The organism is Nocardia sp. NPDC004568 (assembly GCF_040609955.1).
In the GTDB taxonomy this organism is placed as follows: domain Bacteria; phylum Actinomycetota; class Actinomycetes; order Mycobacteriales; family Mycobacteriaceae; genus Nocardia.
In genome coordinates this window covers 56798-98207 of the sequence record NZ_JBEXLL010000016.1, presented here as the reverse complement: position 1 = coordinate 98207, position 41410 = coordinate 56798, and the positions used below count along the sequence as shown (strand labels likewise).

Genomic DNA, 41410 nt, shown 5'->3' with positions numbered 1-41410 from the left:
CTACGAACGGCGCGCCGACATCCACCAAGCACTACTGAGCCTGGCCTGCTCGGTCATATGCCTCCGGAAGCTCATTCTGAACTGATCTTTAAGCCACATCCGACCCTCCTGGGCCGATTAACAACTTACGGAGAAACAATGCGTCTCCTCCCCGGGCCCCGCAGGCAACATGACGCCGCCTCTACCTGACATTCGCCGTACGATGTCATCGATCTCGTCAGCCGTGAGCCGGACCTCGAAGAGATCTTCCTCGGCTACTACGGACAGGACTGAAACGTCATGCTCCGGATGTCTATCTGAAGTGCTTTCGCGATCAGCGACGCGGCCTGGCATGGTGGAGCTTCGGAATAATCGCGCTGGTACTTCCGGAAAGCGCACTGTGGCCGTCCATTTCGGATGCCGCAGGCGTGGGGGACTTCGTGAAGAACTATCCCGGACCGTTGCGCGGGCTGTGCGACCTGGACGAATTCGGCACCGGCATCGGGTTTCTCGACGTCGAGCTTTTCAGCATGTTGCTGCCGACCCTGTTCCTCGTTTTCGCGATCGGTCGAGGGGCCAGGGCGATACCGCATACTTCTGGCTGCTGCCGGCGGGGCCGTCGCATTGCCGGCCGGGCTCCCGGTCTTCTATCGTCGTGACATTGCCGGAGTATGAGCATGGCCGCCCGGACGACGTGCCGCTCTCCGCACATCCAAGCGGGATATCTGTTCCAATGGCTCGATGATGTATCGCATGCCGAAAGGAACCAGAACATCGACCAAGTGGCGCGTCGCGGGCGTGGTGGGGGCCGCGGCAGCAGCCCTGGCCGCGGTGACGATCCCGGCCGCGACCAGCGCCGCCGCGCCTGCCCGCTGCGCTGCGGAGGCGCTGGACCTGAGCACCCGCGAGCGTCCGTCGGACTCGCCCGGTCAGGGCATGCTCGAAGTCGTGTTGACCAACACGTCCGCGCAGAGTTGCGCGGTGCAGGGGTTCCCGGGCGTGGACCTGGCGGGCCCGGATGATCCGACCTTCGGACCCACCTACCAGCTGCCCCGCCGGGCCGTGGAGCCCGTACCGCTGACAGTGGAACCGGGCGCCGCGGTGAGCAGCCCGCTCACATATCTGGCGGACGGACCGGACGGATGGGTTCCGGTGACTCTCGTCGTGACCCCGCCGGATACCACCACCCAGCTGCAGACGCCGTGGCCGGCCGGTGTGAGCGTGCAACGCCAGGACGGCGCCACTCACCTGGGCACCTATATCGGCCCGCTGCGACCCGCCTGATCATCCGCATGTCCGGCTACGATCAGGCACACGCCACGTAGGGTCGGGCCATGGCGACTGTCGCTCAGCACATGATCACTGCGTTGCAGGTCAGTGGCGTCAGCCGGGTCTACGGGTTACCCGGCGACAGCCTGAACGGGTTCACCGACGCGATCCGGCGATCGGACAGCATCACCTGGGAGCATGTGCGGCACGAGGAGGCTGCCGCGTTCGCGGCGACCGCGGAAGCGGCGCTGACGGGCCGGCTCGCCGTATGCGCCGGCAGCTGCGGGCCGGGGAACCTGCACCTGATCAACGGACTCTACGACGCACAGCGCACACGGGTCCCGGTGCTGGCCGTCGCCGCGCACATCCCGATCGGCGAGATCGGATCGGGGTACTTCCAGGAAACTCATCCCGAGGAGTTGTTCCGGGAGTGCAGCGTGTACTGCGAACTCATCAGCAGCCCGCAGTCGGCGCCGCGTGTGGTGGAGATGGCGATGCGGGCAGCGGTCGAGGAGAACGGCGTCGCCGTCGTGGTCATACCCGGCGAGGTCTTCCAGAGCCGCGTATCCGGCGATCGGTGGAGCAGCCGGCCGGTATTGCCGTCCCGGTCGGTACTACGGCCGGACGACCCCACCCTGCGCCGCGCCGCGGACATCCTGAACACCGGGTCGCGGGTGACGATTCTCGGCGGGGCCGGTACCGCCGGGGCGCACGCCCGGGTCATGGCCTTGGCCGAGACGCTGCACTCGCCGATCGTGCACGCGTTCCGCGGCAAGGAACACCTGGAGTACGACAACCCCTTCGACGTGGGGATGACGGGGTTACTCGGCTACGCCTCGGGATACAAGGCGATCAAGGAATCCGACGTGCTGCTGATGCTGGGTACCGACTTCCCGTACCCGCAGTTCTATCCCGAGGATGCCGCGATCGTCCAGGTCGATATCCGCGGCAGCCACCTCGGCCGGCGCACCCCGATCGACCTGGGCATGGTCGGCAGCGTGCGGGACACGATCGATGCGCTGCTGCCCCTGCTGGAGCAGAAGACAGACCGGACGCACCTGGACAGGTCGCTGCGCCATTACCGGCGCACCCGGCACTCGCTGGACGCGCTGGCGGTCAACGACCGCGACCGCACGCCCATCCGCCCGGAATACGTCGCCGGAGTGGTGAATCGACTGGCCGCCGACGACGCGGTGTTCACCTTCGACGTCGGATCGCCGACGATATGGGCCGCGCGCTATCTCACCATGAACGGTCTGCGACGGCTGACCGGCTCGTTCACCCACGGCACGATGGCCTGCGCCCTGCCGCACGCGATCGGCGCGCAGACCGCCCACCGGGGACGGCAGGTGATCGCCCTCGCCGGCGACGGTGGACTGACCATGCTGTTCGGCGAGCTGATCACCCTGGTGCAGAACGACCTACCGGTCAAGGTGATCGTGTTCAACAATTCGTCGCTCAACTTCGTGGAATTGGAGATGAAAGCGGCCGGGGTGGTGAACTTCGGTACCGACCTGGCGAATCCCGACTTCGGCGCCGCAGCCCGGGCCATGGGGATCTGGGGACGCCGGGTGGAAGAGCCCGGTGATCTGGAGCCGGCCATCGCGGAAGCGTTCGCACACGAGGGGCCCGCGCTCGTCGACGTCGTCGTGGCACGGCAGGAATTGACGATCCCCCCGGCCATCTCGGCAGAGCAGGCCAAGGGGTTCACGATCTACGCCATCCGCACCATCCTCGCCGGCCGCGCCGATGAACTACTCGACCTGGTCACCACCAACGTCGCCCGGCGCATCCTGGACTGACCACGCCGCGACGCCCCGGGCTGCCGGCCGCGGACGGATCGGCGCCCGGCGTCCTCCGAGGGACGCGGCCTATTTCGCGTCTCCGTAGCACTCCACCACCGCCGTGGTGAAGGGAAACCGGACCGGTGTGGGTCCGAATGCCAGCCGGCCCGCGGTATCGGCCGCGGTGGTGATCATCTCGGCGACCCGCGGTGCCTCCTCCGCCGGACAGTGCACGATCACCTCGTCGTGCTGGAAGAACACCAGTTCGGCACGGAGCCCGGCACGCGAGATCGCATGACGCAGTCCCGCGAGGACCAGAAGTGCCCAGTCGGCTCCGCTGCCCTGCACCACGAAGTTACGCGTGAAGCGGCCCCGGGCACGCGCCGCCGAGGTACTGCGGTACTCGCCGGAGCTCTCCTGGGACAACTCCTCCTGTTCCGGCGCGGCGACCGACACCGGCGGGCAGGTCCGCCCCAGCCAGGTGCGGACCAGACGGCCCTCTTCGCCGGCCCGTGCCGCGTCGTCGACGTAGGCCACCGCGGCCGGATACCGCCGGCGCAGACCGGCCAGGTGGGTCAGGGCGTCACCGGAGGTCTGGCCGTAGATGGCGCCCAGCAGAGCGAGTTTGGCTTGCGCGCGGTCGCCACCGAAGCCCCGGGCCGCCAGGTCCGCGTACAGGTCCGCGCCGCGGCCGGCCACCTCCATCAATCCGGGATCGCGGGAGACGGCGGCGAGTATGCGCGGCTCCATCTGGTCGGCGTCGGCGACCACCAGGGACCATCCCGGGTCGGCACGGATGGCCCGCCGGATCACTTTCGGGATCTGCAGGGCGCCCCCGCCGTTGGTGGTCCAGCGGCCGGTCACCGTGCCGCCCGGCAGGTATTCGGGGCGGAATCGGCCGCCGTGCACCCAGTGCTCGAGCCAGGACCAGCCGTGCGCGGTATAGAGCCGGTACAGCGACTTGTACGCCAGCAGTGGCGCCACGGCGGGATGATCGATGCGCTGGAGCTCCCATTTTCGCGTGGACGACAGCAGAATCCCGGCGCGGGAGAACGCCCTGATGATGTCCTGGGGTAGGTCCGGACGGACTCGCACCCCCTCCCCGAAGGCCCGCGACACCTCCTCGGCCAACTCCGCCATCCGGCGTGGTTCCGACCCGCCCGCGTAGCGCTCCCCCAGCAGCGTATCCAGCAATTCACGATGCACGTCGGCGCGCCACGGGATGCCCGCCCGCGACATCTCCGCGGCGACCAGCATGCCCGCCGATTCGGCGGCGAGCAGTAATCGCATCCGGTCCGGATACTCGGTGGCCGCGGTCCGCGCGAGCTGACCGGCGTAGACCTCCACCAGGGCGGTGAATTCGTCGGTGCCCGACGGCAGCGGTACCGGGCCCGACTCGAACAACGAGGGCTGGGTTTCGGCGGCCCGTGCGGGGGCGTCCGGCGGAACGGGCAGGTTGCGCAGACGAGCCCACGCGGCCGCCAGCGAACGAGGCTGACCGGCCTGCCCTTCCTCGTACCCGATCAGCAGCGCCTCCGCGGCCTCCACGTCGTAGCAGCGCTCGACCCGCACACCGGCCGCCAGCAGGGGCCGGTAGATGTCGGCGGTGGACCGCCACACCCACCGCTCGACCTCGGGGCGTGACCGCACCGCCTCGGCCAGCGACGGTTCGCGGATCACCGGCGCGGCGGGCCGGCCGGCCGGATCGAGGGGACACAGATACGCGCCCCCGTCACCCGCCTCCGCCACCGCCCACCGCACGTCCCCGAGTCTGGCAGCGGGGTCCGACACCCACGGCACCGGTCCGTCGCGACACCGGCCGGCGCGGTGTGGCATACCCGCCCGGGGGGCGGGCCCGGAGGCGGAAGGCAGCCGTGCCGTCGCGCGGTCAGCACCGGCCGGCCGAGGATTCGCCGAACCATCCCGCCCGCAATCCTCGCCATCCCAGCGGGAGTTCGACACGACCGGCCCGGATATCGGCGACCAGGTCGGCATAGCCGTCGCGGGCCTGGCCGAGGTGGAACCACGCCGTACGCCGAAGACGCCGGTCCGCGCAGTGGCGAACGGCCCACCGGGCTTCCACGTACCGCGTCGCGACCTGGTCGATGACCTGTCCGAGAGAGTGGGTATGGCTGCGCGCCCCGGTGCGGTGCGGTAGGTGCCGCACCCGCCAGGTGTCGATATCCGCCACCACCGCGCCGATCCGCCGCCGCAGATCCGCTGCGCCGGACTGCCCGCCGCGGTGGGCCGGCTCCGGGCCGCCGGTCAGGTGTGCGGCCCGCAGGGCACCCAGTTCGTGCGCGAAGCCGGTCAACACCGGACCGTCGTCGATATCGAGATGACCGGCGATCGCGGCCAGCAAGCGTTCGGGCGACGGCAATGCCGTGGCGCCGTGTAGTTCGTGCACCGCCGCGCGCACGCCCGGATCGCCGGCACGCACGTCGATTTCTCCGCGAAGGAGTTTCCCGCTTCGCGGGAGCGGTACCGACCCGAGGCGCTCCCGCGGCGCGGGCGCGGGGCGGCGCCGTTCGTCGGCGTTCATGCCGCGCGACCGGATCCGTCGACGCGATCGGCGCTTTCACGCTGCCGGATCTGGCGCAGCCGGTAGGCCACCAGCTCCTCGACCCGAGCGGTCTCGGCGATATTGCCGGCCTCGTCGCTCACATAGGCCGTACCCGCCAGCAGGGCGAGGAGCAGTCCGGTAGTCCAGGCCACCCACCCCGCGCCCTCGGCGGCGAACCCGCCCACCCAGGGCGAGATGAAGAGCATCAACCCGATCACCGAGAGGGCCCAGTGGTCCTTCGTGGGGTTTCGCGCGAGTAGCGACCACATCGCGTAGACGACGGTGAGCGCACCCAGCCCGAGTGTGAGGCCGGTACCGGCCGCGGTGGTGGCGAGCCACACGGGCGTCGCCGCGGTCGCGATCCCCAGGACCATCGCCGCCCAGCCCACGATCGAGTTCTTACTCCTGCTGCCCATATCCTATCTCCTCACGCTACGCTACACGTATCGTAGCGCCCATGACCGGCATGATGGAACCGGTTGTGAGGGACCGGACACACAGGCAAGGAGATTCGATGACCGAGGCACCGGCACCCCGTGACGAACGGATCACCGCCGCGACACTGGAACTGCTGCGCGCCAAGGGACCGAAAGCGGTGACCGTCGAGGCCGTCGCCGCACTGTCCGGGGTGGCCAAGACGACGATCTACCGTCGATACAGCAATCGCGGCGACATGCTCACCTCGTCACTGAGTTCGATCGCCGAGCCCGAGCCGCCCCCGGCGACCGCCACCCTGCCGACGGTGCTGCGGTGGGTTGTCGAACAATCCCTCCACGTCGCCGACGCGAGTATCGGAGCAGGCGGAGTGGCCGCGCTGCTCACCGACGATGATCCAGAGTTCACCACCCTGATCCGCGCACTGCTCGTACAACACCGCCACCGGCTGTCCGAAGCGCTGAGCCGAGCGTTCGAGGCGACGGCACCGCGCGCAGACCTCGACGCCGAAACAGTCCTGGACATGATCGTCGGCGCCTACCTCGCGGAGACCGCGCGCAGCGGCGGAGTGCGAGACGACTTCAGCGAGCGAGTGCTGGCAGTGATCGGTTCCGCGATCACCGCCGGTTCCCCGAATCGGTGATCCACCCCGGAGACCGGCGGCCACCGTGTCCCGCCGGTCGAGCCCGGGCCGTATCGGGTCAGGCGGGCGCTTCGCCTTCGAAGCCGGAAGCCCGGAACCGCCCGCGCAACGAGAGGTCGCGAAGCATATTCGTGACCTCTTCCGGTGACATCGTCGGAGTCTCCGGTTCCAGCCACCACTGCAGAACGGTGATCCGCTCGCCGACCCACGCCCGGGCCAGCAGATCGATATCGATATTCGACGTGGCGCCCTGGGCCTCCGCGCGCGCGGCGAACACCACCGCGGCGATGGCGGCCCGGTCGTCGATGAACCGGCGCAGCGCGCGCCCGTCGCCCTCGCCGCGCAGGATCACCCGATAGGTATCGCGTTCCTCGGCGGCGTGCCGGAACATCTCCAGAATGGGTTTCCCCGTGAAACCGACCGACGACGTGGAGACCAGCGGCCGCTGCCGCTCCTGCAGTTCATCGATCAGATCGGTGACGATGTGGTTCAGCAGATCGTCTTTGTCGGTGTAGTGCGTGTAGAAGGTGGCGCGGTGGCGGCTCTCGATCACCGTACTGCTCCGGCATTTCGCACAGTTGCCGCGATCCCGATTGTCCGCCGAGCAATGCACACAAGCGACGAGATGTTTCTCTCCCGACTTCGACGACAGCACGGCCGGTCGGGTGAAGAAGCAATAATGCGCGATGCGGGTCGGTACACCGGGACGACACCCGAAAGTCGCCCGATCGACCGGATCCGGACTCCGTTACGCAAACTCTCTTTCCGCCGAGCTGTTCTCGGATTTCGGGCCATAAAACGTTGACAAGGTGCAACGAATTCTCTTGTTGTTGTTTATCGCCCTGTGACGTCCGCCGATATTCTGTACGAAGCTCGACCCGGTCGATACCCGAAAGACTGGATCAGGTTACGGCACATACTGCCGATTTCGGGGTCCCGGCAAAGAATCTTGCGCGGGAAGCGAGATTTCGGTCTGTACTCGGGGAAAAACCTCTGCTTACACTGAGGGCGGCCGGTTATGGAGGAGAGCTATGGAACGCTCGGATCCAACATTTTTGCCAGGATCGGGAGGAAACGGGCCGGCCCGGTCCGGGAGTGCGGTCGGAAATCCCGTGCCGCTGTCCGCCGGACAGCGGGGACTGTGGCTCGCGCAGCGACTGCGGCCGGATATTCCGATATCCGAAGCGCAGTACATCGAAATACACGGGGACCTGGATATCGGGCTGCTGCGCCGCAGTCTGATTCGAGCGGGACACGAATTCCAATCCGGATATGTGCGCCTGGTCGAGAACGACGGTGAACCGCAACAGCTGTACGACCCGTATCTCGAGTCGACGGGGCCCGTCCTCGATCTGCGTGGCGAACCGGACCCGATGGAGGCGGGGCTGCGGTGGATGCGCCGCGAATACACGACACCTCTCGATATCGTCCGGGACCGCCTGTTCGCCGGGGCACTGTTACAGGTCGGCGAGCGACATTACCTGTGGTACAACCGGGTTCACCATGTCGCGCTGGACGGCTACGGCGCGATGACCATGGTGAACCGGGTCGCGGCGCTGTACACCGCGGCGATACCCGGCGGGGCCGCGGAGCACGGCGCCCCGGTGGAGCCGTGCCGGGCGGCGGATCTGCGCACGCTGTACGAAGCGGACCGCGGCTACCGGGAGTCGAAGAGGTTCAGCGACGACCGGGCGTACTGGGTGGACAGGCTCGCCGGCGCCGCGGAGGGCTCGAGTCTCGCGGCCGGCTACGCACCCGCGTGCGCGGAAAGCGTGGCCGTGCTCAGCGAACTGGACCCGGGGACGGTGACCCGGATAGACCATTGCGCGACAGCCCTGGCCGCGAGCCCGGCCGCCGTGGTGATCGCCGCCTTCGGCTGCTATCTGGCCCGGATGACCGGCCGCGACGATGTCATGGTCGATATCCCGGTATCGGGGCGCACCACCGCCGTCCTGCAGCGCTCCGGAGGCGTGTTCGTCAATGTCGCACCGTTTCCGATCGACCTCGGCACCGGGCATACGGTGGCGACGCTGATCCGGCAGGTGCAGTCCGACCTGATCGGCGCCCTGCGACATCAACGCTGCGGCCTCTACGATATCCGCGCCGCCGCCGGCGCCGACGGGCAGCGGCGGTACGCCGGGCCCATGGTGAACGTCATGTTCTTCCCGCAGGAGATCCGGCTCGGGCCGGTCACCGGGGAATTCCACATCCTCAGTTCCGGACCGGTCGAGGATCTGCTCGTCGATCTCTACCAGACCGGCGATCCACCGCGGACGATCCTGCACTTCATGGCCAACCCCGACCTCTACACCCGGGACGAACTGGCGGCGCACCGGACGGGGTTCGCGCGGTTCCTGGACGCGTTCGCGGCCGCTGCGCCGGACACCGGGCTCGGACAGGTCCACCCCGACAGCGCCCGGACCGGTGCCCGGATCCGGCGCCGCCGGGCGACCCTCGCGTTCTGGCGGGAGACGCTCGCCGACCTGCCGGAGGAATTGCCGCTACCGTTCGATCGGCCGCGTCCGGCGGTGTCCTCGGGCCGGCGCGGGAGCCGCCGGTTCGGATTGAGCGTGGACCTGGCGGGTGCGCTGGAAGAAGTCGCGCGAGCGCGTGACACGTCGTTGTTCACGGTGGTCCATGCCGCGATGGCGGTGCTGCTCGCCCGCTCGAGCGGTTGCGCTGATATCGCTGTCGGCGCTCCGGTGATCCGGCACGACGCCGGCCCGGCCGGCGCAACGGCCCCGGAGCCGGTCGACGCGGTGGTACTGCGGACCGAAACAGACCTCGGTGAATCGTTCACGGGGTTTCTCGACCGCGTGTCCCGGGCGGATTCGGCCGCCTTCGATCATGCCGCGATCCCGTTCGCGCGGCTGGTCGAGGAGCTGCACCCACCGCGGTCGCCGGCGCGGCATCCGCTGTTCCAGGTGATGGTGGCGTGCGGGGCCGCGCCGCGCGGGGAGCCGGATCCCACCGGTCCGGAGACCACGGTGACCGGACTTCCCGATCCGGCCGGGCTCGATCTGCGGATCGCGGTGTCCGAGGACGACGCCGGATCGACTGTCACGGTCGACTACTCGGCCGATCTGTTCGATGCGGACACGGTCGACTCGTTGATGCGGCGATGGATACGGATCCTGGAGTCGGTGGCCGTCGACCCGGGGCGCGCGGTGGGGTCGATAGACGTACTCGATCCCAGCGAGCGCGCGAGATTGCTGACCCGGTCCGGTCCCGGCACCGTGGCGCCCCGTACGTTCGCCGAACTGCTTGCCGCGGCCGCGGCCCGGGACCCCGGCGCGCCGGCGATTCTGTCCGGCGGTACCCGGATCGAATACCGGGAGCTGGACGAGCGCTCCGACCGCTTGGCCCGCGCGCTCATCGAGCGGGGTGCCGGGCCCGAAAGCGTGGTCGCCGTGGCGATACCGCGCTCCCCCGATTCCGTTCTCGCCCTCTGGGCGGTGGCGAAGTCCGGCGCGGCCTTCCTGCCGATCGATCCGTCGTATCCGGCGGCCCGGATCAGCCATATGGTCACCGACTCCGGGGCCGCACTCGGCCTCACCGTCGCCGAGGTGCGCGCCGAATTGCCCGACACCGTCGAATGGCTGTTCCCCGGGGACGACCATCCGCCCGGCGGCACCCGGCCGATCTCCGACGACGACCGGATCACCGTACTGCGGCCCGCGCATCCCGCCTACCTGATCTACACCTCGGGTTCCACGGGCACGCCGAAAGGCGTGACCGTGACGCACTCCGGGCTGGCCGCCCTGGCCGCCGAGCAGCGCGAACGGTACGGGGTGACCGGGGCCGCACGCACCCTGCATCTCGCCTCACCGAGCTTCGACGCCTCGGTCTGGGAACTACTCCTCGCGGTGGGCTCCGGCGCCACGATGGTGATCGCCGAGCCCGGCACCTACGGCGGCGCGGAACTCACCGGCCTGATACGCCGCCATCGCGTGACGCACGCGGTGGCGACCCCGGCCGCATTGGCCTCGGTGGATCCGGCCGGGCTGGACAGCCTGCGCGTGGTCGTCGCCGCCGGGGACGCCTGCCCGCCGGAGCTGGTGCGGCGCTGGACCGGCGGCGGACGCGAGTTCGTCGACGCCTACGGTCCCACCGAGGTCACCATCATGGCGAACCACAGCGCCCCGTTGGCGCCCGGGGAACCGGTCACCATCGGCGGTCCGATCCGCGGTGCCTCGGAGTGGGTGCTGGACCGGCGCCTGGAACCCGTCCCGGTGGGCGTGGCCGGTGAGTTGTACATCGCGGGCGCGTTGCTCGCCCGCGGCTACCACCACCGGCCGGGAACGACCGCCGCGCACTTCGTCGCCTGTCCCTGGAAACCCGGTCAGCGGATGTACCGCACCGGGGACATGGTCCGGTGGACCGCGGAGGACACCATTCAGTATCTGGGCCGGTCGGACTTCCAGGTCGAGATCCGGGGGGTGCGGGTCGAACTCGGCGAGATCGATGCCGCCCTGGCGGCGTGCGAGTCCGTCGGATTCGCCGTCACCGTCGGTCACCACACCGGTTCCGGGACCGCCGCGCTGGCCGCCTATGTCGTGCCCGCACCCCATCATTCGATCGACATCCCGCTGCTCACCGAACACCTTCGCGGCCTGCTGCCGTCCTATATGGTCCCGCCCTCCATCACGGTGCTCGAGCATGTCCCGCTCACCCCGGCGGGGAAACTGGACCGCACGGCGCTCCCGGATCCCGTCCGTGCCGCCACGATGCCGTTCCGGCCGCCCGGGACACCGGTCGAGCGCACGGTCGCACGGGTTTTCGCCGAGGTACTCGGTCTCGGCACCGTCGGTCTCGACGATTCGTTCTTCGCACTCGGTGGCGACAGTCTGACCGCGACCCGGGTCGCCGCCCGGCTCGGCACGGCGCTGGGCGCCGAGGTCCCGGTGCGGTTGTTGTTCGAAGCGCCGCGGGTCTCGGAACTGGCCGCCCGGGTGGAGGGGCAGATGCGCACGGGACGGCAGCGCCCGCCGCTGGTCGCCGGACCCCGGCCCGACCTGGTGCCCTTGGCGCCGGCCCAGCAGCGGATGTGGTTCTTCAACCAGTACGACACCGCTTCGGGTGCCTACAACATGCCGATCGCGGTCCGGCTGCGGGGCGAACTCGATCTCGGCGCCCTGCGCGCGGCGATGACCGATGTCCTGGGCCGGCACGAGTCGCTGCGGACGCGCTATCCCGAACAGAAGGGCATGCTGACCCAGGTGGTCGAGCCGGTCGACGCCGTCGATCGGGAGTTGAGCCCGATACCGGTCGGGGCGGACCGGCTGGTCACCGCGATCACCGAATTCGTCCACGAGGGCTTCGATGTGAGCACCCGGGTCCCGGTGCGTACCCGGTTGTTCCGGGTCACCGGCAGCGCGGAGACCGAATACGTGCTGGCCGTGGTGGTACACCATATCGCCGCGGACGGTTTCTCGATGGGCCCGCTGGCCCGCGATGTGACGGTCGCATACGCCGCGCGCGCCCGGGGGGCGGCGCCGGTGTGGCCACCGCTGCCGGTCCAGTACGCCGATTACGCCCTGTGGCAGCGCGCCGTCCTGGGGGATCCCGATGACCCCGAGTCGCTGAGCGCCCGGCAGATCCGGTACTGGAAAGAGACACTGGCCGACCTGCCGGAGGAGCCGGGCCTGCCCTTCGATCGGCCGCGACCGGCGGTGCGGTCGAACCAAGGTTCTACCCACCGCTTCGGCTTGGGCTCGGACCTGGTGGGAAAACTGCGTGCGTTCGCCCGCAACCGCAGCTCGTCGTTGTTCATGGTGATCCACGCCGCGCTCGCGACAGCGCTCGCCCGGTCGTGTGGTTCCGGTGATATCGCGATCGGCACGCCGGTGGCCGGGCGGGGCGCCGCCGTCCTCGACGACGTGATCGGGATGTTCGTCAATACGGTGGTCCTGCGCACCGAGGTGGACCCGGGTGAGTCGTTCGCCGCGCTCCTCGACCGGGTCGAACGAATCGATCTGGCCGCGTTCGGGAATGCCGACGTTCCTTTCGAACAATTGGTGGACGAACTCGCCCCGCAGCGTTCGCAGTCCCGGCATCCGCTGTTCCAGGTACTGCTGGCCTTCCAGAATCTGGCCCGCGCCGAACTGGAACTGCCCGGCCTGAACGTCTCGGTGCTCGACCTGCCCGACGATGTGTCCCGGTTCGATCTCCAGCTGATGCTGGCCGACGACGAGCGCGGCGGTCTGGCGGTGACGGTCACCTACTCGACGGAACTGTTCGATGCGAGCACGATCGAATCCCTGATGCGCCGGTGGTTCCGGATACTGGCCGCGGTGGCGGCCGATCCGGCGGTCCCCGTGGGCGCGATCGAGCTACTCGAACCCGCCGAACGCGCCGATCTGCTGACCCGTTCCGGTCCGCCCGCTGTCGCGCCCCGCACCCTGGCCGAGTTGCTGGCCGCCGGCGCCGCCCGGAATCCCACGGCGACAGCGCTGGTCGCCGACGGAACCCGCCTCGATTACCGGGAGCTGGTCGAGCGCGCCGGCCGAGTGGCCGGGATACTCATCGAGCGGGGCGTCGGACCCGACGACATCGTCGCGGTGGCGATGCCCCGGTCCGCGGATTTCGTGCTCGCGGTCTGCGCGGTGGCCGCGTCCGGCGCCGCCTTCCTGCCGATCGACCCGACTCATCCGGCCGCCCGGATCACTCATATGACCACCGATTCCGGAGCCGTGCTCGGCCTGACGACCGCCGCGGTACGCGACCGGTTGCCCGACACCGTCGAATGGCTGATCCCGGACAGCACCGGCACCACGGAGCGGGCGGCGGACGGCGGCCCCGTCTCCGACGCCGACCGGGTGCGTCCACTGCGCCCGGACCATCTCGCCTACGTCATCTACACCTCCGGGTCGACCGGTCTGCCCAAGGCCGTCGCGGTAGGTCATCGGGGGCTGGCCGGTTGCGCGCGCGAGCACCACGAGGGCCTGCACATCGGGCCGGGTTCGCGCGTCCTGTGCCTGTCCTCGCCGAGTTTCGACGTCTCGGTACTGGAGCTGCTGTCGGGGCTGGCCGCGGGCGCGACGATGGTCGTCGCCCCCGGTGACGTCAACGGCGGCGACGCGCTCGGCGAACTGCTCGACCGCGGGCAGGTGGGCCATGTGTTCATCACCCCGTCCGCGCTGTCCACCGTCGACCCCACCCGATGGCCGTTACCGCACCTGCGCACACTGATGGTCGGCGGCGAGGGCTACGGGTCCGAATTGGTCCAGCGCTGGAACCGCGGCCACGAGGTGTTCGACGAATACGGCCCCACCGAGGTCACGATCGCCGCGACCCGCTCCGACCCGCTGGTGGCGGGCGAACCCGTGACGATCGGTGGCCCGATCCGCGGTGTCACGGTGTGGATCCTGGACCGGCGGCTACAACCCGTCCCGGCCGGGGTCACGGGTGAACTGTACGTCGCGGGCGCGCTGCTCGCTCGCGGGTACCACCGCCGGCCGGGCACGACCGCCGGGCACTTCGTCGCCTGCCCCTGGAGCACCGGACGGCGGATGTACCGCACCGGGGACATGGCCCGGTGGACCGCGAACGGAACCATCCAATATCTGGGCCGGTCGGATTTCCAGGTCAAGATCCGCGGCCTGCGTATCGAACTCGGTGAGATCGACGCGGTACTGGGCGCGCACGAGTCCGTCGGATTCGCCGTCACCGTCGGGCACCGCACCGGCGCCGGCGCGATGGCGCTGGCCGCGTATGTCGTTCCCGCGCCCGGTCGGTCGATCGATACCGCGCAGCTGATCGATTACCTCGGCACCCGCCTGCCGTCCTATATGATTCCGCCTTCGATCACCGTCCTCGAACACCTCCCGCTCACACCGGCGGGCAAACTGGACCGTAAGGCGCTGCCGGAACCGGCCCCCGCGGACAGCACCCCCTTCCGCGCACCGCGAACACCGCTCGAGCAGACCATCGCCGGGGCATTCGCCGAAGTACTGGGGATCGACACCGTCGGTCTCGACGATTCGTTCTTCGCACTCGGCGGCGACAGCATCATGTCGATCATGCTGGTGAACCGGGCCCGGTCAGCGGGCGTGCTGTTCTCCGCGCGTGAGGTGTTCGACCACCGGACGGTGGCCGGGCTGGCCCGGGTCGCCGTCCGCGCCGACGACGCGGCGCGCGCGCCCGGTGCGGTGGAACCACCCGGCGCGGGGGTGGGGCGGATTCCGCTGACACCGATCATGCACTGGTTCACCGAACACGCGCGGTCCGGAACCGGCCGCATCACCCAGGCCGTCCTGCTGGGAATGCCCACCGGAGCGTCGCGGCAGCGGCTGGCGGAGACCGTGCAGGCGGTACTCGATCGGCACGATATGCTGCGCTCCCGGTTGCGCCCGGACGGCGACGGGGCGTGGACCTGGGAGACGGTGCCGGTCGGCGCGATCCGCTCCGACGACATCATCCACCGGGTGGCCACGGACGCGGAGCCGGGTAGCCCCGGGTTCCGCACGGTGATCGCGGCGGAATCCGCGGCCGCGGCGGACCGGCTGGACCCGGCCTCGGGGATCGTGATGCAGGTCGTCTGGTTCGATCCGGTGGACAGCACCGGGCCGGGCCGACTGCTGATACTGGTGCACCATTCGGCGATCGACGGCGTTTCCTGGCGGGTGCTGGTGCCCGACCTCGCGATCGCGTGGGCGCGGCCGGAATCCGGTGCACCGCCCGATCTCGCGCCGGTGGGGACCTCCGTACGCGGTTGGGCGCACGGGCTGGTCGAGGCGGCCCACCGTCCGGAGCGGGTCGCGGAACTCGGGCTGTGGCAGGCCATGGCCACGGGACCCGATCCGGTCATCGGGTCTCGTCCCCTCGACCCCGAGGTCGACGTGGCCGACACCGTGCGCACGGTCGAGATCGAACTCCCGGCCGAGGTGACCGCGGCGCTGTCGACCGAGGTGCCCGCCGCGTTCCACGGCAGCGTGGCCGACGGCCTGCTGGCCGCGCTGGCGCTGGCGGTGACGACGTGGCGCCGCGGACGCGACCTCGCGGATACCGGTGGGCGGCTCGCGGAGCCGGTGATCGGCCTCGAGGGGCACGGCCGCGAGGAGGACATCGTCCCCGGCGCGGATCTGAGCCGGACCGTCGGCTGGTTCACCACGAGTTTCCCGGTGCGACTGACTCTTCCGGATATCGACATCGACGACGCGTACGCGGGTGGACCGGCGCTCGGCGCCGCGGTCAAAGCCGTCAAGGAACAGCTGCGCGCCGTCCCGGACCACGGTATCGGCTACGGCCTGCTGCGCTACCTGAACGAGGACACCGCGCCGATATTGCGAGCCCTGCCGACGCCGCAGATCGGGTTCAACTATCTCGGCCGCATCGTCGCCGGGCCCCGCGGGCAGGCGCAGGCCTGGCAGCCGGTGGACGACGGGGGCGATTTCGCCGGTGCCGAACTCGCCCGTGCCCTGAATCCGGATATGCCGGTGACCGCGGCGCTCGAGGTCACCGCCCGGATCGTGGACGACGGTGTCCGGCCGCGCCTGCGGGCCATCTGGTCCTATCCCGCCGGGGTGCTGGACGCCGCGGAGGTGCGCCGGGTCGCGCACTCGTGGTCGGCGGCGCTGACCGCACTGGCGGCGTATGCCCGGCGGCCCGGGACAGGGGGACGGACACCGTCGGATCTGGATCTGGTCCGGCTGGGGCAGTCCGAGATCGAGCGGCTCGAGCAGAGATACCCGGCGATGCAGGACATCTGGCCGTTGACCCCCTTGCAGGAGGGTCTGCTGTTCCACGCCCTGGCCGCCGAGGACTCGACGGACGCGTATGTGGTGCAGCTGGTCCTTCACCTGCGGGGCCGCGTCGATCCGGAGCGGCTGCGGCGAGCCGGACAGCTGCTGCTCGATCGGCACGCGAATCTGCGCACCGCGTTCGTGACCGATATCGGGCCGGTGCAGGTGGTCGACAGCGGTGTGGCGGCGCCCTGGTCGGAGGTCGACCTGTCCGGACTCGACGACGACGCGCGGGCCCGCGAATGGGAGCTGCTGACGGCCGCGGACCGGGCGACCCGGTTCGACCCGGCGCGCCCCCCGCTGTTGCGCTGGACGCTGGTGACCACGGGGCCGGACAGCTACCGGCTGGTGCTGACCCAGCATCACCTGCTGCTCGACGGCTGGTCGACACCCTTGTTGCTGCGTGAGTTGCTGGTGCTCTACGCCACCGACGGTGACGTCACCGTACTGCCCCCGGTCCGCCCCTATCGGGACTTCCTGGCGTGGCTCGGCGCGCAGGACCGCACCGCGGCGCTCGATGCCTGGGCGCACGTATTCGACGGCGCCGACGAACCGACCCTGCTGGCTCCGGCGGACCCCGGGCGCGGCTACACCGGATCCCGCGATGTGACCGGCGAGCTGACCGAGGAGCAGACCGCGCGGCTGACCGGTCTCGCCCAGGCGCAGGGAATCACCCTCAACACGGTGCTCCAGGGAGTGTGGGCGATCGTGCTGGGCCTGTTGACATCCCGGCACGATGTGGCCTTCGGGTCGACGGTCGCCGGGCGTCCCCCGCAGATACCCGGTATCGAATCGATGATCGGACTGTTCGTCAACACCCTGCCGGTGCGGGTCCGGCTCGACCCGGCCGAGAGCCCGGCCCGTCTGCTGGCGCGAATCCAGGCGGAGCAGGCCGCCCTGCTCGATCACCACCACGTGGGCCTGACCGATATCGAACATGCCGCCGGGCCGGGGGCGGTGTTCGACACCATGACGGTGTTCGAGTCCTATCCGGTCGACCGCGGCGGGCTGACCGCGGAGACCGATATCGCCGGCCTGCGGGTCGTCGACGTGACCGGTACCGACGCCGCCCACTATCCGCTGGGCGTGGTCGCGCATATCGACACCCGGCTGCACCTGCGCGTCAAATATCTGCCCGAACTCTTCGACCACGACGCGGCGGCCGCGATACTGCGCCGAATACTGCACGTACTGGACCTGCTCGTCACAGACCCGGACCGGCCGCTGGGCCGGCTGGATCCGCTCTTCCCAGCGGAGTACCGGGAGCTGCTCTCGATCTCGGGTGATCCGGCGGCGCCCGAGCAACTCCTGCCGGACCTGCTGACGGTGGGCCGGGACCCGGAGGCGATCGCGGTGGTGCACGGAGATCGCCGGTGGACCTACGGCGAACTCGACGCGCAGTCGAATCGGCTGGCGCGGTTGCTGATCGCCCGGGGCGCCGGCCCGGAAACCGGTGTCGCGGTGGGGCTGCCGCGGTCGGCCGAGTCGGTGCTGGCGATCTGGGCGGTGGCGAAATCGGGGGCGGCGTTCGTTCCGGTCGACCCCGCGTATCCCGCCGGCCGGATCGACCATATGCTCACCGATTCCGGTGTGGCGCTGGGTATCACCACGGCGCAGTGGCGGGATCGACTACCCGGCCGGGTGTGCTGGCTGGTCCTCGACGAGCCCGCGACGGCGGCGGAAGTCGCGGCCACGGCGGCGGCACCGCTCACCGATGCGGAGCGAACACTGCCGGTGCGGGCCGATCAGGTCGCCTATGTGATCTACACGTCCGGTTCGACCGGCGTGCCGAAGGGTGTGGTCGTCTCGCATCGGGGTCTGGCCAATCTGGTCGCCGAACAGAGGTCTCGGTTCGGAATCGGTCCGGCCACTCGCGTCCTGCACGCCGCCTCGCCGAGCTTCGACGCGGCGATCCTGGAACAGCTGTGCGCGTTCGCGTCCGGCGGGCGGCTCGTGATAGCGCCCCCGGCCGCCTACGCCGGCGCCGAACTCTCCCGGATCCTGCGGCAGGAGAGAGTGACCCATGCCGCGCTCACCCCCACGGTGCTGGGGACCATCGACCCGGCCGGGCTGGAATGCCTCGAAACGGTCGCACTGGGCGGTGAAGTGCCCCCGCCGGAACTGGTGTCGCGCTGGGCGCCGGGCCGGACCCTGGTCAACACCTACGGTCCCGCGGAGGCCACGGTCGAAACCGATGCCACCGATCCGTTGGCGGCGAACGCGCCGGTGACGATCGGCGGACCGATCCGCGGAGTCGGGCAGGTCGTCCTCGACACCTGGTTGCGACCGGTGCCGGTCGGGGTGGTGGGCGAGTTGTACCTGTCCGGTCCGGGCCTGGCCCGCGGCTATCGCAACCGGACGGGCACGACCGCGGCGCGGTTCGTCGCCGATCCGTTCGCGGGACCGGGTCGGCGGATGTATCGGACCGGCGACCTGGTGCGCTGGTCGCGGCAACCGGACGGTGATCCGGCACTCGAATACGTGGGCCGGGCCGATTCCCAGGTGAAGGTCCGCGGCTTCCGCATCGAACTCGGCGAGGTCGAATCGGTGCTGCGAGCCTGTCCGGGCGTGGCCGACGCCGCGGCGGCCGTGCGCCGGGACCCCGCCGCCGGCGACCGGCTGATCGGATATCTGGTGCCCGAACCCGGCGCCGCGGTCGACCCCGCCGCGACCCTCGCCCACGCCGGCGAGCGATTGGCCTCCCATATGGTCCCCGCGCACGCGACAGTGCTCGACGCGCTACCGCTGACCGCGACCGGCAAGCTCGACCGCGCCGCGCTCCCGGCGCCGGACTTCGCCGCGGCCCGGGCCGCGTCCCGGGCTCCGGCCACCGGAGCGGAGAAGACGCTGGCGCGACTGTTCGGGGAGGTACTCGGAGTCGACGGGGTCGGCGCGGACGATTCGTTCTTCGCGCTCGGCGGCGACAGCATCATGGCCATCCAACTGGTGACCCGGGCCAGGGCGGCGGGACTGGTGTTCTCGGCGGGCGCGGTGTTCGACCATCGCACGGTCGCCGGGCTGGCCCGGATCGCGGTGCCCGGCAGCGGTTCCGCGGCGCCGTCCCGTCCGGCCGAACTGCCCGGCGGGGGCGTGGGGCCGGTGCCGCTCACCCCGATCATGTGCTGGATGTTCGAGCGCGGCAGCTTCGACCGGTTCTGCCAGTGGGTCGAGCTGACCCTGCCCGCCGGGATCGACGCCGCCGGGATCGGCGCCACCGTCCAGGCGGTACTCGATCACCACGATATGTTGCGCGCCCGGCTGCACCCGGACCCGGCGCATCCGTCGGGCTGGGCGTTACGAGTGGAGCCCGCCGCGGTATCGGCCGCCACGCTGCTGCGGCATGTGCCGGTGGACGAGGCACCCGGCAGCAGCGCGTTCACCGCGCGCGCCGAGGCCGAGGCGGACGCGGCGGCCGGCCGCCTCGACCCCGCCGCGGGCGTGGTGCTGCAACTGGTCTGGCTGGATCCGGCCGGACGGCCCGGCCGGTTGCTCGTCGTCGCGCACCACCTGGTGGTCGACGGGGTGTCATGGCAGATACTCGTCCCCGATCTCGCCGCGGCCTGGGCGCAGGTGCGCGCCGGGCATCGGCCGCGCCTCGCGCCCGTCGGTACGTCCATGCGCCGCTGGGCCGATGCCCTGCGCACCGCCGCCGTGGAGCACGGCGAACTCGACCGGTGGCGGGCCACACTGGGCACCGGCGATCCGCCGCTCGGTCCGCGCCCGATCGATCCGGCCGTGGATGTGCAGGCCACCGTCGCCACCGACCGGATCACACTGTCCACCGCGGTCACCCACGATGTGCTCACCACCCTCCCCCGGGCCTTCCACGGCACTGTGGACGACGCGCTGGTGACCGGGCTCGCGCTGGCGCTGACCCGGTGGCGGGGCCGCCGCGGGGTCGCCGCCGCCGAGACGCTGCTGACCCTGGAGAGTCACGGCCGCCACGACAGCGTGCTCCCCGGAGCCGATCTCACCCGCACCGTCGGATGGTTCACCACCACCTATCCTGTGCGGCTCGACCTGTCCGATATCGATATCGAGGACGCGTTCGCCGCCGGGACGGCCGCCGGAGCGGCGGTCAAATCGGTCAAGGAACAGCTCCGGCAGGTGCCTCGCCACGGAACCGGTTTCGGACTGCTGCGCTACCTCGACAGCGATACCGGCCGCGTGCTGCGCGCACTGCCCACCCCGCAGGTGAGTTTCAACTATCTCGGCCGGTTCGACACACTTCCCGCGGCGGCGCGAGCCGCCGAGTGGATGCCGGCCGGCCCCCGATCCGCCGGCGGCGCACAGAATCCGGACGCGCCCGTAGCCGCCCTGCTGGGTATCAACGCGGCCACCACCGACACACCCGGCGGGCCGGCGCTCACCGCCGCCTGGGAGTATCCCCCCGGCATCCTCGACCCGGGCGAGGTCGGCGAGCTCATGGAACTGTGGCGGGACGCGGTGACCGCGCTGGCCACGCACGCGGCCCGGCCCGACGGCGGCGGTCTCACCCCTTCCGATCTCGATCTGCTCGACCTGGACCAGGTCACGATCGACCGGCTCGAGGCCCGGCAGCCGGGACTGGACGACATCTGGCCGCTCACTCCCTTGCAGGCCGGGTTGCTGTTCCACGCCCAGCTCGCGGCCGGCGATCTCGACGCCTATGTGGTCCAGCTCTGCGTGGAACTCGGCGGGTCCCTCGATGTGGACCGGCTCCGGCGCGCCGCGCGGGATCTGCTCGCGCGACATCCGAATCTGCGGACCGCGTTCGACCGCGACAGCGCCGGGGAACCCGTACAGGTGGTGCACCGGCACGTCGACGTGCCGCTCACCCGCATCGGACTGCCGGGGCACGACGAGGAGGCGTTCGAACTCGAACAGGTCATGGCGGCCGATCGCCGCGCCGGCTTCGACCCGGCGGTCCCGCCCCTGCTGCGGCTGACGCTGATCGATCTCGCCCCGCAGCGGTACCGGCTGGTGCTGAGCATGCACCACATCCTCATCGACGGATGGTCGACTCCGCTGCTGATCCGGGAACTGTTGCAGCTCTACGTCGGCGACGGCGACCCCACCCTGCTGCCGCCCCCGGTACGCCCCTATCGCGATTACCTGGCGTGGTTGCGGGCACAGGACCGGGACGCGGCGGAGGACGCGTGGACCCGGGCCCTCGAGGGCGCGACCGAGCCGACCCTGCTGGCTCCCGCCGACCGCGGCCGTCGGCAGACCGCCGCCGGACGCGAGGTCCGCCGGGAGCTGAGCGAAGACCGCACCGCGGCGCTCACCGTGGTGGCCCAGCAGCAGGAGATCACCCTCAACACCATCGTCCAGGCCGCCTGGGCGATAGTCCTCGCGTCCGAGACCGGCCGCGAGGACGTGGTGTTCGGGTCCACCGTTTCCGGCCGCCCCCCGCAGCTCGAAGGCATCGAATCGATGGTCGGGCTGTTCGTCGACACGGTGCCCGTGCGGGTACGGCTCGAGCGGGACGACACCCTCGCCCGCCTGCTCCGGCGCATCCGGACCGAACAGACCGCGCTGCTGGACCATCAGCACCTCGGGCTCGCCCGGATCCAGCAGGTGGCGGGCCCCGGCGCGGTCTTCGACACCGTGACCGTCTTCGAGTCCTACCCGATCGATCGGACCGGGCTGTCCGAGGCCGCCGATATCGCCGGGCTGCGTGTCCTGGGCATCCACGGCCACGATGCCGCGCACTATCCACTCGGCCTGATCGTCGAACACGGCGCCCGGCTGCGCCTCGGCTTCGAATACCTGCCCGAACTCTTCACCCCGGACCGGATCGACGCATTCGCCGACCGGATCCTGCGGGTACTGGACGATATCGCCGGACACGTCGACCTTCCGCTCACCCGGCTCCGGCTGCTGTCGCCGGCCGAACGCACCGCGCTGGTACCCGTCCGGGGTCCGGCCGGCGCCGCGCCGTCGGTGCTGCCGCACGTGCTCACCTCGGCGAGGGCACCCGACACCCTCGCGGTGATCGCGGACGACGTCCGCCTGACCTACCGTGAGCTCGACGAACTCTCGAACCGATGGGCGCGGGTGCTGATGGGCGCCGGCATCGGGCCGGAGTCGTTCGTGGCCGTGGTCCTGCCGCGGTCCGCCGACGCGCTCACCGCCGTATGGGCGGTGGCGAAAACCGGCGGCGCGTTCGTACAACTCGACCCCGCGGATCCGGACGACCGGATCGCCCGCATTCTCGCCGATTCCGGCGCCGCCACCGGGCTCGCCCCGGCCGACGTCCGGCACCGGCTACCGGACACGATCGACTGGTTCACCCTCGACAGCCCGTCCTTCGCCGCGGCGGTGGCCGCGGCCGCACCCGTCGCGATCACCGACTCCGAGCGCGCGACCACGCTACGCCCGGAACACCCGGCCTACCTGATCTACACCTCGGGCTCCACCGGTGCGCCGAAAGGCGTGGTGGTCACCCATGCCGGGACAGCGAATACGGCCGCCGAGGCCCGGGAACGGTTCGGCCTCGGCCCGGCCGCCCGCGTACTGGCCGCCGCGTCCCCCAGCTTCGATGTCTCGATTCTGGAATGGCTCGGCGCCGCGGCCGCCGGCGCCACCCTGGTCCTCGCTCCGTCGCGCGTGGTCGCGGGCGCGGAGCTGGCCGCGGCGATCGACGCCGGACACGTCACCCACGCGGCGCTCACCCCGACCGTGCTCGCTTCGCTGGATCCCGGCGCGCTGGGCACACTCGACACCGTGGTGCTCGGCGGTGAGACGTGCCCGCCCGAGCTGGCGGCCCGATGGGCGGCGGACCACACGGTGATCAACACCTACGGGGCCACCGAGACCACCATCATGAGTTGCGCCGCCGCACCGCTGCGCGACACCGCCCCGGACGGTCCGCTCCCCATCGGCGGCCCGGTGCGCGGTTTCGCGGCGGTGGTGCTCGACCAGGGCCTGCGTCCCGTCCCGCCCGGCGTGGTCGGCGAGCTGTACCTCGCCGGACCGGGACTCGCCCGGGGTTACCACCGGGACCCCGCCACCACTGCCGCCCGATTCGTCCCGGATCCGTACGGGCCGCCCGGCACCCGGATGTACCGGACCGGCGACCTGGTCGCCTGGAACGCCGACCGGTCACTGCGGTACACCGGCCGCAGCGACCGGCAGCTCGAGATCGCGGGCAACCGCGTCGAACCCGGCGAGGTCGAAGCCGTGCTGCGCGGCGGTGCGGATATCGACCAGGCCGCCGTCACGGTCCACGCCCGGGGCGACGGCACCGGCAGGCTCGTCGGATACGTCGTCCCCACCCCCGGCACGACCCCCGATATCCCGGCACTGACCACCCACCTGGCGACGCGGCTGCCCACCCATATGATCCCCGCCGCCATCGTCACCCTCGACCGGCTCCCCCTCACCGCGACGGGCAAACTGGACTACCGGGCGCTTCCCGCGCCGGACCGGCCGGCCGCGGTGTACCGGCCGCCGGCCACGCCGCTCGAGGCCACGGTGTGCGATGTCTTCGCCGGCATCCTCGAGCTGGAACGGGCCGGTGCCGACGACAACTTCTTCGACCTCGGCGGCAATTCGCTGGACGCGGCCCGGGTGGCGGCGCGGCTGGGTGACACGACCGGTGCCGACGTACCGCTCCACTGGATGTTCACCGATCCGACTCCACGGGCGCTGGCCCGCCGCGTCGAGCGCCGCCGCCGGGGCGTGGACGAGCCGGCGGCCGACGACGCGCTCGCGGTGCTGCTTCCGCTGCGCGCCGCCGGACACGACGCCCCGCTGTTCTGCGTACACCCGGCCATCGGACTGGCCTGGGGGTTCAGCGGCCTGCTGCACTATCTCGACTCCGATCGCCCCGTCCACGGGCTGCAATCACCGGCGCTCACCGAACCCGAGACGCAGTTCGCCACGCTGGACGACCTCGCGGCCCGCTACGTCCGGGAGATCAGGGCCGTCCGGCCACACGGTCCGTACCACCTGCTCGGCTACTCGCTGGGCGGCACCATCGCCCACGCGATCGCCGTCCGGTTGCGCCGGGACGGCGAGACCGTGGCGACCCTGGCCATGATGGACACCCGGGTCGTCACCGACGACAGCGTCCGCGCTCCCACGCCCACGATCGCGGCCATGCTGGCCGAGGTCGGCGTCGCCGACCCGGACGCCGACGAGCTCACGATGGCGGCCGCGGCCGAATTGCTGCACCGGCAGGGTGGACTCGCCACCCTGCTGACCGCGGAACATCTCACGCGGCTGCACCGCGACTACGACCGGCTGGTCGACCTCACCTGGCAGCACCGGCCCGGCCTCTTCGACGGTGACCTGATCTATTTCGGCGCCGCACCGGAAGGTACGGACGACGGCACCGCCCCGGCCCGTGCCTGGGCCGACCACATCACCGGCCGGATCACCGAGCACCCGATCCCCATCCGGCACGAGCAGATGACCGCTCCGGAGGCACTCCGCGCCATCGGACTCGTCCTCACCCAGCACTTCCAGTCCGCCCGGACTTCTTCGACGCCAGGACCCGACTCCAGCAAGGACACCGATCATGACCACTGACCGCGCTGTAGGTAGACGCTCCGGAATCGAACCCACCAGCCTGTTCGCGCCCGATCCGGTGAGCGCCGCCCTCGAGCACCCCCGTACCTCCGACCTCCGGCGGTGGACTCTCGAATACCTCTGCCGGCCCCATCCGGACCTCGGCCGCCACGGTCCCGTATGCCCGTACATGAGCCACGCCGTCGAACGCCGGTTCCTGTGGGCGGCGTTTTTGGACGGTCCGGGAATCGATATCGACCGCATCGCCGCCATCGTCGACGACCTCTACGAGCTGTTCCCCACCCTGGAGCCGACCAAAAACCCCGACGCCCGCTTCAAAGCTGTCCTGGCGGTCTTCCCCGATCTCACCGATTACACGGGGATCGAGGCGGTCCAGCGCGATCAGAAGACCCGGTTCGTGCACGACGGCCTGATGCTCGGACAGTTCTATCCGGGCTGCACTGTCGCCGGACTGCACAATCCGGACTTCCCGGCGCTCGATTCGCCCCTTCCCCTGCTCGCGGTCCGGCACATGGTCTCCACCGACTTCCTGTTCCTCGACACCCGCCAGGAATGGATCGATATCTACCTCCGGATCTTCGCTCCGGCGATTCCCGAGTTCATCACCTCGGCCATGGCCGACCGACTCGTGCACCCGCCCGCCGCACAGGACAACGATGCGCCCGTCTCCGAACCGGTCGGCGCGCACGCCGGATCACCCGGGCCCCCGTGATCCCCGGCCGGCCGATGGACGTCCGACGCCTGTACTGTGCCGGTCAGCCCGATTTCCGCATCGCCGACAGATATCGCGGTCGTTCCCAGTGCTGTTCGAGTTCCTCGGGGAGATCGGGCAGCACCGAGCCGTAGGTGGCGGCCAGGTCGGCGGGCGCCGCGGCGTGTACCGACCATCCGTGTCCGCTCAGCCACTGTTCCGGGTCGGCTCTGTCGTCGGAGTAGAACAGTTCGGCCGGGTCGATGTCGCCGAACGGATTCTTGTCGAGATACTTCGTTTCGAGCCGGGCGAAATTGCTGTTCGCCGCATCGGTGGGGATGCTCTCCACCGCGATCCGGCTGCCGGGCGGGCTCAGCCCATCGATATGCGCGAACAACGCGTCCTGCGCCGCCCCGGGCAGGTACGGGAGCAGTCCTTCGGCCGACCATGCCGTGGCCGCGGCCGCATCCGCCCCGGCCGCGGCCAGCGCGGCCGGCCAGTCGGCGCGCAGGTCCACCGCCACCGTGCGGCGCTCGGCGCGCGGTATCGCCCCGTGTTCGGCCAGCACCCGGTTCTTGAACTCGAGCACATCGGGTTGATCGATCTCGTAGACGACGGTGCCCGGGGGCCAATCGAGCCGGTAGGCCCGCGCGTCCAATCCGGCGGCGAGTATCACCACCTGGGTGGTTCCGGCCGTGGCGGCCGACAGGAAGAAATCGTCGAAGAATTTGGTCCGCAGCCCCATGAATCCGGGTACCAGCGGTGTACCGGAAAGGGTCGGCGGATCCGCCAGTATGTCCAGAAAATGCGGTTCACCGGCGGCACGGACGAACAGTTCCGCGTAGTCGTCGCGGATGAGCGGATCGGGCAGGGCGGATTCCAGCGCCCGGAATGTCGCCACGCCCAACGCGGTGAGTCCGACACCGGTGACGATATCCCAGACATCTCCTTCACTTCGCACAACCGGTACCTCCCGATCGAATCGGTGGATACGCATGGAACGCATTCGGAAAAAGGGCATACCGCCCCGGCCGCGGCCCCGGAGGTGACCGCGCGCAGATCAGAGAAGCCACCGACAATTCTACGTGGGCACGGGATGGTTTCGCCCGCGCGACCGACGTCCGGTCAGCGAGCCCGGTCGCCGGTGGCCCGCGCGGCGAGTTCACCGCGCCGGCGCTGCCGGTACTCCCGCGGTGTCTCCCCCGTCGCCGCCTTGAACGCGGTGGAGAACCACGAGGCGTTGAACCCGCACCGGGCGGCCAGATCACCGATCGGCACATCGGCGTAGGCCGGGTCCGCGAGGAACGAGCGCGCGGCGCGCAGGGCCTCCTCGCGCCGCAGATCCCGGAAGGTGATCCCGTCGCGGTGCAGGATCGCGCGCACCTGGCGGGGCGACCAGCCCAGCGCCGCGGCGACGGCGGGCAGGTGGACGTCCCGGTGACCGATATAGGTGCGCACATATCGCCGCACCTGCTCGATCACCTCGCCGTGCCGGCCCCGCTGCGGGCTCACCTCACCCACCGACAGCATGCACAGCAGTTCTCCGATACGCCGGCAGACGGCGTCGAACTCCTCCACCGACAGCGCCGCCTGCTCGGCATGGGTGCTCCGGATGAGCGTCCGGGTGATCCGGCCGAGACCGGAGGACATATCGAGTTCCGCGGTGCGCGACCCGAAAGAGCCGATACGGTCCTCCATCTCGTCGCGTGAGACTTGGAACGCGTAGGCGGACGACCGCGGGATGTGCAGATGACACGCCGTATCGAGCACGGTGACGGCGCCCTGACCGGGACCGGCCGCGGTGACACTGCCGTCTCGGTACCGGACCGTGTAGGTGCCCTGCTCGGGAAGCACGATCCAGTAGAAATCGTCGCCCGCGACCCGGCGGATATGCGGCCGGGTCCGGCGCGAGATCCGCGATCCGTGTTGATCCCAGCGCAGTAGCCGGTAGCCGGCGCTCTCCTGCACCGACATCGTCGCGCTCCACCGTTCGGATTCGTGGTAGTCGTGATCCATCGGCATCAAACTGTCGGCGATGGTGGTCCACGATGCCGAATTCCGCGCGGTCACACTGTAGAACTCCACGGTCCCGTCCTCGACGATGCTCCGGCGGGCCCGGCCGGCCGGCGGGTTGCGGTCACCGCGGCTCGCCGAGCGAGATCGGTATGGACAGCGGCCCGATGGTGAAGAACGAGGGCGTGTAGGGGACCTCGTCCGGATCGATGGCGAGTCGCAGGTCCGGCAGCCGCCGATACAGCGAGGCCAGCGCCAGCCGCCCCTCGAGCCGGGCGAGCCCGGCGCCGAGGCAATAGCGCGGGCCGTGCCCGAAGCCCAGATGCCCGGCCCGCTGCGCACGGGTGATGTCGAACTCTTCGGCGGTTTCGCCGTACTCCGCGGGATCGATTCCGCACGCCTGGTAGACCACGCCCACCGCATTGCCCTTCGGAATCGCCACACCCGCAATGGTCACATCTGTCAGGGTGAACCGCCAGCTGGTCATCATCACCGAATGGCGATAGCGCACGGTCTCTTCCACGACATCGGCCCACCGATCGCCCGCTTTCGCCAGGCGCAGCTGCTCGGGATGCCGGGCCAGGGCGAGGATCGCATATCCCAGCATGTGCACGGTGGTCTCGTGACCGGCGACGAGCATGATCCACAGCACCGCCACCAGTTCCTCGGTGGTGAGCTTGTCGTCCTGCTCCCGCGCCTGCACCAGGCCCGAGGTGAGGTCGGTCCCGGGCTCCCGGCCCTTACGCTCGACCAGGTCGTACAGATAGGACTGCAGCCCGTTCTGCGCCGCGAACGCCTGCTCCGGCGAACTGGTGTGCGCCAGCAGGGTCGCCGTCCATCCGCGCAATCGGCCGCGGTCCTGTTCGGGCACGCCGAACAGTTCGCAGATCACCGCCATCGGCAGCGCCTCGGTGAAGGTGGGCACCAGATCGACCCCGTCGCCGGCGGCCACCACCGCGTCGAGGAGTTCGTCGATGATCGCCTGGATCCGCGGCTCCAGCGCCAGCACCCGGCCCGGCGTGAACGCCTTGCCGATCAAACCGCGCAACCGGCGATGGTCGCCGCCGTCCTTGGTCGACAGATGCTCGCCCTGGACCACCGCGCGCAGCGGCCAGTCCTGCGGAATCTCTCCGTTGTGCAGCGCGGGCCAGTGCCGGGGATCCCGGGCGAAAGTGTTGTTGTCACCGGCGAGTACCTCGCGGACGGCCCCGTAGGTCAGCGCCAGGTAGCCGGGTACGCCGCCCGGGAATTCGACCTCGACGACGGGTGCGGTGTCCCGCAACCGGCGGCACGTGTCGAGTGGATTCTCGTTCGCGGCGGGGAAAGCGGGAAGTGTGGTCGACACGTGCGTTCCTTTCTCCGGCGCCCGGCCGTCACCGGACGCTCGCCGAGGAGTATCGCGCTCCGGCGTCCCCGCCGACGACTGCGCGGCCCGACTGTGCCCCGAACCCGAAAAGTGCGGGCGAGAACCCGAAATACCCAGCCGCCGAGACGTTTACCGCCCGATCTCCGGCGGTCGCCCGTACCGGAGCACGGCCGCCGCACGGGCGAGGCGAGCACCGATTCCTGCCGGGCCGCCCGACGCACTCGCCGGTCCGCGGGCTCGTTCCGGCCCGGCCGGGACTCCCCACCGGTCGGGCGAGTGATTCTGCGGACTCGAGGCTCCGGCCGGGTCCTGTTCGGCGCTGTGGTCCGGATCTATGCTCCACATGTGGCCGTGGTCGGCGGTGTCGAGCCAGTGCTGAGAGGGCCCGCGTGGCTTCGCGAACGCGAGCGCGGACCGTCGCTGCCCGCCGGGCTCGGCCCCTCGCGCTCTCCGGGTCGGCGGAGTACCGGTGGTCGCGAACCACCGCACCGGCCGTTCGGCAGTTCCGCGAGGCTCCCGCGACGACATGCCACGTCGACCGATCCGCCGGCAGCAGCCACATACGAGGTGCGGTGATGAGCACTCCCGACGACGAGCCCGGACCGGAGTCCGGATCCGAAACCGAAACCGGGACCGGGACCGGGACCGACCCGATCGGTGAGGCCGAACGCGCGGCGTCAGCGCTGACCAGCGACTCGCATCCACGCGGCGGACTCGGCCCTCGATTCGACCGCAACTCGCCCTTCTTCGTGGGTATGACGGCCGCTGCCGGGGTCTTCACCACGATCACGGCGGTCGCGGCGCTGCGGGCGGTGGAATCCGTGCTGTTGATGATCGGGGTCGCGTTCTTCCTCGCGCTCGGCCTGGAACCTCTGGTCCGGTGGGCGACCGCCCACCACCTGCCGCGCTGGGCCGCGGTCACCGTGGTGTTCGTCCTCGGGGGCGCGGCGGTGGCCGGGTTGGTGGCGGCGGCGATCCCCCCACTGACGCAGCAGGCTTCGCAGTTCATCGACGCGGTCCCCCGATATATCGACCAGCTCACCGACCCCACCTCCTGGACCGGCCGGCTCAACGATCGGTTCGACCTGCAGGATCGGCTGACCCGGGCGTGGAACGGGGCCGGATCGTCGGTGGTCGGTGAGATCGCCACGGCCGGAGAGGCGGTGTTCACCGCGTTGACCGATACCGTCATCGTCACGGTTCTGACCGTCTACTTCCTGGCCGGACTGCCCCGGTTACGGGCCGCGCTGTACCGGTTCGTGCCCCATTCCCGCAGACCGCGGGCGATCCTGCTGGGTGACGAGATCTTCGCCAAGGTCGGCGCCTATGTCGCCGGCAACGTACTCATCTCGGTCATCGCGGGCGCGGCGACCTTTCTGTGGCTGGTCGCGTTCTCGGTGCCGTACGCGCTCCTGCTGGCCCTGTTCGTGGCCGTGCTCGACCTGGTACCGGTGGTCGGGTCGACGATCGCCGGGATCGCGGTGGCCGCCGTGGCGTCGACGGTCTCGGTTCCGGTGTGCGTAACCACCGTGGTGTTCTTCGTCGCCTTCCGCCTCGCGGAGGATTATCTGCTCGTACCCAAGATCATCGGGAGGTCGGTGAAGGTCCCCGCGCTGACCACCCTCATCGCCGTCTTGCTCGGCGGATCACTGCTCGGACTGGTCGGCGCCCTGGTGGCGATCCCGGTCGCGGCCGCCCTGCACCTGATCGCGCAGGAGGTGCTCTTCCCACGCCTCGACAAGGCGTGACGCACGGAGCACCGCTGCCCCGGCGACCATGGCAGCCACCACACGGATATGTTCGAGGCCCATGCGGGAGATGCGGTGTTCGCGCCGCAGGGTTTTTCCACTGCTTCGAGAACGCCCCCGCAACGCTGGCCGGCCCGGCGACCGCGGACTCCGCGCCCGCGGTCACCGAGGCCGCCGCCGCACCTCCCGGTACCGCCGCGCCGGTGCCGATCACGGCCCGGTGATTCACTGTCGTGGGTTCGCCGGGGCGATCGTCCGATATGGCGCTGAACCCGGTCTCGGCTACGTCGCGGCCGCGCCGGCGCCCACGGGCTCGGACCGCGACGCGGGTTTCCGCAAGCGGCCGACGATCAGCCCGGTCGCGGCGAGCGCACCCGCGATGGGCCACTCGACCGCTCCGGCCACGGTGAGCGCACCGAGTCCGCCGTAGTAGAGATAACGGGTGGGCAGGGAGAGCTCCACCGGCCCCGCCTTCATCTTGATGCCCTGGCCGGGAATCGCGATTTCGGCGTCGAGGAAGGGCAGTGTCAGCGTGGCCGCGGGTGCGGTGGCGGGCTGCTCGGCCGGTCTCTCCTGGGTCCCGGAGGTCTTCTCGCGGGCCGATTCGCCGGCGTCTGCCGCAGGGGCACGGCCGGGACTGTTCGCTTTACCTTGTGCAGGCACGGGACACGATCCTCTCGTCGTCGAGAACTACCGGTTCTGGCCTCTCCGGCGTGCGCCGGAAGGGTATGACAGCGAGCGTGAATGTCATCGATGATCTCGCTCCGGAGGGGTGGAAGGCAACCGGTCGACTCGATCGATCAGTTCCTCGGTGCGCCGGGCGAACCACGCCGGGGAGAGCACGACCAGCGCGGTGGCACCGGTGACCGCCGTGAGCACACCGGCCCAGGCCACCGGCCCCAGCGGCGTGCAGCCGAAGAACTGGCTGACGCCGGGTATCTCGACGACGGTCACGAGCACCGCCGCACTGCCGACCGCCGTGGCCACCACGAGCGGATCGTCGTGCCGCAGTACCAGCGTCTGGGCGAGTTGTGCGCCGACCAGCGCCGTCAACCCCATGGTCGCGGAGCGACGCCGGGTACCCGGTGTCCAGCGGCCGATCGCCCACGCGGCGGTGGCCGCCGCGGCGGTGGCGGCCCCGCGCCGGACTATCGCCTCGATCAGCGGCCGCCCGAGCGAGGGAGCGGGGGCGGACAGCACGGAATCCGGAGCGCCCGTACCGGTCGCGGCCGACGCCACCGTGGCCGAGGGGCTCGGCGGTGACACCGCGATGGCGAGCGCGGGGAACATATCCGTGAGCAGGTTGACCAGCAGGAGTTGCCGGGTACTCACCGGGGCACCGCCGCGGCCGAGGGCGGTACCGAGGATGGTGAACACCACTTCGCCCGCATTGCCGCCGAGCAACAGGGTCAGGGCGTCACGGACACCGATCCACATATTGCGGCCTTCGACGAGAGCGTCGAGCAGTGCGGTGAGGTTGTCGCCGGTCAGGACCAGATCGGCGGCCTCGCGGGCGGGTGAGGAACCGCGCCCGGTCACCCCGATACCGGCATCGGCCATCCGGATCGCCGCGGCGTCGTTGGCGCCGTCGCCGACCATGGCGACCACCCGCCCGCACTGTTGCAGGGCCGCGATCACCTGCACCTTCTGTTCCGGGCCGACCCGTGCGAAAACCTGGGCCGAGGCCGCCAGTTCGGCCCGCCCGTTCTCGTCGGTGGCGGCCAGTTCGGCGCCCGTGACGACCCGGGCGCCGGGCGGGAAACCGAGTTGGCGCGCGATGGCGCGGGCGGTGACCGGATGATCCCCGGTGATCAACGCGACCGCGCAGTGGGCGCCGGCCAGCTCCCGCAGCAGGGGGCGCGCCGAATCGCGGACGGTATCGGCGAGACCGACATACCCGGTGAGAGTCAGGTCGGTCGCCAGTTTCTCGATCCGTTCCTGATCGAAACCCGCCTCGCCCACCGAGTCGAGTTCGCACTGGGCGACGGCGAGCACCCGCAGACCCTGATCCGCCAGGTGGTGGACGAGAGCGTCCGCCGCGGCCCGGTCGGCGGATCCGGTGTCGAACCGGCAGCGCGGCACGATCACCTCCGGGGCGCCCTTGAGCACCAACCGCGCCGGGGCGCCGGGTCCGGCGTCGCCGTCGACGATGATCGCGGCCGCGTAACCGCGGCAGGATTCGAAGGGCAGTTCGGCGATCACGATCGGATCGGGACCACCCCCCGGCACGCGAGCGGCCGCGGTGAGGACGGCCTCGTCCGTGGCATGGGTGTGCCCCTCACCCGTGTCCGGCCGGGGGCAGGCCCACCCGGCGGTCCGCACCACCGCGGCGGACGGTGGGTCGGTGATCGCCGGATAGTCGCCTCCCGGCGGGAAATCCGGTGGCACCGCCGTCACGACCGCGAGCCGGTTCAGCGTCAATGTGCCCGTCTTGTCGAAGCAGACGGCGTCGACGCGGCCGATCGCCTCCAGCGCCCGGGGCGCCCGGACCAGCACCCCCACCTTCGACAACCGCCGGGCGGCGGCCAGCTGGGCCATGGTCGCCACCAGCGGTAGTCCTTCCGGAACCGCTGCCACGGCGATGGCCACGCCGTCGGCCACCGCCCGGCGCAGCGGTCCCCGGCGCACCAGCGACACACCGGTGACCACCGCACCGCCGGCCAGCGTGAGCGGGAGCACCCGGCCGGTGAGGTCACGCAACCTGCCCTGGACTCCGGTGGCGGGTGCCACACCGGACACCGTGGAGATCGCGCGATTGGCGACCGTGGCCGGACCGGTGGCCACGACGATCGCCCGGGCCCGCCCGGCGACTATCGTGCTGCCCTGGAACAGCATGCTCGCGCGTTCCGCGGCGTGGCCGGCCACCGGCGCGACGTGTTTGAGCACCGGTACCGACTCACCGGTCATCGAGGACTCGTCGACCTCGAGATCCTCGGCGATGAGCAGCCGGGCATCGGCCGGGACCACCTCCGGCGCCCGCAGCTCGAGGACATCGCCGGGCCGCAGCCGGGTGGCGGAGACGACAGTGACCCGGTCGGAGGTCCGCGCCGCTTCCAGCCGGTTCTCCGCGGCCGCTGTCGGCACGACGACCCGGCGGACGGCCTGCTCCTGTTCGGCGAACAGGGCCGCCGCCGCGTCCTCGGCGCGCAGCCGCTGGATACCGCTGACCAGCGCGTTCACACTCATCACGCCCGCGACCAGCAGCGCATCGACATTGCTGCCCAGGATCGCGGCGGCCGCGGCGCCGATGGCGAGAACCGGCGTGAGCGGATCGCGTAGTTCCCGGCGTGCCGCCCCGGCCAGCCGGGCCAGCAGTGCTGCGGGTACGCGTAGCCGTTCGCCCACCACGCTGTGCGACAGGACCGAGATCCCCCGGCGCCGATTCGGCGCGGGGTTCGGCATCGATGACCGGCGGCCACGGAGGATGCGCGCGTACACGATCGCGGGGTCGAGGGCGTGCCAGGCGGTGAGCGGTTGCGGCGGCGGGTCCGGTGACCGCACCACCCGCTGGGCGGCCAGCCCGCACAGGATCCAGGCGGTAGCGCCCGCGGCGTCGACCGGGGCGAGCCACCGGCCCAGCCCGAGCCGGCTCCGCCGGCCGGTCTCCCCGGTGACCACGAGCAGGCCCGCCAAGGTGCTGCCCGCCTTGGCCAGACGGACCGCGGTGTCGATCGCCGGTCGCGCGGCCACGACGGCCGCGAGCACCCGGACGGCGTCGGCGAGGTCGGCGCCGGTGACGAGGTCGGCGGTCCACGGTGCCGCCGCGGCGGGATCGTCGACGGCGACCCCGATATCGGCGAGCGCCAGGGCGGCCAGGGTATCCACCACGTCGGCGTCCGGATGCAACGACGAGATCAGCAGTACCGGCCCGCGGTCGGCCCGCAGTTCCCGGACCAGGTCGAGCAGGCCGGTACCCGGGTCGTAGGCGGCGGTGACGGAGGCGCCGAGTTCCTCGGTGCCGGCCACATTGCGCAGCACCACCCGCGCGCCGGTACGCCGGGCGGTCTCGATCAGCGGAACGGCGCAGGGGTCGAGCTCCCACCCGATCGTCACAGTGGCGACCACCGCGCCGTCCGCGAGCAGGTCGGCGCGGTCTGTCCCCGGCACCGTGGCATCCGGTGGTCCGTGCCACCGCAGAGTGGCGCTGTCGAAACCGATCGCGTCGGCGGACGCGGGAATCCGCTCACCGTGCAGCAGGGCATCGGCGAGCTCGAAGATCCGTCCCCGCTGCCACCCCGGCGCCGAGACCTCGACCCCGAGCACCGCCCGGGTATCGCCACGCAGGGCCGCGCCGTCGACGACGACCACCCGCACCCGGTCGAGTCGGCGCAGCACCCCCGGATCCAGTACCAGTGAGCCCGCTTTGGCCAGTCCCCGGCCGAGGACGAGTGCGTAGGCCTGCCGGCCCATATGGGCCGCCTTCGGTATGCCGGCCAGCAGCGTATCGGCGATATCGTCGGCGGTACCGCCGCCGAGCAGAGTGCCCGCGGCCGCCACGAGCGATCCGTTCGCGGCGTGTTCGGCGTATTCGTCGACCGGGCCGGGCGGCGCGGTGGCGGCCGTCTCCTCGGACGCGGAGTGGAGTTCCGAGCCGGCCTGCGCCGCAGCGAAGATCGCCGCGGGCGCCGGGCCGCGAGGCCGGGCAGCGGCCGCGAGCGCGGGTTCCCGCGCACACCAGGCCTGCCGGCGCGCCAGTGCCTCGGAGATCTGGGCGGTTCGCGCGACCAGATCCAGCAACGGCGCGGCGGGCGCCAGGCCGAGCCCGTGCGCGGTGGCGGAGAACGCGGTCGTCAGCAGATCGGTGCCGGCCCGGCCGAGCTTCGACTCCAGCAATGCGACGATCCGCGGCTGATGGTTGATCACCGCCGCGGCGGCCCGGGCGGCCCGGGGTGCCCGGGGGAACCGGCCCAGCCATCCGATCACCGAGGTACCGATCGCCAGCGCATCGGCCACGGCGGCCACCACCGGGACCGCGACCGCCAGCGGGTCTCCGGGATCGGTGACCAGCCCCCGGAAGCGCGCTCCCGGCTCCTGCCCGGTACTCGGCAGGTCGGCGGCGGGACGGATCATCCGGCGGATCTCCGTCGGATCGGCGGCCTCCGCCAGCTCGATCACGAGTCGCCCGAGTATGTCCTCGATATGCGCGGAGATCACACCGGGCCCGGCGGCGACCAGCCGTTGGAGTTCCGCGGGACCCGCGGCGCCCTCCGTCCCGAGCGAGGTCCGGTCGAGATCGATGTGCATCCGGCGTCCGCACTCCCACGCCGGCGGGACACCCGCCTCGTCCGTGCCCCCGCGCGGTGGACCGCCGAGCACGACACGGGCCCAGTCGCGCACCGGCCCGACCGCCGGCCCCACGAGCGCCGGCGCGACCAGTGCGGTGGCGGATCCGATCCGGACGGTCGACGCCATCGCGCCGGCCGCGAGCCGCGCGAACCCACCGAAATCGATACCTCGCATGCGCTCAGGCTCCCCGAGTGATCGGTCGATGCATTCGGGCGAGTGTAGGCGCGGGAAAGCGCGGTTCAGGATGCGCGCGCCGCACGTTGCGGTATCGGAACCCAACTGTGCGCCCGGTGCATCGGTCACCGATCAGCTCTGGTTTGTCTCGTCCACTATCCAGGCCGCGATCTGGGCGCGGGAGGTGAACCCGAGTTTGGTCAGAATGTGTTCGACATGCCCCTGCGCGGTGCGTGGCGAGATCACCAGCTCGGTGGCGATCTGCTTGTTACTGAGCCCACGGGCGACCAGTGCGGCGACCTCCCGTTCGCGCCGGGTCAGCGTGGCCGAGGCCGCGCCGGTGGACTGCTCGCCCAGTGCGTAGGCCCTCGCCACCGCATCCTTCATCGTCCGGCCACGCTCGAAAGCTCGCTCGAATCCGGCGGTACCGAGTGCCCGCCGCGCCGACTCTTCGCATTCCTCGTGGAAACGCGACAGCGTGCTGAACACACTGCCGAGGCTGTTTCTGACCGGCCACAGGTGATGAGCGGCTCCCAGCAGAACCGCGGCTCGCTCGGCCTCGTCACGGGCACCGGCGATCCAGGCCAGTGCTTCCAGCCCGAATGCCATGACCATCGAGCTGTGCAGCGACCGGTCGATGCGCAGGGATTCCTCGGTCAGCTCCTGTGCGCGATCGGTGTCGCCGCGCCGCCATTCGGCGACACCCATGCCGCGCAGGGCCAGCGACCGATAGAAGATCTCACCGCATTTCTCGGTGGTGACGAGGAGATTCCGCTGGTGCTCGAGGGCTTTCGTGGTGTCGCCGCAGAGTTCATAGGTCCAGCCGAGCAAGTTCAGAGCATGAATATAGAGATGCCCTGTCCGGTCCGCGCCGTAGACCTCGACGGCGGCCTGTAGTAACGACGCTGCGCGCGCGGGTTCGCCGGTCGCGAGGGCCAAAGCTCCTGCGGCGTGGTTCATCTGCGCCCGCGCCATCGGCGTGGGATCGTTCTCCACCAGGGCTCGGCCCTCCTGCAACAGCGTCGCCGCGGACCGGAAATCGCCTCGGGTCGCCGCGAGTTGGATGCCGACGCGAAGGGCTTTCACCCGGTCGGGAGTCGATCGGAGGCCGTAATGGGCGAGTGTACGTTCGATCCAGGTCCTTCCGTCTCCGTACAGACCGCGGAAAAGCCAGAACTCCCAGAGCGCGGCAGCTGTTTGCAGACCCGCCGAGGCCGCTTCCTCGGTGTCCTCGGACAGGGCCCCTTCGAGAGCCTCCCGCAGATTGGGTTGCTCACGTTCGAGCCGGGCGATCCAGCCGGCCTGCCGGCCGCTGATCCAATCGGCCTCGGCATCCAGGGCCAGCCGGCGGTACCAGGCCCGGTGCCGTCGCCGTAGTTCCTGGTACTCGCCGGTCTCCCGCAGCTTGGACCGGCCGTAGTCCCGCAGTATCCCGAGCATCCGGAAGCGGACGACGGGCCCCGACTGTTCGCGGATCAGTATCGATTTGTCGACCAAACCGGAGAGCACGTCGACAACCTCGGCCTGATCCGAGCCGACCGCGCACACTTGCTCTACCGCGTCCAGTTCGCAGCTACCCGCGAAAACAGACAGGTCCGCCCACGCTCGTCGTTCGGTCCGCGAACACAGATCGTAGCTCCAATCGAGGCACAGCTTCAGCGACCGTTGTCGTGACGGCGCGGTGCGGAAGGCACCGGTGAGCAGCTCGTACCGGCCCGTCAGCCGGGCCAGGATCTGGTCCGGCGACAGCGTGCGTATGCGGGCCGCGGCAAGCTCGATCGCCAGCGGCACCCCGTCCAACCCGGCGCAGATCCTGCTCACCGCGACCTTATTGTCCTCGGTCAGTACGAAGCCCGGTGCCGCGGCCGCGGCCCGCTCGGCGAACAGCGTCACCGCATCGAAACGAGGCAGGCCCTGCAGCGACGGCCGGTGATCGGGATCCGGGGATCTCAGCGGCATCACCTGCACGATCGACTCTCCGGCTATCCGCAGCGGCTCGCGACCGGTGACAATGGTCCGCACCCGTGGACAGGAGAGCAACAGCGTTTCGGTGAGTTCCGCGACGGCCGCCACGATCTGCTCACAGTCGTCGAGGACGAGCAGTATTTCGCGCGAACTCAGATAACGGACCAGCACCTCGGGCAAAGGCCTCGTCGAGATGTCGTGCAGGCCCAGGGTGGCCGCCACCGTTTCGACGAGCAGCCCGGTATCGGACACCTCGCCCAGAGCGACCAACCACACCCCGTCGGCGAAATCACGCCGCACCTGCGACGCGGCCTTCCGCGCCACCCGCGACTTGCCCACACCCCCGATACCGACCAGCGTTACCGAACGGGATCTCGACAGATGGTTTCTGACCTCCGTCAACTCGGCACGCCGATCGATGAGACCGGTCAACTCCAGCGGCAGGTTGCCGGGTCCGCCCCCCTCTCCGTCGCCGGCACCCGCCTGCCCGGCTCCGGCACCACAGCCCTGTCGTGTTCGGGGCCGGGACGTGTCGGCGGAGGCGACTCACCCGTCGAGTCGTCGCGGCCCCGCCGCACCGCCGCCGAGGGCGCGGGAAGGGTGTCCTCCTCCCGGTGTGTACGGCCACCACCGTCGACGCTCATCGCCGGATTCCGTACCGATCAGCATTGTCGCGATCGCCCGGGCACACCCGTGGCGAAAGCGGCGGAGCGTCCGGTCGGTGACTCCGACCGGAACGAATCCGGGTCGTCCCGCCCGGCGATGTGGTCGAAGTGGACGAGCAGGTGCCGGGGTCCGCGGAAGATCTGGCTGCGCCGGTAGGGCGGCGGGTCGACGACCAGGCCGGGCGCGGCGACCCGCCGCACGAAGGTTTCCAGTGCGAGGTCGACTTCCAGTCGGGCCAGCGGGCCGCCGATACAGGTGTGGATGCCGCTGCCCCAGCCGAAGTGCTCGTTGTCGGGGCGCTGGATATCGAAACGGTCCGGGTCGGCGAACCGCTTCGGGTCGCGGTTGGCGGCGGCGTAGACCAGGTGCACCGCGGCCCCCTTCGGGATGGTGGTGCCGGCGATATCGATATCGGCGGTGGCGCTGCGGCTGGGGAAGAACTGCACGGCCGCCTGGAGCCGCTGGACCTCCTCGACCGCGCGCGGGATCAGCTCCGGCCGGCTACGCACCAGCTCGTAGGCCCCCGGATTGCGCAGCAGCGTCAGCACGCAGTGGGAGATCGTGTTGACCGTCGAGTCGTGACCGGCGACGAGCAGCAGCCTGGCGTTGGACAACACCCGTTCGAGGGGCATGGGCCCGTCGGGTCCGTCGTCGTGGATCATCGCGGACAACAGCCCCGGCCGTGGCTCGCGGCGCAGGTGCTCGATCAGATCGGTCAGATATCGGGTGAGCGCGACGCGGCCGGCCCGGGCCTTCTCGGCCCGGACCTCCCCCTCCGCGGTGGACGCGTCCGGGCCCAGATCCGTACCGGTCAGCATGTCGTGGATCCAGACATGGAAGGTCGGCTCATCGGCGATCGGGATCCCCAGAATCCCGCAGATCACCGTCACCGGCACCGGGTAGGCGTAGTCGTCGACCACGTCCATCCGGTTCCGGCCACCGGCGGCGATACCGTCGAGCAAGTCGTTGCACAACCGGACTATGCCGGGTTCCGTACCCGGGATGACATCGGGCGCGTGGGGAGGGCCGAAGTGACGCATCACCTGCCGGCGCGCCCGATCGTGCTCGGGCGGATCGGTCACGATGATGCTCGGCACCTGGTCGTAGACCGGACCGTCCCGGGTACCGGACTCCGGGCCGGGGCCCACCGCGAGAGCGGCGCCCAGCGGGCTCCGGCCGATATCGGAGCTGACCCTCGGATCGTGTGTCAGCGCCAGCACTTCCCAGTAGCCGGTGACCACGTACTGGTCCTCGGCCACTCGCGCGACCGGGGTCCGGCGCAGTTGATCGAAGAACGGATACGGGTCGGCGCGGTGTTCGTATCTCATCGCCTCTGCCCAGGCGGTTGCGGCAGTCATGCCTGCTCCCTTGTTCAATGGAACTCGGCGCCCCGGGAGGTGGGGTCGTGGCCGGTCAGCACCACATCGGGGATTTCGGTCGGCACGCGCGGATCGGGGAAGCGGGCCGGTACCGGAACCGGGTCGGCGGCGCGGTCGTAGCCCGGCTGCGGTGGCGGGAAGGGCGCCGAGCGTTCGATCATCGCCGCGTAGTACGGCAGCCACTTACCGTGATCGAACGTCACCGCCCCGACGGTCCGGCCGCGGTGGCCGTAGGCCGCGGCGAAACGATAGTCGCCGGGGGAACCCTGGGTGAACACGATCTCGTCGGCGAAGGAGCACACCCCGACTCCTTTGATGTTGACCCCGAACTGGGCCGACCAGTACGAGGGCAACGGCAGATGCGGGCGCCGCTCGGTCTCGAGGGAGAGCATGTTGTTCGCCGCGACCTGTGCCCCGCAGACGGCGTTGTCCCAGTGTTCCATCGAGATGAACTGGTATTCGTACAGCACATGGGGCTGGCGGGCGATGTCCCCGGCCACGAAGATGTTGTCGGTCACCACACCGTTGATATCGAACGCGCGACAGCCCGCGTCGCAGCCGACTCCCCAGAAACCGGCGGCCAGCCGGGCGCCCGCCAGCCACTCGACATTGCGGATCGACCCCAGCGACGCCACCACCACGTCGGCTTCCACCGTGGTCCCGTCCGACAGCCGGGCACGGCGCACCTGCCCGTCGGCGTCGCCGTCGAGCGCGTGCACCGACACCCCGGTCCGCAGGTCGACACCCGCGTCGCGCTGCATCCGCGCGGTGATATCGGCGACGACCCCGCCCAGCGGCCCGGCCAGCGGCCCGCCGCCGCGCTCGGTGACGGTGACCGGGAGCCCCAGCGCACAGCACACCGAGGCGATCTCCGAGCCGACGAACCCCGAGCCGACGACGAGTACCCGCTTCGGGCCCTCGCGCAACGCCGCCTGTAGCCGCGCGGCGTCATCGCGAGTGCGCAGCGTGAACACCCCCTCCAGGGCGCCCTCGGCCGGATCGGGCCACGGACGTGCCCGGACACCGGTGGCGATCAGCAGCCGGTCGTAGGGCACGGTCTCCCCGGTAGCCAGCAGGACCTGCCGGTTCGCCCGGTCCAGGCCGGTCGCGGCCACACCCAGCCGCCAGTCGGCATCGACAGCGCGCATCCGGGGCAGCTCGGTGTGATCGGCGCGGACCCGGCCGCCGA

At 70.7% G+C, this 41410-nt stretch carries 19 protein-coding genes (1 of these 19 only partly in view); 7 read left to right on the top strand and 12 right to left on the bottom strand.

The genetic code is table 11. From position 1 onward, the window contains the following. The first annotated feature begins 419 nt into the window (after positions 1-419). From ABZV91_RS10810 to poxB, 3 genes are all read left to right on the top strand, one after another. The gene (locus ABZV91_RS10810; RefSeq protein ID WP_355238698.1) at positions 420-638 is read left to right on the top strand and encodes a hypothetical protein; all 219 of its coding nucleotides are present in this window, start codon (positions 420-422) and stop codon (positions 636-638) included. A gap of 94 nt (positions 639-732) precedes the next feature. After that, complete coding sequence (locus ABZV91_RS10805) at positions 733-1263, top strand: DUF4232 domain-containing protein (RefSeq protein ID WP_355238695.1); 531 nt, start codon at positions 733-735, stop codon at positions 1261-1263. Between the two features lie 50 nt (positions 1264-1313). Beyond that, the gene (poxB, locus tag ABZV91_RS10800) at positions 1314-3050 is read left to right on the top strand and encodes a ubiquinone-dependent pyruvate dehydrogenase (RefSeq protein ID WP_355238692.1); all 1737 of its coding nucleotides are present in this window, start codon (positions 1314-1316) and stop codon (positions 3048-3050) included. A gap of 69 nt (positions 3051-3119) precedes the next feature. Here the strand turns inward: poxB and ABZV91_RS10795 are convergent, their stop codons facing one another. The 3 genes from ABZV91_RS10795 to ABZV91_RS10785 form a co-directional block, all read right to left on the bottom strand. Continuing rightward, on the bottom strand, positions 3120-4793 hold the full coding sequence (locus tag ABZV91_RS10795; RefSeq protein ID WP_355238689.1) for a bifunctional 3'-5' exonuclease/DNA polymerase: 1674 nt from the start codon (positions 4791-4793) through the stop codon (positions 3120-3122). 127 nt (positions 4794-4920) lie between these two features. Then, a complete protein-coding gene (locus ABZV91_RS10790; RefSeq protein WP_355238686.1) occupies positions 4921-5472 on the bottom strand; it encodes a hypothetical protein in 552 nt (183 codons plus the stop codon). Positions 5473-5570: 98 nt separating this feature from the next. After that, the gene (locus ABZV91_RS10785; RefSeq protein ID WP_355238683.1) at positions 5571-6011 is read right to left on the bottom strand and encodes an SPW repeat protein; all 441 of its coding nucleotides are present in this window, start codon (positions 6009-6011) and stop codon (positions 5571-5573) included. Positions 6012-6109: 98 nt separating this feature from the next. Between ABZV91_RS10785 and ABZV91_RS10780 the strand changes: the two genes are divergently transcribed. Continuing rightward, on the top strand, positions 6110-6673 hold the full coding sequence (locus tag ABZV91_RS10780) for a TetR/AcrR family transcriptional regulator (protein WP_355238680.1): 564 nt from the start codon (positions 6110-6112) through the stop codon (positions 6671-6673). Positions 6674-6731: 58 nt separating this feature from the next. On the opposite strand, the gene ABZV91_RS10775 is transcribed toward ABZV91_RS10780, so the two are convergent. Then, on the bottom strand, positions 6732-7226 hold the full coding sequence (locus ABZV91_RS10775; RefSeq protein WP_355238677.1) for a TetR/AcrR family transcriptional regulator: 495 nt from the start codon (positions 7224-7226) through the stop codon (positions 6732-6734). A 559-nt stretch (positions 7227-7785) separates the two neighbouring features. On the opposite strand from ABZV91_RS10775, the gene ABZV91_RS10770 reads away from it, so the two are divergent. Together ABZV91_RS10770 and ABZV91_RS10765 are read left to right on the top strand one after the other, a co-directional pair. After that, positions 7786-24933 carry an amino acid adenylation domain-containing protein gene (locus tag ABZV91_RS10770; RefSeq protein ID WP_355238674.1) on the top strand — a complete coding sequence of 5716 codons (17148 nt, stop codon included), beginning with the start codon at positions 7786-7788 and terminating at the stop codon, positions 24931-24933. Beyond that, positions 24923-25645 carry a DUF6875 domain-containing protein gene (locus tag ABZV91_RS10765; protein WP_355238671.1) on the top strand — a complete coding sequence of 241 codons (723 nt, stop codon included), beginning with the start codon at positions 24923-24925 and terminating at the stop codon, positions 25643-25645. Before ABZV91_RS10770 ends, ABZV91_RS10765 begins: the two co-directional genes overlap by 11 nt. 43 nt (positions 25646-25688) lie before the next feature. Here the strand turns inward: ABZV91_RS10765 and ABZV91_RS10760 are convergent, their stop codons facing one another. The 3 genes from ABZV91_RS10760 to ABZV91_RS10750 all read right to left on the bottom strand — a co-directional run bounded on the left by ABZV91_RS10760 (position 25689) and on the right by ABZV91_RS10750 (position 28982). Then, on the bottom strand, positions 25689-26585 hold the full coding sequence (locus ABZV91_RS10760; protein ID WP_355238668.1) for an SAM-dependent methyltransferase: 897 nt from the start codon (positions 26583-26585) through the stop codon (positions 25689-25691). A 164-nt stretch (positions 26586-26749) separates the two neighbouring features. Continuing rightward, positions 26750-27709 carry a helix-turn-helix transcriptional regulator gene (locus ABZV91_RS10755; protein ID WP_355238665.1) on the bottom strand — a complete coding sequence of 320 codons (960 nt, stop codon included), beginning with the start codon at positions 27707-27709 and terminating at the stop codon, positions 26750-26752. Between the two features lie 52 nt (positions 27710-27761). Then, on the bottom strand, positions 27762-28982 hold the full coding sequence (locus ABZV91_RS10750) for a cytochrome P450 (RefSeq protein WP_355238662.1): 1221 nt from the start codon (positions 28980-28982) through the stop codon (positions 27762-27764). 596 nt (positions 28983-29578) lie between these two features. On the opposite strand from ABZV91_RS10750, the gene ABZV91_RS10745 reads away from it, so the two are divergent. Beyond that, positions 29579-30751 (top strand): AI-2E family transporter, encoded by a 1173-nt coding sequence (locus ABZV91_RS10745; protein ID WP_355238660.1) that lies wholly within the window; start codon positions 29579-29581, stop codon positions 30749-30751. Positions 30752-31033: 282 nt separating this feature from the next. Here the strand turns inward: ABZV91_RS10745 and ABZV91_RS10740 are convergent, their stop codons facing one another. The 5 genes from ABZV91_RS10740 to ABZV91_RS10720 all read right to left on the bottom strand — a co-directional run. Further along, the gene (locus ABZV91_RS10740) at positions 31034-31414 is read right to left on the bottom strand and encodes a hypothetical protein (RefSeq protein WP_355238657.1); all 381 of its coding nucleotides are present in this window, start codon (positions 31412-31414) and stop codon (positions 31034-31036) included. A gap of 84 nt (positions 31415-31498) precedes the next feature. Continuing rightward, positions 31499-36211: a cation-translocating P-type ATPase gene (locus ABZV91_RS10735; protein WP_355238654.1), complete on the bottom strand. Its 4713-nt coding sequence runs from the start codon at positions 36209-36211 to the stop codon at positions 31499-31501. Positions 36212-36343: 132 nt separating this feature from the next. Next, positions 36344-38578, bottom strand: a complete 2235-nt coding sequence (locus tag ABZV91_RS10730) for a LuxR C-terminal-related transcriptional regulator (RefSeq protein ID WP_355238651.1) — start codon at positions 38576-38578, stop codon at positions 36344-36346. A 260-nt stretch (positions 38579-38838) separates the two neighbouring features. After that, the gene (locus tag ABZV91_RS10725; RefSeq protein ID WP_355238648.1) at positions 38839-40200 is read right to left on the bottom strand and encodes a cytochrome P450; all 1362 of its coding nucleotides are present in this window, start codon (positions 40198-40200) and stop codon (positions 38839-38841) included. 14 nt (positions 40201-40214) lie between these two features. Then, positions 40215-41410, bottom strand: partial view of an FAD-dependent oxidoreductase gene (locus tag ABZV91_RS10720; protein ID WP_355238645.1) — the 3' portion only. It continues 196 nt past the right edge of the window; the window shows 1196 of its 1392 coding nt (coding positions 197-1392); its start codon lies beyond the right edge, outside the window; its stop codon occupies positions 40215-40217.

Excerpts from the sequence above, each read along its gene's own strand:
- ABZV91_RS10805 (WP_355238695.1), top strand. The coding sequence starts at position 733 with ATGCCGAAAGGAACCAGAACATCGACCAAGTGGCGCGTCGCGGGCGTG.
- poxB (WP_355238692.1), top strand. The coding sequence starts at position 1,314 with ATGGCGACTGTCGCTCAGCACATGATCACTGCGTTGCAGGTCAGTGGC.
- ABZV91_RS10785 (WP_355238683.1), bottom strand. The coding sequence starts at position 6,011 with ATGGGCAGCAGGAGTAAGAACTCGATCGTGGGCTGGGCGGCGATGGTC.
- ABZV91_RS10780 (WP_355238680.1), top strand. The coding sequence starts at position 6,110 with ATGACCGAGGCACCGGCACCCCGTGACGAACGGATCACCGCCGCGACA.
- ABZV91_RS10765 (WP_355238671.1), top strand. The coding sequence starts at position 24,923 with ATGACCACTGACCGCGCTGTAGGTAGACGCTCCGGAATCGAACCCACC.
- ABZV91_RS10745 (WP_355238660.1), top strand. The coding sequence starts at position 29,579 with ATGAGCACTCCCGACGACGAGCCCGGACCGGAGTCCGGATCCGAAACC.
- ABZV91_RS10735 (WP_355238654.1), bottom strand. The coding sequence starts at position 36,211 with ATGCGAGGTATCGATTTCGGTGGGTTCGCGCGGCTCGCGGCCGGCGCG.
- ABZV91_RS10725 (WP_355238648.1), bottom strand. The coding sequence starts at position 40,200 with ATGACTGCCGCAACCGCCTGGGCAGAGGCGATGAGATACGAACACCGC.